General features: G+C 68.7%; 52 protein-coding genes and 1 tRNA gene (1 of these 53 only partly in view). 22 read left to right on the top strand and 31 right to left on the bottom strand.

All coding sequences use genetic code 11. The features are described from left to right. The 4 genes from C5B96_RS05760 to C5B96_RS05745 form a co-directional block, all read left to right on the top strand. A protein-coding gene (locus C5B96_RS05760; protein WP_104243829.1) for a hypothetical protein crosses the window boundary here: on the top strand, window positions 1-922 show its 3' portion. The gene continues 428 nt to the left of window position 1, outside the view; only the last 922 of its 1,350 coding nucleotides appear in the window; its start codon lies beyond the left edge, outside the window; the stop codon is at window positions 920-922. Continuing rightward, a complete protein-coding gene (locus tag C5B96_RS05755; RefSeq protein WP_104243827.1) occupies window positions 892-1,557 on the top strand; it encodes a hypothetical protein in 666 nt (221 codons plus the stop codon). The genes C5B96_RS05760 and C5B96_RS05755 overlap by 31 nt, the downstream gene beginning before the upstream one ends. A gap of 173 nt (window positions 1,558-1,730) precedes the next feature. Continuing rightward, on the top strand, window positions 1,731-6,380 hold the full coding sequence (locus tag C5B96_RS05750; RefSeq protein WP_233189025.1) for a LamG domain-containing protein: 4,650 nt from the start codon (window positions 1,731-1,733) through the stop codon (window positions 6,378-6,380). A gap of 10 nt (window positions 6,381-6,390) precedes the next feature. After that, the gene (locus C5B96_RS05745; RefSeq protein WP_104243823.1) at window positions 6,391-7,416 is read left to right on the top strand and encodes a glycosyl transferase; all 1,026 of its coding nucleotides are present in this window, start codon (window positions 6,391-6,393) and stop codon (window positions 7,414-7,416) included. A gap of 39 nt (window positions 7,417-7,455) precedes the next feature. Here the strand turns inward: C5B96_RS05745 and C5B96_RS05740 are convergent, their stop codons facing one another. Then, window positions 7,456-8,463 carry a glycosyltransferase family 2 protein gene (locus tag C5B96_RS05740; protein ID WP_104244048.1) on the bottom strand — a complete coding sequence of 336 codons (1,008 nt, stop codon included), beginning with the start codon at window positions 8,461-8,463 and terminating at the stop codon, window positions 7,456-7,458. Window positions 8,464-8,498: 35 nt separating this feature from the next. Between C5B96_RS05740 and C5B96_RS05735 the strand changes: the two genes are divergently transcribed. Continuing rightward, window positions 8,499-9,473 carry a glycosyltransferase family 2 protein gene (locus tag C5B96_RS05735; RefSeq protein WP_104243821.1) on the top strand — a complete coding sequence of 325 codons (975 nt, stop codon included), beginning with the start codon at window positions 8,499-8,501 and terminating at the stop codon, window positions 9,471-9,473. Here the strand turns inward: C5B96_RS05735 and C5B96_RS05730 are convergent. From C5B96_RS05730 to C5B96_RS05690, 9 genes are read right to left on the bottom strand one after another with little or no spacing between them, the layout of a single operon-like run. Then, window positions 9,406-10,527, bottom strand: a complete 1,122-nt coding sequence (locus C5B96_RS05730; protein WP_233189024.1) for a glycosyltransferase family 4 protein — start codon at window positions 10,525-10,527, stop codon at window positions 9,406-9,408. The two genes, C5B96_RS05735 and C5B96_RS05730, sit on opposite strands and share 68 nt — an antisense overlap. Next, complete coding sequence (locus tag C5B96_RS05725) at window positions 10,520-11,890, bottom strand: lipopolysaccharide biosynthesis protein (protein WP_104243819.1); 1,371 nt, start codon at window positions 11,888-11,890, stop codon at window positions 10,520-10,522. Before C5B96_RS05725 ends, C5B96_RS05730 begins: the two co-directional genes overlap by 8 nt. Next, the gene (locus C5B96_RS05720; protein WP_104243817.1) at window positions 11,890-13,035 is read right to left on the bottom strand and encodes a glycosyltransferase family 4 protein; all 1,146 of its coding nucleotides are present in this window, start codon (window positions 13,033-13,035) and stop codon (window positions 11,890-11,892) included. Before C5B96_RS05720 ends, C5B96_RS05725 begins: the two co-directional genes overlap by 1 nt. Next, window positions 13,032-14,618: a polysaccharide biosynthesis tyrosine autokinase gene (locus tag C5B96_RS05715; protein ID WP_104243815.1), complete on the bottom strand. Its 1,587-nt coding sequence runs from the start codon at window positions 14,616-14,618 to the stop codon at window positions 13,032-13,034. Before C5B96_RS05715 ends, C5B96_RS05720 begins: the two co-directional genes overlap by 4 nt. Further along, window positions 14,615-15,844, bottom strand: a complete 1,230-nt coding sequence (locus C5B96_RS05710; protein ID WP_104243813.1) for a glycosyltransferase — start codon at window positions 15,842-15,844, stop codon at window positions 14,615-14,617. Before C5B96_RS05710 ends, C5B96_RS05715 begins: the two co-directional genes overlap by 4 nt. Continuing rightward, a complete protein-coding gene (locus C5B96_RS05705) occupies window positions 15,841-16,623 on the bottom strand; it encodes a CDP-alcohol phosphatidyltransferase family protein (protein WP_104243811.1) in 783 nt (260 codons plus the stop codon). Before C5B96_RS05705 ends, C5B96_RS05710 begins: the two co-directional genes overlap by 4 nt. Further along, on the bottom strand, window positions 16,620-17,873 hold the full coding sequence (locus C5B96_RS05700; RefSeq protein WP_104243809.1) for a DUF1972 domain-containing protein: 1,254 nt from the start codon (window positions 17,871-17,873) through the stop codon (window positions 16,620-16,622). The genes C5B96_RS05705 and C5B96_RS05700 overlap by 4 nt, the downstream gene beginning before the upstream one ends. Next, window positions 17,866-18,531 carry an acetyltransferase gene (locus tag C5B96_RS05695; RefSeq protein WP_104243807.1) on the bottom strand — a complete coding sequence of 222 codons (666 nt, stop codon included), beginning with the start codon at window positions 18,529-18,531 and terminating at the stop codon, window positions 17,866-17,868. Before C5B96_RS05695 ends, C5B96_RS05700 begins: the two co-directional genes overlap by 8 nt. Then, complete coding sequence (locus tag C5B96_RS05690) at window positions 18,531-20,063, bottom strand: sugar transferase (protein WP_233189023.1); 1,533 nt, start codon at window positions 20,061-20,063, stop codon at window positions 18,531-18,533. Before C5B96_RS05690 ends, C5B96_RS05695 begins: the two co-directional genes overlap by 1 nt. A gap of 607 nt (window positions 20,064-20,670) precedes the next feature. Here C5B96_RS05690 and C5B96_RS05685 point away from each other — a divergent pair. Genes C5B96_RS05685 through C5B96_RS05675 form a run of 3 tightly spaced genes read left to right on the top strand, consistent with a single transcriptional unit; the run spans window position 20,671 to window position 23,214 of the window. Next, complete coding sequence (locus C5B96_RS05685) at window positions 20,671-22,113, top strand: cytosine permease (protein ID WP_104243805.1); 1,443 nt, start codon at window positions 20,671-20,673, stop codon at window positions 22,111-22,113. After that, entirely contained in the window at window positions 22,110-22,586 is a 477-nt protein-coding gene (locus C5B96_RS05680) for a nucleoside deaminase (RefSeq protein WP_199176560.1), read from the top strand. Before C5B96_RS05685 ends, C5B96_RS05680 begins: the two co-directional genes overlap by 4 nt. A 25-nt stretch (window positions 22,587-22,611) precedes the next feature. Continuing rightward, window positions 22,612-23,214, top strand: a complete 603-nt coding sequence (locus C5B96_RS05675; protein ID WP_104243803.1) for an HdeD family acid-resistance protein — start codon at window positions 22,612-22,614, stop codon at window positions 23,212-23,214. A gap of 6 nt (window positions 23,215-23,220) precedes the next feature. Here the strand turns inward: C5B96_RS05675 and C5B96_RS05670 are convergent, their stop codons facing one another. Further along, window positions 23,221-23,712, bottom strand: coding sequence for an NUDIX hydrolase (locus C5B96_RS05670; protein ID WP_104243801.1), 492 nt, complete (start codon window positions 23,710-23,712; stop codon window positions 23,221-23,223). A 35-nt stretch (window positions 23,713-23,747) separates the two neighbouring features. Beyond that, on the bottom strand, window positions 23,748-24,518 hold the full coding sequence (locus tag C5B96_RS05665; protein ID WP_104243799.1) for an SDR family oxidoreductase: 771 nt from the start codon (window positions 24,516-24,518) through the stop codon (window positions 23,748-23,750). Between the two features lie 138 nt (window positions 24,519-24,656). On the opposite strand from C5B96_RS05665, the gene C5B96_RS05660 reads away from it, so the two are divergent. The 4 genes from C5B96_RS05660 to C5B96_RS05645 all read left to right on the top strand — a co-directional run bounded on the left by C5B96_RS05660 (window position 24,657) and on the right by C5B96_RS05645 (window position 27,485). Beyond that, entirely contained in the window at window positions 24,657-25,130 is a 474-nt protein-coding gene (locus C5B96_RS05660; protein ID WP_104243797.1) for an NfeD family protein, read from the top strand. Then, window positions 25,127-26,191 (top strand): SPFH domain-containing protein, encoded by a 1,065-nt coding sequence (locus C5B96_RS05655; RefSeq protein WP_104243795.1) that lies wholly within the window; start codon window positions 25,127-25,129, stop codon window positions 26,189-26,191. The genes C5B96_RS05660 and C5B96_RS05655 overlap by 4 nt, the downstream gene beginning before the upstream one ends. Beyond that, entirely contained in the window at window positions 26,169-26,987 is an 819-nt protein-coding gene (locus C5B96_RS05650) for a glycerophosphodiester phosphodiesterase family protein (protein ID WP_104243792.1), read from the top strand. Before C5B96_RS05655 ends, C5B96_RS05650 begins: the two co-directional genes overlap by 23 nt. A 132-nt stretch (window positions 26,988-27,119) precedes the next feature. Next, window positions 27,120-27,485 (top strand): RNA polymerase-binding protein RbpA, encoded by a 366-nt coding sequence (locus tag C5B96_RS05645; RefSeq protein ID WP_104243790.1) that lies wholly within the window; start codon window positions 27,120-27,122, stop codon window positions 27,483-27,485. A 79-nt stretch (window positions 27,486-27,564) separates the two neighbouring features. Here C5B96_RS05645 and lnt read toward each other — a convergent pair whose 3' ends face one another. The 10 genes from lnt to C5B96_RS05595 are packed head-to-tail and all read right to left on the bottom strand — an operon-like array spanning window position 27,565 to window position 37,994. Further along, the gene (lnt, locus tag C5B96_RS05640) at window positions 27,565-29,238 is read right to left on the bottom strand and encodes an apolipoprotein N-acyltransferase (RefSeq protein WP_233189022.1); all 1,674 of its coding nucleotides are present in this window, start codon (window positions 29,236-29,238) and stop codon (window positions 27,565-27,567) included. Window positions 29,239-29,248: 10 nt separating this feature from the next. Continuing rightward, a complete protein-coding gene (locus C5B96_RS05635) occupies window positions 29,249-31,705 on the bottom strand; it encodes an RNA helicase (protein WP_104243788.1) in 2,457 nt (818 codons plus the stop codon). Then, window positions 31,705-32,502, bottom strand: coding sequence for a twin-arginine translocase subunit TatC (gene tatC, locus C5B96_RS05630; RefSeq protein WP_369826445.1), 798 nt, complete (start codon window positions 32,500-32,502; stop codon window positions 31,705-31,707). Before tatC ends, C5B96_RS05635 begins: the two co-directional genes overlap by 1 nt. Window position 32,503: 1 nt before the next feature. Continuing rightward, window positions 32,504-32,812 (bottom strand): Sec-independent protein translocase subunit TatA, encoded by a 309-nt coding sequence (gene tatA / locus C5B96_RS05625; RefSeq protein ID WP_104243784.1) that lies wholly within the window; start codon window positions 32,810-32,812, stop codon window positions 32,504-32,506. Beyond that, window positions 32,802-33,149: a hypothetical protein gene (locus C5B96_RS05620; RefSeq protein ID WP_104243782.1), complete on the bottom strand. Its 348-nt coding sequence runs from the start codon at window positions 33,147-33,149 to the stop codon at window positions 32,802-32,804. The genes tatA and C5B96_RS05620 overlap by 11 nt, the downstream gene beginning before the upstream one ends. Window positions 33,150-33,180: 31 nt before the next feature. After that, window positions 33,181-34,182, bottom strand: a complete 1,002-nt coding sequence (locus tag C5B96_RS05615; RefSeq protein WP_233189021.1) for a YafY family protein — start codon at window positions 34,180-34,182, stop codon at window positions 33,181-33,183. Further along, window positions 34,163-35,242, bottom strand: a complete 1,080-nt coding sequence (locus C5B96_RS05610) for a YafY family protein (protein ID WP_104243780.1) — start codon at window positions 35,240-35,242, stop codon at window positions 34,163-34,165. Before C5B96_RS05610 ends, C5B96_RS05615 begins: the two co-directional genes overlap by 20 nt. A gap of 44 nt (window positions 35,243-35,286) precedes the next feature. After that, window positions 35,287-36,267: an FKBP-type peptidyl-prolyl cis-trans isomerase gene (locus C5B96_RS05605; RefSeq protein ID WP_104243778.1), complete on the bottom strand. Its 981-nt coding sequence runs from the start codon at window positions 36,265-36,267 to the stop codon at window positions 35,287-35,289. A gap of 45 nt (window positions 36,268-36,312) precedes the next feature. Then, complete coding sequence (locus C5B96_RS05600) at window positions 36,313-37,323, bottom strand: tRNA (adenine-N1)-methyltransferase (RefSeq protein ID WP_104243776.1); 1,011 nt, start codon at window positions 37,321-37,323, stop codon at window positions 36,313-36,315. Next, window positions 37,320-37,994, bottom strand: a complete 675-nt coding sequence (locus C5B96_RS05595) for an HAD family phosphatase (protein WP_199176559.1) — start codon at window positions 37,992-37,994, stop codon at window positions 37,320-37,322. Before C5B96_RS05595 ends, C5B96_RS05600 begins: the two co-directional genes overlap by 4 nt. 115 nt (window positions 37,995-38,109) lie before the next feature. Here C5B96_RS05595 and C5B96_RS05590 point away from each other — a divergent pair, with 115 nt between their 5' ends. After that, window positions 38,110-38,967: a PAC2 family protein gene (locus C5B96_RS05590; RefSeq protein ID WP_233189020.1), complete on the top strand. Its 858-nt coding sequence runs from the start codon at window positions 38,110-38,112 to the stop codon at window positions 38,965-38,967. A gap of 2 nt (window positions 38,968-38,969) precedes the next feature. On the opposite strand, the gene mshC is transcribed toward C5B96_RS05590, so the two are convergent. The 3 genes from mshC to C5B96_RS05575 all read right to left on the bottom strand — a co-directional run bounded on the left by mshC (window position 38,970) and on the right by C5B96_RS05575 (window position 42,492). Next, window positions 38,970-40,265, bottom strand: coding sequence for a cysteine--1-D-myo-inosityl 2-amino-2-deoxy-alpha-D-glucopyranoside ligase (gene mshC / locus C5B96_RS05585; protein ID WP_104243772.1), 1,296 nt, complete (start codon window positions 40,263-40,265; stop codon window positions 38,970-38,972). Beyond that, complete coding sequence (locus C5B96_RS05580; RefSeq protein ID WP_104243770.1) at window positions 40,265-41,119, bottom strand: undecaprenyl-diphosphate phosphatase; 855 nt, start codon at window positions 41,117-41,119, stop codon at window positions 40,265-40,267. The genes mshC and C5B96_RS05580 overlap by 1 nt, the downstream gene beginning before the upstream one ends. A 62-nt stretch (window positions 41,120-41,181) precedes the next feature. Further along, window positions 41,182-42,492, bottom strand: a complete 1,311-nt coding sequence (locus tag C5B96_RS05575; protein ID WP_104244035.1) for a M20/M25/M40 family metallo-hydrolase — start codon at window positions 42,490-42,492, stop codon at window positions 41,182-41,184. 110 nt (window positions 42,493-42,602) lie between these two features. Here C5B96_RS05575 and C5B96_RS05570 point away from each other — a divergent pair. From C5B96_RS05570 to C5B96_RS05560, 3 genes are all read left to right on the top strand, one after another. Then, window positions 42,603-42,687 (top strand) — tRNA-Leu (locus C5B96_RS05570). A 228-nt stretch (window positions 42,688-42,915) separates the two neighbouring features. Continuing rightward, window positions 42,916-43,119 carry a cold-shock protein gene (locus C5B96_RS05565; protein WP_104243768.1) on the top strand — a complete coding sequence of 68 codons (204 nt, stop codon included), beginning with the start codon at window positions 42,916-42,918 and terminating at the stop codon, window positions 43,117-43,119. Between the two features lie 96 nt (window positions 43,120-43,215). After that, the gene (locus C5B96_RS05560) at window positions 43,216-43,674 is read left to right on the top strand and encodes a nitroreductase family deazaflavin-dependent oxidoreductase (protein WP_104243766.1); all 459 of its coding nucleotides are present in this window, start codon (window positions 43,216-43,218) and stop codon (window positions 43,672-43,674) included. Between the two features lie 22 nt (window positions 43,675-43,696). Here the strand turns inward: C5B96_RS05560 and C5B96_RS05555 are convergent, their stop codons facing one another. Genes C5B96_RS05555 through C5B96_RS05545 form a run of 3 tightly spaced genes read right to left on the bottom strand, consistent with a single transcriptional unit; the run spans window position 43,697 to window position 47,586 of the window. Further along, window positions 43,697-44,755, bottom strand: coding sequence for an NAD(P)-dependent alcohol dehydrogenase (locus C5B96_RS05555; RefSeq protein ID WP_104243764.1), 1,059 nt, complete (start codon window positions 44,753-44,755; stop codon window positions 43,697-43,699). Between the two features lie 4 nt (window positions 44,756-44,759). Beyond that, on the bottom strand, window positions 44,760-45,737 hold the full coding sequence (locus tag C5B96_RS05550) for an aldo/keto reductase (RefSeq protein WP_104243762.1): 978 nt from the start codon (window positions 45,735-45,737) through the stop codon (window positions 44,760-44,762). Window positions 45,738-45,768: 31 nt separating this feature from the next. Beyond that, complete coding sequence (locus C5B96_RS05545) at window positions 45,769-47,586, bottom strand: DEAD/DEAH box helicase (protein WP_233189019.1); 1,818 nt, start codon at window positions 47,584-47,586, stop codon at window positions 45,769-45,771. Between the two features lie 98 nt (window positions 47,587-47,684). Here C5B96_RS05545 and C5B96_RS05540 point away from each other — a divergent pair, with 98 nt between their 5' ends. Together C5B96_RS05540 and C5B96_RS05535 are read left to right on the top strand one after the other, a co-directional pair. After that, entirely contained in the window at window positions 47,685-48,650 is a 966-nt protein-coding gene (locus tag C5B96_RS05540; protein ID WP_104243760.1) for an AlkA N-terminal domain-containing protein, read from the top strand. Window positions 48,651-48,720: 70 nt separating this feature from the next. Then, entirely contained in the window at window positions 48,721-49,512 is a 792-nt protein-coding gene (locus C5B96_RS05535) for an SGNH/GDSL hydrolase family protein (RefSeq protein WP_104243758.1), read from the top strand. A gap of 97 nt (window positions 49,513-49,609) precedes the next feature. Here the strand turns inward: C5B96_RS05535 and C5B96_RS05530 are convergent, their stop codons facing one another. Continuing rightward, complete coding sequence (locus C5B96_RS05530) at window positions 49,610-50,422, bottom strand: RNA methyltransferase (RefSeq protein WP_104243756.1); 813 nt, start codon at window positions 50,420-50,422, stop codon at window positions 49,610-49,612. 109 nt (window positions 50,423-50,531) lie between these two features. Between C5B96_RS05530 and C5B96_RS05525 the strand changes: the two genes are divergently transcribed. Together C5B96_RS05525 and C5B96_RS05520 are read left to right on the top strand one after the other, a co-directional pair. Then, window positions 50,532-51,386, top strand: coding sequence for a Sir2 family NAD-dependent protein deacetylase (locus tag C5B96_RS05525; RefSeq protein WP_233189036.1), 855 nt, complete (start codon window positions 50,532-50,534; stop codon window positions 51,384-51,386). A gap of 4 nt (window positions 51,387-51,390) precedes the next feature. Further along, window positions 51,391-51,996, top strand: coding sequence for a histidine phosphatase family protein (locus C5B96_RS05520; RefSeq protein ID WP_104243754.1), 606 nt, complete (start codon window positions 51,391-51,393; stop codon window positions 51,994-51,996). On the opposite strand, the gene C5B96_RS05515 is transcribed toward C5B96_RS05520, so the two are convergent. Both C5B96_RS05515 and C5B96_RS05510 read right to left on the bottom strand, forming a co-directional pair. Beyond that, entirely contained in the window at window positions 51,941-53,041 is a 1,101-nt protein-coding gene (locus tag C5B96_RS05515; protein WP_104243752.1) for a glycosyltransferase family 1 protein, read from the bottom strand. The two genes, C5B96_RS05520 and C5B96_RS05515, sit on opposite strands and share 56 nt — an antisense overlap. Next, window positions 53,038-54,030, bottom strand: coding sequence for an alpha/beta fold hydrolase (locus C5B96_RS05510; protein WP_104243751.1), 993 nt, complete (start codon window positions 54,028-54,030; stop codon window positions 53,038-53,040). The genes C5B96_RS05515 and C5B96_RS05510 overlap by 4 nt, the downstream gene beginning before the upstream one ends. A gap of 120 nt (window positions 54,031-54,150) precedes the next feature. Between C5B96_RS05510 and treS the strand changes: the two genes are divergently transcribed. Both treS and C5B96_RS05500 read left to right on the top strand, forming a co-directional pair. Beyond that, window positions 54,151-55,869 carry a maltose alpha-D-glucosyltransferase gene (gene treS, locus C5B96_RS05505; RefSeq protein ID WP_104243749.1) on the top strand — a complete coding sequence of 573 codons (1,719 nt, stop codon included), beginning with the start codon at window positions 54,151-54,153 and terminating at the stop codon, window positions 55,867-55,869. A gap of 82 nt (window positions 55,870-55,951) precedes the next feature. Further along, window positions 55,952-56,848: an exonuclease domain-containing protein gene (locus C5B96_RS05500; RefSeq protein ID WP_369826444.1), complete on the top strand. Its 897-nt coding sequence runs from the start codon at window positions 55,952-55,954 to the stop codon at window positions 56,846-56,848. Window positions 56,849-57,063: the final 215 nt, after the last annotated feature.

The raw sequence follows: 57,063 nt of genomic DNA, 5'->3' as shown, positions 1-57,063 counted from the left end.
CGGGCTGGCTCTGGCCATCACGCCGAACAGCCCGCTCTATCCGTCGAACCCGTGGAAGTTCGGGTTCGCTGTACCGGTGGCCATCATCACGCTCTCGCTGGCCTACAAGTCGGGCCGCCGCTGGCTGCAGCTCGTCGTGCTGGGCGCGCTCACGATCACCTCGGGGCTGAACGACTCCCGCTCGGCGTTCGCGATCCTGCTGCTCGCAGCCATCGTGGTGGCGTTCCAGGTCGTGCCGCGCGGCAAGAACCGGAGCCTCGCCGCCCTCCGCATGATCGTCGGTCTCGGCGGCCTCACCGTCGTGATCTACAACCTCGGGCAGGCTCTCATTCTCGACGGCTACCTGGGCGCATCCACCCAGGCCCGCTCTCTGCACCAGCTGGAGACGTCGGGGTCGCTGATCCTGGGCGGTCGACCCGAGCTCTCAGCGACCATCGCCCTCTTCAACCATCAGTGGTGGGGGTTCGGCTCAGGCACCCTGCCGAGCCTCACCGACATCACCGTGGCAAAGTCCGGAATGGCGTCGATCAACTACGCCCCCGACAACGGCTACGTCGAGCGGTACATGTTCGGCGGGCACTACGAGCTGCACTCGATCGTCGGTGACTTCTTCACCCACTTCGGCCTCGCCGGGCTGCTGTTCCTGCTCGTCGTCGTGATCGTGGCGGTGTGGGGCATTGCGATCCGCATCGCCGACCGCACCGCGAGCGGCGTCATCATGTTCGCGTCGGCGACCACCCTCTGGGGTGTCGGCTTCAGCCCCTTCTACAGCGCCACCCCGCTCTTCGTCCTGATGCTGGGCATGCTCGCAATCCCTGTCGCCGCGCGCTCTGCGCGGCAGTCCCCGCCCCGTGGGGCGGACCCCCTTTCGAGCACGTCGAGGAGAACCCCGTGGCCAGTCACACTCCGACCGGGCCGCTGAAGCGCCGGCCCAGCAGGCCGCTGGTCATCGGCCTCATCATCGCCGTGATCGTGGTCGTCGTGGCCGTGATCGTCGCTGTCGCGGTGGGCGCCGGCGGAGCAGCGTCGTCGAACGGCTCCGCCCTCGACGCCAATTCGCAGGGTACGGATGCCGGTGGCACTCCCCTGCCCGTCGACGGTGCGGGCGCGCCCGTGGTGGCCGGCCCCACCGTCGACCCGTCCGACCCCGCCCAGCCCGTCGAGCAGTCCCCCGTGCCACTCACCGCGCCGGCGGTCGTGACCGACGGACTGACGGTCGCCCTCTCGCAGATCGCGTCTGTCGACGGCGTCGCGAACGGCGTCGGTGAGGTGGGCGGTCCGTCGCTGAAGTTCACGGTGACGGCGACGAACACGGGCAGCGAGACCGTCTCCCTGCAGACCTCCGTCGTCGGCCTCACCTACGGCACCAACCAGACGCCGGCGATCGAGTTGCAGAGCGCGGGCACCCCGCTGCCTGCCGAGGTCGCTCCGGGCCAATCGGTCACCGGCACCTTCGTCTTCGTCGTACCGACGGAGCTGCGTGACGACGTGCGCATCACCCTCGACTACCGTGCGGGAACGCCTGTCGCCGTCTTCGAGGGTCCTGCCCCCGAATAGTCCCGTTCTGGGGGGAGAGAAACCCTCAGAACTCCTTTAGATTTCACTTACCACGTAACCGAATTTGCGTGGTCTGAACCGAATGAGGCACTCCTATGCCATTGGCGCCCCTGCGCCGGTCCGTGGTCGTCCTAGCGACCATCGCCGCTGTTGCTCTGACTTCTCTGACCGTTGTGCCGTCTGCCCAGGCAGACACCGCCCCCACTGACCCGACGGCGGCATCCTCCCCGCCCACGGTCTCGGCAGATGCCCTGCCCACCCCGCAGATCAATGGCGTGGTGTGGTCGCAGACCATCATCGGCAACACGGTGTTCGTCGGCGGCAACTTCACGACCGCGCAGCCCGCCGGAGCAGCTGCGGGGGTGAACACCGTCTCACGCACCTACCTGCTGTCGTACAACCTCACGACGGGCGCGCTGAACACCGCGTTCGCCCCGGTGCTGAACGGCCAGGTCAAGGCGGTCACCCCCTCCCCCGACGGCACGCGCCTCTACGTCGGCGGCCAGTTCACGACGATCAACGGCGTGAACCGCTACCGGGTCGCGGCTCTCGACCCGACCAGCGGCGCCGTCGTCACCTCGTGGGCGCCCGGCACGAACTCGGCGGTGAACGCGATCTCGGCGACGGCCACGACGGTCTACCTGGGCGGTACCTTCACCAGCATCGGCAAAGACGTGCGCAACAAGGTCGCCGCCGTGAACGCGACCACCGGCGCCAATCTCGCATGGGACCCGAACGCGGCAGGCGGCGACGTCACCGCACTGACCGTCTCTCCCGACAAGTCGAAGGTCATCGTCGGCGGCAGCTTCACCACACTGGGTGGGTCGGCGAACCCCGGCTACGGTCTCGCCTCGACCGACGCCGTCTCGGGCGCCATCACGAGCGGCTTCTCGGCGAACAACCTGATCCGCAACGGCGGCAGCCAGGCGTCGATCACCAGCCTCACCTCCGACAGCGACAGCTTCTACGCCTCCGGCTACGTCTTCGGTGCGGGCGGCAACCTCGAGGGTTCCTTCCGCGGCGACTGGGCGACCGGCAACATCGTCTGGGTCGAAGACTGCCACGGCGACACCTACTCGACCGCCTCGACGGGCACGGCCCTCTACATCGCCGGCCACCCGCACTACTGCGGCAACGTCGGCGGTTTTCCGCAGACGCCGCAGCCGTGGACGTTCCACCGCGCCCTCGCCTTCTCCAAGTCGCCGACGCAGACCATCACGAGCGATCCTCTCGGCTACTACAACTTCGCCGGCAACCCGGCTCCGACCCTGCTGAACTGGTACCCCGACTTCAACACCGGCACCTTCACCGGCCAGAGCCAGGGACCCTGGAGCGTCGCAGCGAACACGCAGTACGTCGTCTACGGCGGCGAGTTCACCCAGGTCAACGGCAAGCGCCAGCAGGGTCTCACCCGGTTCGCGGTGCGCTCGATCGCGCCGAACACCTCGGGCCCGATCCGATCGGGTGCTCTGTTCAAGCCCACACTCAGCTCCCTCACGGCAGGCACGGCCCGCGTCAGCTTCACGGCGAACTCCGACCGTGACAACGAGAACCTCACCTACGCGGTGTACCGCAACGGCAACATGACCACGCCGGTCTACACCACAGCAGCTCCCTCGAGCGTCTGGAAGACCCCGAACCTGGGCTTCATCGACACCGGGCTGACCCCCGGCGCGACCTACACCTACCGGCTGCGGGCGACCGATCCGCTCGGCAACACGGTGCTCGGCGACAGTGCGTCTGTCACCGTCACGTCGACGCCGACCGGCCCGTACACCTCGGCCGTGCTGAACGACTCTCCGTCGAGCTTCTGGCGACTGGGCGAGGCCAGCGGTACGAACGTCGCCGACTGGGTCGCCTTCAACGACCAGGTCGCCGGCTCCGGAGTCACCCGAGGCGCCGCAGGGGCGATCAACGGCGATGCCGACACGGCCTCGACCTTCCCGGGGAACGACACCGGGTTCGCTTCGACGCAGACACCCGTGACGGGACCGCAGACCTTCTCGGTCGAGGCGTGGTTCAAGACCACGACGACGGCGGGCGGCAAGATCGTCGGCTTCGGCAACTCGAGCACCGGTACCTCCTCGAGCTACGACCGTCACCTCTACATGACGACCGACGGGCGCCTGAACTTCGGCGTCTACAACGGCAACACCCAGGTGCTGCAGTCGGCCGGTGCGCTCAACGACGGCCAGTGGCACCAGGCGATCGGCACACTCGGCTCGACCGGCATGCAGCTGTTCATCGACGGTGTGCGGGTCGGAACCCGTACCGACACCATCTCGGCGCAGCCGTACGACGGCTTCTGGCGGATCGGCGGCGACTCCTCGTGGAGTGGTTCCAACTTCTTCGCCGGAGACATCGACGACGTCGCCGTCTACAACCAGGTGCTGAACAGGCAGCAGGCCGATGCGCACTACGTGGCGTCCGGTCGTGCGTCGCAGCTGCCCCAGCCTCCGGCAGACAACTACGGCAACCGGGTCTTCACCGACGCGCCGAGTCTCTACTGGCGCCTGAACGACGCAGCGGGCTCCGTTGCTGCAGACTCCAGCCAGGGCCTCGACCCGGGCGTGGTGTCGGGCGGTGTGACGACCGGAGTCACGGGAGCTCTTGCGGGCAACCCCGACAAGGCGTTCTCGTTCGACGGCCAGAGCGGTGGTGTTGCGACATCCGCCCGCATCTCCAACCCTCAGACGTACTCGCTCGAGGCCTGGTTCAACACCACCACGACAGTCGGTGGCAAGATCATCGGCTTCGGCAGCAGCCAGACCGGCAACTCCGGCAGCTACGACAGGCACATCTACCTGCAGGACAACGGGCAGATCGTCTTCGGCACCTACACCGGTCAGCTGAACACGATCACCACGCCCGGCTCCTACAATGACGGTGTCTGGCACCAGGTGGTGGCGTCCCAGTCGAGCGATGGCCTGAAACTCTACGTCGACGGTCGCCTGATCGGCACCGACCCGCAGACGCAGGCCCAGCCCTATGACGGCTACTGGCGCATCGGCGGCGACACCACCTGGGGTTCGTCGAGTTCGTACCTGAACGCCAGCATCGACGAGGCGGCCGTCTACGACACCGCGATCAGCGCGGCCACCGTGGCCGAGCACTACTCGCTCGCCACGCCGGGTGCGGCGAACGTCGCCCCGACGGCCTCGTTCACCTCGACCGCGACCGACCTCGCCGCGACCTTCGACGGCTCCGCTTCTGCCGACTCCGACGGCACGGTCGCGGGCTACGCCTGGGACTTCGGTGACGGCCAGACCGCCACCGGCGCCACGACGTCGCACAGTTACACGACGGCGGGCACCTACACGGTGTCGCTGACCGTCACCGACAACAGAGGCGCGACCGGTGTCTTCACGAACACCGTCATCGTCACGGCTCCCCGCGTGAACGTCGCCCCGTCGGCGTCGTTCACCAACTCGATCACGAATCTCGACCTCACGGTCGACGGCACCGGGTCTGCTGACTCCGACGGAACCCTGGCGTCGTACGCCTGGGCGTTCGGTGACGGTTCCACCGCCACCGGGGCGACCCCGCCTGTGCACTCCTACGCCGCCGCCGGCACCTACACCGTGAAGCTCACGGTGACCGACAACGACGGTGCGACCGGGGTCACGCAGACGACGGTTCGCGCCGTCGCCGCCCCGCCGGCCAACGTGCCGCCGACCGCGGCCTTCGCCGCAGTCCCGACCGACCTGACGGTGGCGTTCGATGCCTCCGACTCGGCCGACAGCGACGGCACGATCAGCTCGTACGCGTGGACGTTCGGTGATGGATCGACGGGCACCGGCAAGACGGTCTCGCACCTGTACGGCGCTGCAGGCACCTTCTCGGTGAAGCTCACCGTCACCGACAACAAGGGCGCCACCGCAGTGACGACCGGATCTGTGATGGTGACCGTTCCCCCACCCGCCAACGTGCCGCCGACGGCCGCGATCGACACGACCGTGTCGAACCTCGCCGCGACCTTCAGCGGTGCGGCGTCGACCGACTCCGACGGCACGATCGGTTCGTACGCCTGGAACTTCGGTGACGGCCAGACCGGCACCGGCCGAACCGTCTCGCACACGTACGGAGCCGCGGGCACCTACACCGCGACCCTCGTGGTGACCGACAACTCCGGGGCGACCGGCACGGCCACCCAGTCGGTGACCGTCACGAACCCGCCCGCGATGCCGTTCGCGCTCGACTCGTTCACCCGCACGGTGTCGAACGGGTTCGGCACGGCCGATGTCGGAGGCGCCTGGACGAAGTTCGGTACGGCATCCGATCTCGCCGTCAACAACGGCAGTGCGGTGTTCCGGCTCGGAACGGCCGGTTCGCAGACCGGCGCGTACCTGAACAGCGTCTCGCAGACCAACACCGATCTGCGGGTGCAGTTCAGTCTCGACAAGCCCGCGACCGGTGGTGGAACCTACCTCTACGCCGTCGGTCGCAAGACCGCGACGAACAACGAGTACCGTGCCGCCATCCGCCTGAAGAACAACGGAACGGCCGCCGTCGCGCTCACCGCACTGCAGGGCAGCTCCACCGCGAGCACGCTCGCGAACGAGGTCGTCGTACCGGGCAGCATCGTGGCCGGAACGAAGCTCAGCGTGCGCCTGCAGGTGACCGGCACCAGCCCGACCACCATCAGGGCGAAGGTCTGGCCCTCGGGCACGGCCGAGCCGACCGCGTGGACCGTCTCCGCGACCGACAGCTTCGCGGGCCTCCAGGCCCCCGGCGCCATCGGGCTGCTCAGCTACGTCTCCGGCAGCGCGACCAACGCGCCGCAGCAGGTCACCGTTCAGGAGCTGAGTGCGTTCAAACCGTAGAGGCCGTTCCGTGAGAGACACGTTCACCGTTCAGCAGTCGTTCCCCGTCCCCCGCCCGACCACGAATCCGTACCTGGTGATGCTCGCTGAGAGCATCGACTCCCTTCCCGGGGTCACCGTGCGGAACTTCTCGTGGCGGGGGGCGTTGCTCGGCCGCTATGACGTGTTCCACGTGCACTGGCCCGAGATCCTCGTGGCCGGCCACTCCCCGGTGAAGGCCCTGGTCCGCCAGGGCCTCACCGTGGCGCTCCTGGCCAAGCTCGGCCTGACCCGCACCCCCATCGTGCGTACGCTTCACAACCTCGAGTTGCCCTCCGGCATCTCCCGGCGCGAGCGCGTGCTGCTCCGCCTGTTCGAACGTCGTACTGCTCTCTGGATACGGTTGAACCCCGAGACTCCGGTTCAGGATGATCGGCGGTACGCCCTCATTCCGCACGGTCACTATCGCGACTGGTTCGCCCGGTACCCGGCGGCCGAGCCGACGCCCGGCCGGGTCGCCTACTTCGGGCTGATCCGCCGCTACAAGGGCGTGGATGCGCTGGTCGACGCCTTTCGTGATCTGCCGGGCGACGCGACGCTGCGGGTGGCCGGGAGGCCGTCGACCCCGGAGCTCGCCGACGACCTCCGCCGCCGCGCGGCGGGTGACGAACGCATCGACCTCACTCTGCGTTTTCTCGACGATCGCGAGCTGGTCGAGACCGTCAGCAGCGCCAGTCTCGTCGTGCTGCCCTACACCGAGATGCACAACTCCGGCGGCGCCCTGACGACACTCTCCCTGAACCGGCCCGTGCTTCTGCCGGCCAACCCGGTGAACGAGCGCCTGAGCGCCGAGGTGGGCGCCGGCTGGGTCTACCAGTACAGCGGCGAGCTCACCGCCGAGGTGCTCGCCGCAACGCTCCGAGCCGTCCAAGAGCGTGGCCCCGTCGACCCGCCCCGGCTCGACGACCGCGACTGGCACGACGCCGGGATGCAGCACCACTCCGCCTACCTCGCGGCGGCCGCGGCCGTTGCGGCGAAGCCGCGCACGGAGGGCTGAGCGATGTCGACGTCGAGGCCCAGCGGCCCCGGGGCTCCGTCACGCCCGGCGGTACTCCTCGTAGGAGTAGCCCCAGGCGCCGCCCACCATTCCGGCGCCCCTCGCCAGCGTGCGGGTGCCGCGCGCCCGATGGGCGAGCGAGCGGAGCACGATGCCGGCGACGATCTGGGCCGTTCCGGCCGCGGCCCGGACCAGGCCCCGCGCGGTCAGCACGAGCCGGGCCTTCAGCTGGGCGACGGAGCCTCCGCCGGTCAGCATCAGGCTCGTCACACTCCAGCTGTTGCCGCTCGAGAAGGCGCGCAGCACCACCCACTTCTTCGTGATGCGGGCACGCGGTACGACGTCGACCACGCCGGCACCGGCCGCCCAGAACATCGTGCCCCCGCCGTCGACGATCTGGCGGGTGAAGAGCGTGTCTTCGCCGCCGATCACGCCGAGGGTCGTGTCGAAACGCAGGTCGAGCTCGGTGACCAGCCCCATGTCGAGCAGCAGGTTGTTGGTCGCGGCGACCGTGATCGGCGTGCGGTCGGCGAGGCGCCGGCGCTCGAAGAAGCGGCCCGCCGTGATCCAGCGGCCCGGCTCGATCTCGTACTCCGAGGTCACCGGCCCGGCGACGGCGGCGCAGCCCGTGGCCGACTGCACCTCGAGCAGGCTGCTGAGCCACTCGGGGGTGGGCCGTTCGTCGTCGTCGATGAAGACCAGCAGGTCGGAGTCGCGCGACTCGTCGAGGGCCCGGTTGCGGGCGGCCGCGATGCCCGGCGTCGGCTCGTGCACGTAGTCGACGAGATGCTGCTGGCCGGCGGGCATCCCGCTCGTCACCGCGTCGACCGTCGAACGCCCCGAACCCGCCGGGTCGTTGTCGACCACCAGAACGGTACCCTTCACACGGGAGCCGACGGCCAGCAGCTGTTCGACCAGCAGCGGCAGCACGACCCGAAGGTCGTCGGGTCGGCGGAACGTCAGAACCGCGATGGCCAGCGTTCGCTGCTGCGGCTGCGGCTGCCGTTGCGGCTCCGCGTGGTCGTGGGGCGTCTCGTCAGCGTTCATCACAGTCATTATCCCGTCTTCCGAGGAGTCACGGTATGAGTTCGTCATCTCTGTCCAGTCTTGCGATCGTGGTGGTCAACTACGGTTCGACAGCGCTGCTCGAGGCCAACCTGGCGCCGCTCACCCGCCGGCAGCCCGAGCTGACCGTGGTGATCGTCGACAACTACTCCAGCGAGCAGGAGCGTTCGCGCGTGGTGTCGCTGGCCGCCCGCGAGGGCTGGAACACCGTGCTGCCGACCGGCAACACCGGGTTCGGCGGCGGGATGAACCGTGGCGTGCTGCACGCCGAGCAGTTGGGCGCGAAGCTGTTGCTCCTGCTGAACCCCGATGTCGAGATCGCCGAGAAGGCCCTCGAGCAGCTGATCGAGGCCAGCGCCGAAGACTCCGACACGCTCTACTCCCCGCAGATCCTCCGGCCTGACGGCTCGGTGTGGTTCAACGGTTCCGATCTCTACCTGACCGACGGGCGCATCCGTTCGGCGCGGCGTCGCCTGCCGGGCAGCGCCCAGGCCATCGAGCCGTGGCTGAGCGGCGCCTGCCTGCTGATGACGCGCGAGCTCTGGCGCAAGACGGGTGGGTTCGACGAGCAGTACTTCCTGTACTGGGAAGACGTCGACTTCTCGCACAGGGTGGCCGCTGCCGGTGGCCGGCTGCGTGTGGTGACGGATGCCGTGGCCGTGCACGCAGAGGGCGGTACCCATCAGGGTGGCGGGTACTCCCACTCGGGTGAGCCCAAGTCGAACACGTATTACTACTACAACATCCGCAACCGCCTGCTGTTCGCGGTGCGTCACCTCGACGACACGACGATCGAGCGCTGGTCGGGCCAGACTCGGGCGATCGCCTGGGAGGTTCTGCTGCAGGGCGGCCGCCGCCAGTTCACCCACTCTCTCTCGCCCCTCTTCGCGGCATTCCGGGGCGTGCGTGACGGCCGCCGGCTGGTCAGGGAAGAGTTGCGTGCGCGGCGTCGCCGGTCGCGGGCGACGGGGTCGGGCGCTGTAGCCCGGTGAACGCGGCGAGCTCACGCACCATGTGGGAGCTCGTGAGACCGGCCTCGACGGCGGCCCGGCCGGCGAGGCCGAACTGCTCCGCGAGCGTCGGGTCGGCCAGCAGCCGCAGCACCCGGCCGGCCATCGCCCGGGGGTCGCCGACCGGGGTGAGAAAGCCGGTCTGCTCGTGCGCGACGTAATCGTCGATGCCGGGAGTGTCGGTCATCACGACGGGGCGGGCGGTCGCCATCGCTTCGAGGCTCACCGTCATGCCCGACGCGTGCAGGTTGGGGCGGGTGGCGATCGCCACCACGCTGGCCCGCCGGTAGAGCGCCCGCAGCTCGGAGTGGCTGACCCGCGCGAGCTTCGTCACGCCGTCGGGCGCCGGCAGGTCGCTGGAGGTCTGTACGACGACCTCGGCGTCTGACGCACGCCGCTTCACCTCGTCGAGCGCCTCGAAGAGCGTCGCCGTGTCACGGTCGCGGTCACCGCCGACGCTCAGCACGAGTGGGCGTTCGGCGGGTGGGGCAGGGGTGAAGAACGTCTCGTCGACGCCGAACCGAAAGAAGCCGACGGGAGGGCCGTCGTCGCCGACCAGCCGTTCGACGGCCGCCTGCTGGCCGCGGCTGATCACCCACAACCCGTTCATGCCTCGCAGCACAGACCGCATCGTGCCGATGTCTCCGCCCCGGGCCAGGATGTCGGTCACCCAGATGACGCCGCTGTACATCTCGTCGTGCCGGTGTTCGAGGTACATGCGACGGGCCGCGTTCTCGTCCCAGGTGAGGCCGATGCTCCGGGGGCCGATGCCCCGGGCGCCGACACCCTGGGCGCCGTCGCCGGCCGGGCGTTTCGGGCCGGGTCGCCCGGGCAGCAGCGCCCGCGCCCGGCTGCGCAGAACGGATGCCCGCGAGGGCTCCCCCGCGGCCACGGCTTCGAGGCGCCCGGTGTACGACGCCAGCTCGTGCAGTCCGTAGGGCCAGCGTCCCGGTACCTCGCCGGCGGCGTGCCGGCGCTCCCAGGCGGGGATGTCCCGTTCGCTCGGAAAGATGAACGACGTCGAGCTCTCAGACATGTTCGCTCTCCCGTTCGGCGGAGGCCACGGCATCCTGGATCGACTGTCGTCTCTTCGCGACATCCCGCGAAACGTACCAGAGGTTCGGCACCACCTGGCAGAGCGCCACCGCCACAGACGACCCCACCACCGGCCCCGCTGCCCCGATGATGCCGATCAGCCACCACGAGAGACCGATGTTCAGGGGGATCATGATGAGCACCGGCACGACCTGGAAGACCAGGCCCCGCTTGTCGGTCATGTACATGCCGATGGGGTACTTGGCAGCCTGAAGCCCCACGAACAGAACGAACGCGAGCACCAGCCAGAGATCGAGGTGGATCTGGCCACCCGACACGAACGAGGCCAGGAACGGCGAGAGCACGGCGAGGGCCCCGCCCATGAGCAGCCCGCCGGCGAGGAACCAGAGCGTCGCGACGGCCGGCGATTCGACCCGGTTGGCGCTTCGTGCGGCCGCGTAGATCGGCCAGAGAGCGAGACCGGCGGCGGCGATCGTCTGCAGCACGATGCCGAAGAGCTGGGAGGCGAGGTTGTAGGCCGCGAGCTGTTCGACGGTGCCGAGGTGGCTGAGCAGCAGGCGACCGGTCTGCATGGCGATGGGCAGGGCGACCATCTGCACGAGCATCGGCCAGGCGAGCCCGAGCGCGGACACTCCGCGGTAGCTCCGGATGTGCGGGATCTCGCGGATGGCGGCGCCTACCTGCGGCCTCAGGGCGCGCGCGGCGACGATCAGGCAGATGACGGAGACGAGGGCGTTCGCAACGTAGGTGACGACCGCGAGGTAGGTGCCGGCCGGCACCATCAGCACGACGAACGCTCCCACGACGAGGAACATGAAGGGGGCGACGACGGCCTGGCTGGCCACCTGGGTTGTGGTCTTCTTCAGGCCGACGAGGATGCGCTGGCCGACGGTGAGCGGAATGACGAGGCCGAACACCGCGATGCAGAGGAAGGCCGCGATGTCGCCGCCTTCGGGCATGAGGCCCTTGCCGAGCAGAACGGGCCACCAGCCGGCGACGGTGATGATCGCGCCGATCGTCACCATGATGCCGCCGGAGACGAGCAGAATGCGGAAGGCGGTCACGATGGTGCGCCGCACGTAGTCGTCGGTGCGCGGGGCCGCGGAGCCGGCGACGGCGTTGATGACGACAGCCGCGATTCCGAGGTCGGCGAAGGGCAGCAGGGTCGGGAAGCTCGAGAGCAGGCCGTACTGCGCGTAGGCGTCGACGCCGAAGTTCTGAATGATCATCCGGCTGGTGATGATGCCGAGAATGCCGGCAACCGCCATGACGCCGACCTTCGCCACGGCGGCGCTGCCGACCAGGCTGAACGTGCCGCCCCGGCGCAGGCCCCGAACGGCCATCAGGTGTACACCCGGGCCAGGTCGGAGATCGTGAGGGCGTGGGAGAACATCCAGTCGTCGGCGGCCAGCCGCCCGTCGCGGGCCGGCAGGGCCTGCAGAACATCGTCGACCGCACGGTCGTCGTCGAGCAGCTGCACGATCGCCACCGCGAGCTCGGGGCTCGACGCAGGGTCGGTGACGACCGCGTGCGCGTGGGCGCTCAGCCAGTCGGCGAGCCCGGTCTCCTCGGTCGTCACGATGGCCAGGCCGTGCGAGAGGCCCTCGACGATCGGCAGGCCGACCTGCTCACGCCACGTCGGCGACGGCTGCGACGGCAGAACCAGTACGCGCGCCTCGTCGAGCGCCTGCGCGATGCGCCCGCGGTCGGGATCGATCTCGACGGTGATGCCCTCGAACAGACGGGCGACGGCGAGCACGCTGTCTTCGAGAATGCCCTTGCCCATGATGGTGAGGGTGGCGCCGGGTCGCAGGCGCGTCACGTGCGGCCAGGCATCGAGAAGCACCCGGATGCCCTTCCGCTCGCTGAACGCCCCGACGAAGATCACGCGACCGTCGACGCGGCTGCTCGCCGCAGCGGTCGGCGCGGGCGCCGGCAGCGCGGGGATCACCAGCGAGTTCGAGCCGAGGGCCACCTCGCCCAGCACGTTCTCGTAGGTCTGCTGCGCCGCGCTGGTACCGAAGGCGGCGCGGTCGACCCGGTTCCAGACCCAGCGGGCGAGCCGGCGTTCGACCTTCCTGCGGAGGCGTGTGCGAGGGCGCTGGTGCGTGGTCACCGCGAACGGATCGGTGTTCCCGATCGCGTAGGTCACCACGGTCGTGCGCTTGCCGCCGAGGGCGTGGCGCACCTTCAGGGCGAGCAGCGCGAGCGAGGTCGAGGCCAGGCTCGACAGCATCAACGGCTCGTTGATCTCCAGGGTCTCGATGCGGGAACGGGCGATGAGCAGGGCCCCGCTCAGCGGCCCGACCCGCACGAGGTGCAGGCCGCGGGCGAGGGTGTCCTCGAAGTCGTAGCGCTTCACCCGGTACAGGATGCTGGCGGGCTGCAGTTCGTGCGCACGCTCGAGGTGGGCGGTGCGCACCGACTCGTAGAGCCGAACGCGCCGTTGCAGGGAGGTACGCGGCAGTTCGCGACGTGCCACGGTCATGGCACCGGCCGGAGCTCGGAGGTGGCGGAGGGTCGCGTCGACAGGGCTTCTTCGATGCGCTCCGCCGCGCTGTCGCCGGCCACGGTCACAGGCACGGTGTCCGTGTCGGAGTGGTCGACGATGTTCGCCTCGATGGAGGTGTCGGCCTCGGTGTTCACGTCGGCGTCCGTATCAGTGCCGGTGCCTGCGTGTCCGTCGGCCGAGGCGGCCGGTGCCGTCGTGCCCATCTTCGTCACGTCGCTGCTGTAGTACTCGTCCCTCGCCTTCGGCTTGGTCTGGTTCAGAACGACGCCGATGGTGCGGGCGCGCACTCCGGCCAGGGCGGCCAGGGCGTCGGAGAGCTTCTGGCGGGTGGTGGAGTTGTAGAGCGAGACCACGACCGCACCATCCGTCATGTGCGTGAGGGTGAGGGCATCCGAGGCCGGCAGCAGCGGCGGGGTGTCGACGATCACGAAGTCGTAGTCGGCGATGACGGTGCGCAGCAGCCGGGCCATCGAGGTGGAACCGAGCAGCTGGTTCGGGTTCGGCGGAATGGTGCCCGAGGTCAGAATGTCGACGTTCGGCGCCCAGTGCTGAATGACATCGCCGAGGTCGGCAGACCCCACCAGCACGCTGGTCAGGCCGGCAGCGCCCTCGATCTGGGCGTAGGTGGCGACGGAGGGCCGGCGCAGGTCGGCGTCGATCAGCAGCACCCGCATCGACCGCTCGGCCATGGCGAGGGCGATGTTGATCGACATCGTGGTCTTGCCCTCACCGGGCATGGCCGACGTGACGACGATCGAACGGATGGCGTTGTCGACGTCGGCGAACTCGAGGTTCGTGCGCACGCGGCGGTAGTCCTCCGCGATCAGGCTGTGCGGCGCCATGCGCATCGTGATGCCACTGGCCTGCGGGTCGCGGCGACGACGACGTTCGACGTTGCCGATCACCGGCACATCGGTGATGCGCTCGATGTCGCGGTTGGTGCGCAGGCGGGTGTCGAACACGGCACGCCCGATGGCGTACAGCACACCGGCAGCGAGGCCGACGGCCACACCGCTGATCTCGATCAGTCGACGGTTGGGGGCGATCGGGTTGACCGGGGCCTGCGCCGGCGTGACGATGCTCATCGAGATCGAGGCGACGTCTGTCGCATTCTTCGGCGACAGGCCGATGGCCGTCGTCGAGAGCGAGGTGCCGACGCTGTTGGCGATGGATGCCGCCAGCTGAGGATCTCCGTTGGTCACGGTGATCTGGATCAGCACCGTGTTCAGCGGGGTCGTCGCCGTGATGGTCTTGGCCAGCTGCGACGGAGTCAGGTCGAGCCCCAGCTCGGCGATGACGGGGGTCAGGACGGCGGGCGTTGTCGCCAGCTGCGAGTAGGACTGCACCAGGTTCTGGGTGTAGGTGGAGCCCTGCAGAACCTCGCTGGTCGTCTGGCCCTGGGTGGAGGAGACGAAGATCTCGCTCGTCGCCGTGAAGCTGTCGGGCAGCGATTCGGCGTAGGTGTACGCGACACCGCCGCCGATGACACCGAGGATGGCGATGACGATCCAGCGCTTGCGCAGGGCTTTCCAGTAGTCGTGCGGATCCATGATGGTCATACCTCGTTCGTGGTGAGTCGGGCGTGGGAGCGCGCGGTTGATGTGGTGCGCGCGGTGGGAAGGCCCGCGGCGAGTTCGGAGACCAGGTAGGCAATGGTTTGCCGGTAGAGCTCGGGTGAATGCTTCTCGTTCGCGCTGAAGGCGTCGACGGCCGCATCGATCCTGACCTTCGGCCAGTCGGTGCCGAGCTCGGCGAGGGCGTCGGCCAGTGCCTCCGCGTCGCCGGGGGTGACCCGGCGGGAGGAGAGGTAGCCGCCGGCTGCCTCGCGGAGTCCGGAGGTGTCGCTGACGATGACGGGCCGGGCGGCCAGCAGAGCCTCGACGGCGGTGTTGCCGAACGGCTCGTTGTAAAGGGAGGGCACCACCGCGACATCCGCCTGCTCAAGGGCGGGCCAGACATCGTTCTGAAAACCGTGCAGCGTCACGCGCTCCGCCAGGCCGAGGTCGGCGACGCGCGTGAGCAGGTCGCTCTGGTAGCTCTCCTGCCCGGGTACCGGCGCGCCGACCAGGTCGAGCGTCGCGTCGATACCCCGGGCCCTCAGCACGCCGAGTGCCTCGACAGCGACCGCCGCACCCTTGCGGGTGGAGAGGCGACCCACGAACAGGATGCGGAGGCCCCCGTCGAGCAGTTCACGAGCCGAGCGCGGCGCCGTCGGGCCGGGTACGCCGTTGTAGACGACCTTCGTGCGCCGCGCCAGGGCGGGGTAGCTCTCTCTGAGTACGGAGACGCTGTACTCACTGTTGGCGATGACACGCGTCGCGAACAGCAGGGGCAGGTTCAGAGCCATGGCGATCGGCCGGGAGACAGATCCCTCGGCTTCGTGGATGTGCGCCAGAACGGGCACGCGGGCGAGCCGGGCGAGGGCGATCCAGAGCGGCACGGTGACCGTGTTCACGTAGACGGCATCGGGGGCGACCCGGGCGATGAGCCGACGGCCGGCACGCCCTCCGCGCGCCGTCGCTGCGAGGAAGGAGACAAAGCCGCGCGGGCGCAGGCTGGCCTTCTTCAGCACCGGGGTCTCGCAGATCTCGACGGTGGCGCCGGCTGCGACGAGGGCCGCCTCGAGGGGCCCGCGGGAGGGCAGGGCCACGACCGCGCGGCCGTCGGCGTTCAGCACGGCTTCGACGCTCTCGAGCAGAACGCGATCCGAGCCGTAGAGTTCGGCGGTCGGCTGGGCGAAGAGCACGGTGCGGCCGGTGAGGGGGCCGAAGGCGGGGTGCATCATGCGGTCACCGCCTCGTCGGCAGGGGTGGGCGCGCGGTCGGCGTCGAGAGCCACCATGTCGCGGAACCACTTGCGGCTGGCCAGCAGCAGGTGCCCGGCGTTCGCCACCGCCATCAGGCCGTAGACGACGATGAACAGCACAGGGCTGCCGAGCAGCACGAACACGAGGCAGAGAAAGCCGTAGTCGGTCGGAATGACGAGCAGCGACCGCAGCAGCGTCGAACGGCCGGCCGGCGCATCGACCTTGGCCCGAGCGGCGTAGACCCGCTTCAGCTGGTCGTTCAGGATCATTGCGAAGAACGAGACGCAGGCGACGACCGAGTACCCGATCGGGATGAGCAGCAGCCACGGCGTGGTGAGATCCATGTGCAGGAACATCGTCACCAGCACCGCGAGGTGCAGCGAGGCGATCTTCACCGAGTCGACAACGTGGTCGAGCCACTCGCCCGAGAGCGAACCGCCGCCGCGCAGGCGGGCGACCTGGCCGTCTGCCGAGTCGAAGGCGTAGCCGACGGCGAGAAGCAGCGCGACGCCGATGCCGGTGAACCACGACACGGGCAGCACGGCGAGCAGGATGATGCCGGTGAACGTGAAGGCGGCGCTGATGCCGCTCACCTGGTTGGGCGTGAGCCCGGCCCGGTAGGCCCAGGCGGCCAGGTAGCGACCGACCCTGCGGTTGACGTAGATGGAGTAGGCGGGGGCCCCGCGTGCCGCCTTCTTCTGCGCCGAGGCGAGTCGGGCGACCGTCTCGCGGTACGTCTCCGCACCGCGCGGGGTCACTTTTCCTCCCCGACGGGCACGTCTTCGCGAGCGGGGAGCTCGACGGCGGCCTGCGGGGTGTTCGTGCGGTAGCCGGTCGGCACCTGCCACGGCGTCGGGTTGCGGGTGCCCCGGCTCACGCCGTGGGTCGAGTAGCCCTTCGCGAGGCGGTGGGCGAGCTCTTCGTACCCGGCGCTCACGGCATCCCAGTCGTAGAACTCCTCTGCGCGGTCGCGCAGGCGGTCACCGGTGGCACGCATGCGCTCGGGGTCGCTCTCTGCGGCGAGCACGAGGGCGGCGAGGTCTTCGGGCGTGGCGAAGAATTCGCCGTCGTCACCCAGCACCTCGCGGTTGAACACCACGTCCCAGGCGAGAACCGCGGCCCCGGCACCCATGGCGCGAAGCAGCGACGGGTTGGTTCCGCCGACCGAGTGACCGTGCGAGTAGGTGAGGGCGTTGGCGTAGAGCTGGTTGAGCTGCTCCTGGTCCCACACTCCCCCGAGCATCCTGATGCGGTCGTCGGATGCCGCGACAGCGGCGATGCGTTCGGTGTACGCCGCGGAGTACGGGGCCGAGCCGACCACGATCAGCGGCAGGGTCGCGTCGCTCTTCGTGTAGCCGTCGACGATGACGTCGACGTGGTTCTCGGGCTCGAAGCGCGCGACGACCAGGTGGTACTTGCCACTCTCGAGGCCGAGCTCTGCGAGGCGGTCGGAGGCGGGCTCCCTGATCACCTTCGAGCCGTAGCTCAGCAGTTCGGTGTCGATGCCGAACTCGTGGTCGTAGTAGTCGGCGATACCGGCCGCGTCGGCGATCAACGCGTCTGCGTGACGCACCGCGAGCTCTTCAGCGATGCGGTAGTAGCGCTTGCCGGTGTTGCTCCACTTGTCGCGCTTCCACTCCAGCCCGTCGACGTGCACGGCGACCGCAGTGCGCTTCGCGCGGATGACGGGTACCAGGGGCGAGTTCGCCGCATTGAAGACGAACGCCACGTCGTGGCGCCGGGTGAAGAGCATGTGCAGCACCGAGAGGGCGGTGTGGCTGAGCGTCTCCATGGTCTTCGACTTCACGGCCGGCAGGTAGACGAGCTTCATACCGAGGAACGACTTCAGCTTCTCGACCTTGCCGATGCGGCAGTACACGGTGACGGTGTGGCCCTGGGCGACGAGGCGCTGGCCGATCTCCTCGACGGCTGTCTCGAAGCCGCTGTAGGCAGCGGGAACGCCGCGCGTGCCCACCATGGCGATACGGAGGGGTCTGGTCTCAGACATTGATGTCTTCCCTTCGGAAGGGTGCTTGGGTGTCGAATGGAACAGGGGAGGTCTCGAGTCGACCGTCGCCGGCCGGGAGGTCGCGCAGAACGAGCGCCCCGAGGCCGGTCTCTGCCCGCCGGCCGATGCTGACGCGATCGCGGATGGTCGAGTTCATGCCGATGGTGGTCTCCTCGCCGATGCGTGCACCGGGGCCGATGGCCGCTCCGGCACCGATCGTGGCGTAGGACTGCACACGGCTCTTGTGCATCATCGAGACATTCGGCATGACGACGACGTGGCGGCCGAGGTAGACCTCCGCCGTCATGGCGACGCCGGCGAAGACGATGCTGCCCTGGCCGATGCGGCAGTTGCCGGGTACCGAGGCGCTTGGATGAACGACCGTGGCGTACTGCTCATCGGGGATTCCGAGCATCCGGAGCCGGGACACCAGTCGCGCCCGGGACTGGCCGCTCCGCACGCAGACGACGAGGCGGGCATTCGGGTATTCGAGAATGTGCGGGATCGGGCCGAGCACCGGCAGATCGTTCACGCTGGTGCCCCAGCGCGACTCGTTGTCGTCGATGAAGCCGAGGGCCCTGAACCGGCCGTCTGCGCGCACAGCAGTGAGCGTCTCGCGGGCCAGACTGCTGGCGCCCACGAGAATGAGGTTCTCCATCAGTACGCTCCGCTCGGAACCAGCAGCTGCCTGGTCGTGCGGAAGAGCAGCGCGACATCGCCGGTGACCGACCAGTTCTCGACGTAGTAGAGGTCGAGGCGAACGCTCTCCTCCCAGTCGAGGTCGGAGCGGCCCTCTGTCTGCCAGAGGCCGGTGATGCCGGGCTTGCTGTAGAGGCGTCGGCTGACGCTCGATCCGTCGTTGGGAATGTCGTTCTCGAGCCACGGGCGCGGGCCGACGAGGCTCATCTCGCCGATCAGCACGTTCCAGAACTGCGGCAGTTCGTCGAGCGAGTACTTGCGGAGCACGCGGCCCACGCGGGTCACCCGGGGGTCGTTGGCCATCTTGAACATCACTCCGGCGCCCTCGTTCTGCGCGAGCAGTTCGGCCCGCCGGGCCTCGGCGTCGGTCGACATCGTGCGGAACTTCAGCATGGTGAAGGTCGTGCCTTCGTGGCCCATGCGGCGCTGGCGGAAGATGACGGGCCCTTCGCTGTCGCGCTTGACGAGAATCGCGATGATGGCGAGGGCCGGTGCGAGCACGAGGAGTGCCGCCGCCGAGAGAACGATGTCCATGATGCGCTTGATCACGTGCTTGGTGCCGTAGTACTGGGGCAGCTCGACGTGCATCAGCGGCAGTCCGTCGACGGGACGCCAGTGGATGCGGGGGCCAGCGATGTTCGTCAGTCCGGGAGCCAGAACGAGTTCGGTCGACGTCTCTTCGAGGGCCCAGCCGAGGTTGCGCACGAAGTCGCTGCCGCCATTCAGCTGCCCGGCCACGATCACGGCCTGGGCACCGAGGCGGGCGGTGATCTCCGGCACGTTGTCGGTGAAACCGACGACCGGCACGGTGCTGGTGCGTCCCACGACGCTCGTGGCGATGGAGCCCTCGGGCAGAACGGCGCCGATCACGTCGTACTCGACGCGGCGGGCCTTGCGGCCGATCTGGTCGATGACGTAGCGGGTGTCGTTGAGCTCGCCGACGACGATGACCTTGGTCAGGTAGGCGCCCTGGGCGCGGCGCCGGGCGAGCCACTGGCGGTTCAGGGCACGTTCGAGGCTGAGGAAGACGATGCCGAGCGGCAGCCCGACGACGAAGTAGCTGCGCGGAACGACGGTCTGCGAGGCGAGCGCGGTGATCGCCGTCGCACCGTAGACGACGCAGGTGGCCACGACGACGCGGCGGTACTCGTCGAGGCCGGCGCCCAGAACCCGGGAGTCGCGGCTCCGCACGATGGTGAGCAGCGCGACCCAGATCAGGCCGATCAGCAGTGAGAGCACGGCGAAGGTGCTGATGCTGGTGGTCGGGATGTGATCGAGCACCGTCAGCATCACGAAGCAGATGGAGGTCACCGTCGCGACGACGAGCGAGTCGGAGACCAGGAGGCGGTGTGCGTACCGGGCCGTCCAGTTGGAGGGGCGACGGATGCTCGACACCCGGCGCAACTGGTGTTCGACGACGGCGCTGGCTGTCGCAACGGCGTTGGCGGTGGCGCCGGCGGTGCTCAGGGGCTTCTGTGTTTCTACGGTCACTACTCAACCTGTCTCGGGTCACAGGGAACGGCTTCTGCGGGTGGAGCTCTCGTCGGAGAGCAGGAACAGCGTTCCCGCCCCCCGACGCCGGAGAGCTCGTCTCGGCTCACCCCGGCTGGGCGCACGCTTCTAGGAAAAGCGGTCGCTCGGGGGTGTGCGTCTCTTCGGTCTGCTCGGACGGGGTCGTAGCTAGGATTACGACATCCGGTGCAGCCTGTTTCGGATTGCAGTGTTCACATTAGCTTCACTTCGAGTTATGGAAATAGCCCCCGTTCTGGGCATACTGCTGCCGATCGACAGGCGCTCACTCAAACGGGTGAAGATTCACTGTTGAAACAGGCATCTTTGCGCTGGGTGCGATAGCCTTTTTTACGGCAACTTCGCAGCATTCGGGTTGATGGAGTTGTGCTTATACCGACGGGCTCAAGTCAGCTAGGAACTTTCGAACAGTCGACGTCGTGTGGCGGCGTGACCTGCAGGCATCTGCCCGGGTCGCGCCGCCTTCTCCCTCGCCTCGGTGCGATGTGCTGATTGCGCATTGTAAACAACTCGTGAAATCGGTGCCCGGCTCCCGGTGGCACCGCCCCGGCGCTCATAGGATCTGAAAATGAGCGAGAGCACCCTCACGAAACCCGCCGTTCCGGCCGCACCGACCCGCATCGAGCCGGGGGGTATCGAGGCGATCCCTGCCGAGCGGCGCCACGGGTCGCCCTGGCAGCTGTTCTCCACGTGGACGGCGCCGAACCTCGAGTTCGCTACCATCTTCGTGGGGGTCATCGCGGTCGCGTTCTTCGGGCTCGGCTTCTGGCAGGCGATCGCCGCCCTGGTGCTCGGCAGCGCCGCGGGCGCGCTCACCCAGGGCATCCTCTCCACCTGGGGCCCTCGGGAGGGTCTCGCGCAGATGGTGCTGAGCCGTACGGCCTTCGGCTACCGCGGCAACATCCTGCCGGCGACGATCAACACCGTGATGGCCGGCCTCGGCTGGTTCACCGTCAACTCCGTCAGCGGCGCCTTCGCCCTGTCGACCCTCACCGGCATGCCGACCGTTCTGGCCCTGCTGATCGTGGTCGTCGTCGAGGTCGCCGTGGCGTTCATCGGCCACGACCTCGTGCAGCTGTTCGAGCGGTACGCGAGTTTCGTGCTCGGAGCCATCTTCATCGTCGCCACCGTGACGATCTTCCTGCACGCCGACCTCGGCGTCGTCACCGACGGCAGCGCCTTCAGCTTCGGCGGCTTCACTCTCGCGGCCGGCGCCGCCTTCGGGTACGCGGCCGGCTGGAACCCCTATGCCGCCGACTACAGCCGCTATCTCCCCGCGACAGTGCGGCGTGCCACCGTCGGTTGGGCCGCCGGGCTCGGCAACCTCGTCTCCTGCGTGGTGCTGATGGCCGCGGGCGCCGCCGCGGCGACAATCGCCGGTTTCGACCCCGGCGACCCTACCGGTTCGTTCACGCTGTCGATGCCGCCGATCATCCGGGACCTGACCCTCGTGGCGATCGCCGTCGGGGCGATCGCAGCGAACGCCCTGAACATCTACTCGGGCGCCATGTCGTTTCTCGCCGCCGGCGTCAGAATCCCGTTCGCTCTGAGGCGCGCCCTGATCGCCCTCGGTTTCGGCGTGGTGGGCTTCTTCCTCGCCTGGAGCGCCATCCCCGACGCGGGGCACACCTACGAGAACTTCCTGCTCGTCATCGCCTACTGGATCGCCCCGTGGCTGGGTGTCGTGCTCGTCGACCGGCTGCTGCGGCGGGGAACGGAGATCGCCTCGATCGTGACCGACCAGGCGAAGTACCGCAACGCAGCGGGACCGATCGCCTTCGTCGTGAGCCTGGTGGTCTCGATCTGGCTGTTCTCCAACCAGACGTTCTACGTCGGCGTCGTTCCGACGCTGGCCCCCGAGGTGGGCGACCTCACCGCGATCGTCGGCTTCGTTCTCGGGGCCGGTCTCTACGCCCTGCTGTTCCGGATGCTTCGGCCCGGGCTCGGCGGGCCGCTGGGGGCCGCGCCGGCCACCGTCATCGGTGTCGACGCTGCGGATGACGTCGCGTGAGCGCCGGGATCGTCATCGGGGCGGTCTACGCCACCGACGAACAGAAGCTCGACGTGGCGAAGGCCGAAGCGGCGCTCGGCGCGGCGGAAGGCGGCATCCCGATCGGCGCAGCACTCTTCTCGGCCGAGGGTGTGCTGCTCGGCAGCGGGCGCAACCGCCGGGTGCAGGACGGCGATGCGTCGATGCACGGCGAGACGAACGCCTTCCGCAATGCGGGTCGGCAACGCAGCTACCGCGACACGGTGATGGTCACGACCCTGTCGCCCTGCTGGTACTGCTCGGGACTGATCCGGCAGTTCGGCATCGGCCGACTGGTCGTGGGCGACGACCACAACTTCCTCGGCGGGCAGCAGTGGGTGGCCGAACACGGCGCCGGACTCTCGGTCGTCAATGACCCTGAACTCATCGGGATGATGGGAACATTCATTCGGGAGTTCCCGGAACTCTGGAACGAAGACATCGGCGAGGTCTAGAGCCGACGACAGACGGAGGGGCACCATGTCGAGCACACCCACACCCACGAACCCGCTGCGGTTCTCCCTGCACACCGAAGACCTGGCGCCCGGTGTGCTTCGGCACTTCAAGGCGGCCCTCTGGGTCGGGGCCGTGCTCTCGGTGGTCGTGGGCATTCTCGTACTGGCCTGGCCGGGTTCGACCCTCGAAGTCGTGGCCTTCCTCTTCGGTCTCTACTTCTTCGTCGTCGGCCTGGTGCGCATCGCGGTCGGCATCGTGAACGGCACCCTCTCCCCCGGCGTGCGTGTTCTGAGCGTGGTGCTCGGCGTTCTGCTGCTCGTCTCCGGCGTCATCGCCCTGCGGAACCCCTTTGCGTCGCTGACCGTGCTGGGCCTCGTCATCGGCGTTTCGTGGATCTTCGAGGGCATCCTCGCCCTCACCCAGACCGTGAACGATTCGTCGAAGTGGTACGCGACGTTGCTCGGGGTGCTCTCGATCGTGGCCGGCATCGTGTTCGTGTTCGCTCCGGTGTCGTCCCTCGCGCTCCTGACCGTCTTCGCCGCGTGGACGTTCATCGTACTCGGCGTGTTCCAGGCGATGTCCGCTGTGACGCTCGGGCGCGTACCGAAGGCCCGCGTCGCGAAGTAGGGCCGGTCAGGCCGGTGGGGTCAGCCGACTCCGGATGACCGCAGGGAGGTCGTCGGGTTCGAAGGGTTCATTCGTGGCTTCGAGCTCGTCGAGGCTCCACCACCGGTGCGCCTCCATGTCGATGTGCTCCTCCGGCGTCCAGTTGGCGCTGACCGGAGTGAAGCGGGCGGTACGGAACGCGAACCATTCCTCATAGTTGCGCTTGAACACGCCGGGCGCACGTTCGTCGCTGAACTCGCGGCTGCGGATCGGCTGGCCGAGGGCATCCGGAGCCACTGCCAGCCCGGTCTCCTCGAACAGTTCGCGCACCGCGGCGTCGACGTGCGACTCTCCCGGCTCGACGTGGCCGCCGGGGGTGACCCAGCGCGTGGGATTGGTGGACACAGCCGCTTTCGTCAAAAAGAGCAGCACACTGCCGCCCTGGTCGAAGAGCAGCACGCGCGACTTGCTGAAGTCGAAACCGGGGCGGTCGGAGGCGGGCTGGTCGGCGGCGGGCATGGGCGGGGCCTCGGCCTGTCTCGCGCGCGCCGGGGTCAGGCGGGCTCGGGCGCGAAGCCCGAGACGTCGCCGACGTAGCGGGTGTGCGATTCGGGGATCGGGTCGACGGCGGCGGCAGCGACCTCTGCCGCGAACTCGGCCACGTTGTAGAGCCGGCCGGCCGACTCCTTGCGGGCGCTGATCGCGCCGGGGTTCGCGCGTTCGAGCAGGGTCGCCGTGATGGTGCCCTCGATCATGTCGCCCGAGACGACGACGAAGTCGATGCCGTTCTCGGTGAGTTCGGGGATCATCGCCCGGAGCGCATCCTCGCCGGCGCGCTTGGAGAGGGCGACCGGCTCGTACTCGGGCATCGTCTCGGTCGTACGGATGAAGTGCGCCTGGTGGCTCGTCACGAAGACGACCCGCGACCCCGGCTGCAACAGCGGCAGGGCGGCGGTCAGCAGGTCGACCTGGGCGTCGCGGTTGAGGGTGAGGGCGTAGTCCGCGGCCATGCCGCTCTCCATGCCGCCCGACGCGTTCAGCACCAGGATGTCGAGCCCGCCGAACTCGGCGCGGATCGTCTCGAACAGGCGGGCCACGGATGCCGCCTCGGTGAGGTCGGCCCCGACCGTGATCGCGGTCGCACCCTCCGCACGGAGCCGGTCGGCCAGCTTGACCGCGCGCGCCTCTTTGTTGCGGTAGTTGATGACGACGCTCGCGCCGGCCTCGGCGAAGTAGCTGACGGTGTCGGCGCCGACGCCGCGGCTCGACCCGGTGACGAGAACCCGCTTGCCGGCGAGGATTCCGGGGGTGAGGGGGTTTGACACGTCAGGCTCCTGTCGTCGGGCGGCCGGAGCCGCGGGGTTTCCGCCTCGACCCTACCAAGGCAACGGCTGTGAACCTCGCCGGGTGTCCGTGGCCACTGGTAGTTTTGTAGTAGGGGAACAACTGCAAAGGAGCACCGCATGGCCGACTTCCTGGCTTCGTATGCGTGGGTGATTTGGCTCGCGCTCATTCTCGTCTTCCTGGTGATCGAGACCCTGACGCTCGATCTGATCTTCCTCATGCTCGCGGTCGGCAGCGTCGGTGCCCTCGTCTCCGACCTGGCCGGCGCGCCCTTCCTGCTGCAGGTGGTGATCGCGGCGGTGCTCGCGCTGCTGCTCATCTTCACCCTGCGGCCCCCGCTGCTGAAACGGCTGGGGCGCGGCGGCGACACCACCCCCTCGAACATCGACGCCCTCCTCGGAATTGAGGGGCAGGTGCTGGCTGCCGTCACGACGAACTCCGGCAGCGTGAAGCTCGCCAACGGCGACACGTGGACCGCGCGGGTCTTCCCGTCGGCAGCCGACCAGCGCCTGCAGCCGGGCCAGCTCGTGTTCGTGAAGGCCATCGATGGGGCGACGGCACTTGTCGCTCCCGAAGAGAAAGTGAACCTGTGAACGACTTCACCGTAGGCTCGGCCATCGCGCTCGTCGTGGTGGTGATCATCGTCATCTTCGTGCTCGTCACGCTGGCGAAGGCGATCCGCATCATCCCGCAGGCCAGCGCCGGCGTGGTCGAACGGCTCGGCAAGTACCACAAGACGCTCCTGCCGGGCCTGAACCTGCTCGTGCCGTTCATCGACAGGCTGCGACCGCTGATCGACCTGCGTGAGCAGGTCGTGTCGTTCCCGCCACAGCCGGTGATCACCGAAGACAACCTCGTCGTCTCCATCGACACGGTGGTGTTCTTCCAGGTGACCGACGCCCGGGCGGCGACCTACGAGATCGCGAACTACCTCGGCGCGGTCGAGCAGCTGGCCACGACCACCCTCCGCAACGTGGTCGGTGGGCTGAACCTCGAAGAGGCGCTGACCTCCCGCGACGAGATCAACAGCAAGCTGCGAATCGTGCTCGACGAAGCGACCGGCAAATGGGGCATCCGCGTCGGCCGCGTCGAACTGAAGGCGATCGACCCGCCCATCTCGATCCAGGATTCGATGGAGAAGCAGATGCGTGCCGAGCGTGAGCGTCGCGCCGTCATCCTCACCGCAGAGGGCACCAAGCAGTCCGCCATCCTGTCTGCGGAGGGTCACCGCCAGTCGGCCATCCTCTCTGCAGAGGGTGACGCGAAGGCCGCGGTGCTGCGGGCCGAGGGTGAGGCCCAGGCCATCACCACGGTGTTCGAGGCGATCCACCGGGGCAAGCCCGACCAGCTGCTGCTGGCCTACCAGTACCTGCAGACGCTGCCGAAGCTCGCCGAGGGCAGCGCGAACAAGCTCTGGGTCATCCCGAGCGAGCTGACCGAGGCCCTCAAGGGCATCGGCCAGGCGTTCGGCGACCGTGGCGCGGGTGCCGGCGCGGGTGCTGCTGCCGGCGTCTCCCCTGCTCCGGCTACGGCCGGTGCGCCGAGTGTGCAGGCGCCGTCTTCTGCGGCGACACCGTCTGCCGCCGAGGCGCCGTCGGTTCCGACGGCACCCCCCGTGGCGACGTCGCCGGATGCGCCGAGCTCCGACGCGTGACGGGCAGCGGGCGGCGGGCTACTTCTCGCCCCCGCTCCCCCGCCTGCTCGCCCACCGCGGGCTCGCGACCGAGCACATCGAGAACACCCTCCCCGCCTTCCGTGCCGCCGTCGACCGGGGCGCCACCTACGTGGAGTGCGATGTGCACTGCTCGAGCGACGGCATCGCGATGGTGGCACACGACCCCGACCTGAAGCGCCTGCTGGGTGTCGACGGGGCCGTCGAGCAGTACTCGGCCGCCTCGCTCGGCGCTCTCGACCTCGGGGAGGGCGTCGGCTTCCCGTCGCTGCTCGAGACCCTGAGAGCCTTCCCGCACACCCGCTTCAACATCGATGTGAAGTCGCAGGCTGCTGCCCTGCCCGCCGCCGGCGCGATCCTCGCCGCCTCGGCGGCCGACCGCGTGTTGGTCACCTCGTTCTCCGACCGCCGTCGCACCGCCACGGTGAATGCGGTCGCCGCCGGGTCTGCCGGGGGGCTCCGCCCAGCCACCTCGGCGTCGGCCCGCACGTTGCTGCTGGCCCTCGTCGCCGCGACGCTGCGGCTCGGCCCTGCCGCGCGGTGGTTGCTGCGGAACGTCGACGCCGTTCAGGCGCCCGAGACGGCGCTTCGAATGCGGGTGACCGCGCCGCGGGTGCTGTCGATCATCCACTCGGCCGGTGTGGAGGTGCACATCTGGACGGTCAACGATCCCGAGCGGATGCGCGAACTGCTCGCCCTCGGTGTGGAGGGCATCATCACGGACCGCGTCGATATCGCACTGTCGCCGAGCGTGACGGGCAATCCGAAGGCCCTCTGACAACGAACTCCTGTCAACCCCGAGCAGCCATCCCGTATATCTGGGAGTGTTCTGGGAATAGACACAGGCGCGAATGAACCTCCCAGTCGGGGGGTTTATACCTAGGTAAGCGAAGCGGGAGGAAACCACACAATGGCAGATCGCAGCTTGCGCGGAATGAGACTCGGAGGCCAAAGCCTCCAGAGTGAAGAGGGAGTCGTTTTCTCTCCGCGCATCACACACACCTATCTCTGCAGCACATGCGGCAAAGAGACCGAGATGGTGTTCTCGGCTGAGGCCGAAGCGCCCGAGACCTGGGAATGCAAGTTCTGCAGCAACGAGGCAGTTCTGATGGTCGGTTCTGAGCCGGTCGTTCTCGACCGCGCCGAAGCGAAGGTGCCCCGCAGCCACTGGGACATGCTGCTCGAGCGCCGCAGCCGCGCCGAGCTCGAAGAACTGCTGCAGGAGCGTCTCGACTACCTGAGGGCCCGCCGCGGCCAGCAGAAGATCGGCGCCTGACCGGCACCACCACACGACCCCCGCGCTCGGCCCCCGGCCGGGCGCGTTCGTCGTTAACCCACCCCCGGCGCCCCTCCCCCTAGGGGCGGGGGCGGCGAGGGGTGCCTGTGGCGCGGCGGCGGGCCCGGGCGGCCGCGACGAGGGCGAGCGCGAGCCCGGCCAGGCCGAGGCCGGAGACCAGCCACTCGATGCCGCGGCCGGCCAGGCTCGCCGGCGTGATCGTGGTCGACAGCGGCACATCGTCGACCATGGCGCCCGGTGCGTAGGGCGCGATCGCGTCGATCGTCGACCCGTCGGGGGCGATGATCGCGCTGTGGCCGACCGTCGAGATGTTCACCACACTGCGGCCCGTCTCGATCGCCCGCAGCCTCGCGATGGCCAGCTGTTGCAGGTTCTCGTCGGTCTGCCCGAAGTCGGCGTTGTTCGTCTGCGCCAGAATGACCTGCGCCCCATCGTCGACCATCGACCGCACGGCACTGTCGTCGGTGATGTCGAAGCAGATCGAGATGCCGGCCCTGACGCCGTTGACGTCCATGACCGTGTCGGTCGTTCCCACTTGGTAGTCGCGCGTCACCAGATCGACGAGGTCGGGCACCAGTGCGCGAAAGAAGGGCCGGGCGGGCATGTACTCGGCGAACGGCACCGGATGCCGCTTGTCGTAGTAGTCGGCGACCCCGCCGTTCTGCCACAGCAACGACGTGTTGTAGTACTTGCCATTGCGTTCGGCGACCGTGCCCACCACGAGAGGCGCCTTCATGATGCCGCTGATGAAGTCGAGATCGGCGGCCGACGCGGCGGAGGCTTCGGGGTCGATGTCCGAGGCGTTCTCCGGCCACACCACCATGTCGACGGGATCGCCCTCGAGCTTCAGCGTCTCGGTGATGTGCGCGTTGAGGTTGTCGCCGGCCACGACCCGGTCGAGCAGTCCCGACTTCGTGTTGCCCTGCACCGCGGCGATGCGGGTCGTTCCGTTCGTTGGAGCCGACCAGGCCGGAACGACCAGCAGCAGCGCCGCGGCACCGACGGCGAGCGTACCCCGGGTGAGCGCGCCCAGGCTGGTCTCGCGGCACAGCTGCACAGCGAACGCGACGAGCCACACCAGCAGAAAGCTGAGGCCGGAGATGCCGACGAATGCCACGAGGTGGGCGAACGGGCTGGTCGACTGCGAGAAGGCGACGCGCCCCCACGAGAAGCCGCCCTCCGGTGCGACGGCAGTGATGGCTTCGCGAGCCGTCCAGAGCCCGGCGACGACGACGGGCAGCACGACGAGACGACCGAGACGTGTCGGCCAGATCATCCCGGCATACCGGTAGACCACGGCGATCGCGACGGCGCCGAATGCGAAGAAGGCCCCCTCGACGACGGCGAGGGCCAGCCACGGAATCGGGCCGAGGTAGAGCGTCAGCCACGAGATGTGTGCGCACCAGAAGGCCAGGCCGGCGACGGCGCCGACGAGCAGGGCCCGGTTCCAGCGCTGGCCGATGAGGCTGACGAGGATGGCGGCGACACCCACGAGGGTCAGCGGCCAGACATCCGCACTCGGAAAGCCGGTCATCATGCTGAGGCCGCCGCCGAGCGCGAGGAGGCACGCCAGCCAGAGCGGTAGTAGAGGCGCGGTGACCGCTGCGCTCCTCCGTGAAGCGAACGGGAAGCGGGCGGGGGCGAGCAGCAGGGTGCGGCCGGGCATCCGGAGCTCCGTGTCGTCGGCGCTCCCCGGTGGCGGTGTCGCGCCCTTCGACAGGATGGATGTCATCGCCGGCGCCTCACGCCACCGACGAGTACGCGACGATGCCGCGCTTGACGAGGTCGAGGGCGGCGCGGGCTGTGCTCGCCACCTTCGGGTCGTACTGGTTCTGCAGCTGGTCGAGCAGGTCGATCGTCTGCTTGGTCCAGCGCACGAAGTCGCCGGCGGCGAGGTCGGCGTCGAAGAGCACCGTGTCGAGACTGGCGCCGCGCGCCCACTCGTTCATCGGCTTGGCGAGCCCCACCGAGATCGGCGCCGAGCCGGGCAGACGATGACGGGCTTCGAGCTGCTGGAGGTCTTCCCAGATCTGCTGCGTCTTCTCCAGCGCCCCTCGGAAGGCTCCCCGGGGGAGGAAACGCTCCGGCAGCTCGCTCTCGTCGCGACGGGGTTCGTAGACGAGTGAGCACGCCATCGCGGCGAGCCCGGCCGGGTCGAGATTCGCCCAGACGCCGTGCCGGATGCACTCGGCCACGAGCAGGTCGCGCTCACCGTAGATGCGCTTCAGCGTCTTGCCGGTGTCGGTGAGCGTCAGTTCGCCGCTCGCGTCTGCCTTCAGGTACTCGAGCTGCATCAGAACCTCGGTGATGCGGTCGAACACCTTCGCGATGGCTCCCGTGCGGGTGTTGATCTGCTGCACGAGCTGGTCGGTCTCGCGCTTCAGCCGGTACCAGCGCTCGGCCCATCTCGCGTGGTGCTCGCGGTCGGGGCAGTTGTGCACCGGGTGCGCCTTCATGCGTCGTCGCAACTCGGAGATCTTCTTCTGGCGGCTGTCGCGCTCGGCCCGCGTCTGGGTGTCGGCGCGGCCCGCACCCGAGCGCTCGACATCGCTGAGTTCGCGGCGGAGGGCCGCATACTCGGGGAAGTCGCCGAGGTGGCAGGTCATCGCCTTCTCGTAGCCCTCGAGCGTCTCCTCCTGCGATCGCACCTTGCGGGCGAGGTCGACCACGGCGCGGTCCGCCTGGAACTGCGCGAAGGACAGTTCGAGCGACTCCCGGGTGCGCGCCCGACCGAACTGGTCGATGAGGTTCACGGCCATGTTGTAGGTCGGGCGGAAGCTGGAGTTCAGCGGATAGCTGCGTCGCGACGCGAGGGACGCGACGGCCTGCGGGTCGATGCCGTCACGCCACTGGATGACGGAGTGGCCCTCGACGTCGATGCCACGGCGCCCGGCGCGGCCGGTGAGCTGGGTGTACTCCCCCGGCGTGATCGGCACGCGCGCCTCGCCGTTGAACTTCTCGAGACTCTCGAGCACCACGGTGCGAGCCGGCATGTTGATGCCGAGCGCGAGCGTCTCTGTGGCGAACACGACGCGAACGAGCTTCTTCTGGAACAGCTCCTCAACGACCTCCTTGAAGGCGGGGAGCAGCCCGGCATGGTGTGCGGCGACCCCGCGTTCGAGACCTTCGAGCCACTCCCAGTAGCCGAGTACCGCGAGGTCTTCGTCGAGCAGGGTGCGGCACCGTTCGTCGACGATGTGCCGGATCTCCTCTCGCTCCTCGGTGGTCGTGAGGCGCACTCCGGCGCGCAGCACCTGCTTCACGGCCTGGTCGCACCCCACCCGGCTGAAAATGAAGAAGATCGCGGGGAGCAGGTTGTGCTCGTCGAGCAGGTCGGTCATCTCCGCGCGGTCCATGCGCGGTGCCTGCGTGTGATTGGGCCGGTACTTCGACGAGTTGCGGCCACGGCGGTCGTTGCCGCCCGAGCGGTTGCCGTTCCTCGACTGAGGCGCACCGGTCGAACGCGCGATGCGCATCAGCTCCGGATTGACCCGGCTCGTCGTGGCCTGGCCGGTGCCGTCGAAGAGGTCGAGCAGTTTGTGGCGCACGAGCATGTGCTGGTCGAGCGGAACGGGTCGCTCCTCAGAGACGATCACCTCCGTGTCGCCCCGCACGGCCTGCAGCCAGTCGCCGAACTCCTCGGCGTTCGAGACCGTCGCGCTCAGGGAGACGAGGCGAACCGAGGTGGGCAGGTGGATGATCACCTCTTCCCACACCGCCCCTCTGAACCTGTCGGCGAGGTAGTGCACCTCGTCCATCACGACGAAGGCCAGGTTCGCCAGCAAGTCGGATTCGGCGTAGAGCATGTTCCTCAGCACCTCCGTCGTCATGACGACGATGCGGGCCGTGGGGTTGATGTTCGTGTCGCCGGTCAGCAGCCCCACCTGGTCGGCGCCGTACTCGGCCACGAACTCCTGGAACTTCTGGTTGCTGAGCGCCTTGATCGGGGCGGTGTAGAACACCTTCGACGATCTCTGCTGCATCGCCATGAACACGGCGAATTCGGCCACGATCGTCTTGCCGGCACCGGTCGGCGCAGCGACGAGCACGCTGTTGCCGGCCTCGAGCAGCTTGCAGGCGGCGATCTGGAAGGGGTCGAGGTCGAACTTCAGACCCTGCCGAAAGTCGTCGACGACCGGATTCGTCGTCTTGTTGCGGCTGAGCGCGTAGCGCTCAGCCGGGGAGAGCGCCTGCGTCATTACGGCACGACCAGTTCGGCGTCGAACTTCTCCTGCGCTTTCGCCTTGCGTCGATCGTGAATGAACGAGATCAGCGCCGCTGTGTAGAACAGCGCAACCATCGGGATGGCGAGCAGGAACATGGAGAACACATCGGCAGACGGCGTGGCGATCGCGCAGAACAGAACGATCACCAGAATGGCGATGCGCCACGACTTCAGAATGGACTTCGCGCTCAGGATGCCGGCAAAGTTCAGCAGCACGAGCAGCACCGGCAGAACGAAGGCGATGCCGATCGCGATGACGAGCTTCAGCACGAACGAGTAGTAGGTGCCGGCGCTGATGATGTTGGTCGTGTCTTGGGGGGCGAAGCCCGTGAGGATCGAGACCATGTGCGGCAGCACGTACCACCCGGCCGCACAGCCGGCGAGGAACAGCGGAACAGCGGTCAGCACGAAGCCGACCGCGTACTGCTTCTCACGACGCGTGAGCCCCGGAACGAGGAAGGCCCACATCTGGTAGAGCCAGACCGGGGAGGCGAGAACCACGCCGACGGTGATGGCGATCTGCAGGCGCAGGTCAAACGCCTGGGAGACGTCGGTGAAGTTCAGCGATGCCGCCCGACCCTGCGAACTGGTGATGGCGCTCACCGGCGCGCTCAGGGCGAGGAGGATCTGGTCGGACAGCAGCCAACCGATCACCGCCCCGATCGCAATGCCGAGGATCGCGCGGAAGATGCGCTTGCGAAACTCTACGAGGTGCTCGCCCAGCGACATTCGCCCGTCGCGGTTGGCACTCTTCTTCGGGCGAGCGGCCACTTTACCTGGAGGCAGTGTTCTGGTCAGAGCCGAGGTCGGTCGGCGAGACGTGGGCCGTGGTGACGGGTGCCACGTTCACGTCGGCCGGCTTGCCGAGTGTCGTCGGCTCGGCGATGTTCGACGCGGTCTCGGCCGGCTTGGCCTCGGGGTTCGCGGGGTCATCGGACTTCATCGTCTTGACTTCGCTCTTGAAGATGCGCATGGACTGACCGACGCTTCGTGCCAGACCCGGGAGCTTGGGAGCACCGAAGAGGAGGAGCACGATGGCGAGAATGACAATGAGATGCCAACCCTGAAGGTTACCGAGCATGGGGCCACGTCCTTTGTCTGTAATCGGCGGTTATCAGGAGTTTACCCCGTTCGAGGCGTTTCTCCCTGCGAAGCTCCTTCTGATCTTCCCGGCGTCGCTTCAGGGCATCTCGGCGCCGGTGCATCTCGGCATAGCCGAGCAGAATGGCGTTCGGGCTCTGCTCGGGCGTGAGCCCTTCGACGTTCTCCTGCAGCGCCGAGACCTTCGCCCCGAGGTCACCGAGTTCGCTCAGCACGGCCCCGGCCTTGCGAAAGAGCCGCACCCCGAAGAACGCGAACATGCCGAGCATCGCCAGTACCAGCACGGCCCAGATGATGATCCAGCTCCACCACGTCATTCGACGAGTCTAGCCAGACGTTCAGGCGAGTCTAGCCAGACGTTTCGTCGTCGTAGGCCGCGAGGGCCTCGGTCGCCCAGTCGTGCACGGCGGCTCTCGCCTCGGGGGGATCGATGACGCGCACGACGCCCGGCAGGCTCGCGATCAGCCTCTTCAACCCGTGGATGTGCGCGACCCGAACCGTGGTCTGCACCAGGGCGCCCCGCTTCACCTGCGGCTCGCCTTCGGCGAGGTACTCCCCCAGCAGGCTCACCGCGGCGGGATGCACCTCCAGCACCACTCCGAGCGTCTCCCCCGAACCGTCGAAGAGAGTGTCGCTGAGCGCCAGGTCGCCGGGGCTGTAGAGGTTCGCTATGTCGGTGACGGTGGGGGCGCTCATCCGGTCGAGCCGGAAGGTGCGGATGCCCTGCCGGGAATGGTCCCAGCCGCGCAGGTACCAGTCCTCGTTGTTGGAGTCGATGCGCAACGGATCGACCACACGGTGCTCCCGGTCGCCCCGCGAGCTCACATAGTCGAACTCGATGCGGAGCCCTGCCGCGACGGCCGACCGGATGGCCGCCAGCGACCCATTCGCCTCCGACCGCGCGACCGCGACCTGGCTCGGCTCCTCGGAGGCGCCGCGGGCGAGCTTCGCCATCAGCGACGAGTGCACAGCGCTGTCGAGCGTCTCGGGCACGGCCTGCAGGTACTGCAGCCCAGCGATCAGGGCCGCGGCCTCACGCGCCGAGAAGCGCGGTGAGTCATCCAGAGCCACCTTGTGGGTGATCTGGATCTCGTCGCTCTGCTCGAAGTCGTCCCACGCGATGTCGAAGAGGTCGCCGTGCTGGTACTGGCTCGTCTCCCCCGGCACGCCCGACACGGCGATGAGGCGCACGGCCTCCCGCACCTGCTCCTCGCCGACCTGGAAGTGCTGCGCGGCATCCGCCACTGACACTCTGTCGCGGTCGAGCAGGTACGGCACCAGCGCGAGGAGGAAGGCGAGCTTGTCCTGTGCGTGCACGAACGCGGTGCTCTCAGACGGTCTCTTCGGCACGGTCACCCCCCGTCGGCGCCGCAGGGCCGGAGAAAGCCGGCGCGGAGGGCGCCGGGGCGGCCGGCGGCTGGTGGGTCGCCGCCGTGAGTTCGAGCCGGCGTCGCACGGCGGCGCGCAGCTCGGGCGGCGAGACGACGAACACCTCGGGGCCGAAGCCCGCGAGCTCGTCGGCCAGCAGGTGCAGGTCGGTGAAGTGCAGCGTCAGCTCCCCCGTCGGGTTCCGGATGCTCCCCCGCCGGTTGACGAGCCGGGTCTGTGCCTCGGAATCTGCCCGCGCCCGCACGACCGCGGTGTTGGCGGCCCAGATCGCATCGAGCTGGCTGAGCGCGGCCTCTGCCGAACCGCGGTCGTCGCTCTCGAAGGGGATCTTCGTTCGCACGACCGCGCCCACGATGCGCGACAGCAGAAAGGTGCGCGGCTCATCCACATCGCGATCGATGCCCTGGATGTGCCAGCGGCCCTCGTGCTGCACCAGTGCCAGGGGCGCGACCGTGCGTTCGCGGGGCGAGAGGTCACCCGGCTTGAGGTACGGGAAGCGCACCAGCACGCGGCGACCGAGCGCGTCGGTCAGCGGATCGAACGCCGCCTCCCGGGTGCGGATGCGCGGGGCGTACCCGAGCACCGGCTCCGTCGACTCGACGCCGAGAGACCGCAGCTTCAGCAGCGCGTGGCGGGACTCCCGCGAGAGCGACCCCTCCCGCCAGGCCATCGCCGCCAGGTTCAGCAGGGCGATCTCCTCCGGCGAGAACGAGATGTCGGCGGGGAGGTCGTAGGCGCCCTTGGGGATGCGGTAGCGCAGATTGTGGTTGTTCCCCGACTCGTCGAGGGGTTCGATCGTCTCGAGCGGCACCCCGAGCTCGCGGATGTCGTCTTTGTCGCGTTCGAACTGCCGCTCGAGGGTGGAGTTGTCGCCGCCGAAGACGTAGCGCTGCCGGTACCCCTGCACGGTGGAGAGGATCTCGTTCTTCGTCAGGCCCGCCTCGGTCGCCAGGAGCGCGAGAACCAGGCTGAACAGCCGTTCTTCGACAGGTACGGGCGCCGGGCCCCTGGTCTCAGTCATCAGGGGCTATTTTAGGCGCTCTCGACGACGGAGCGGGTGCGGCACTACTGCGCGGGAGCGGCAGGAAGGATGCCCAGAACGTCGACCACGTAGATGAGCGTGGAGCCCGCCGGGATGGTCCCGTCGCTCGACGCCGTGTCACCGTATCCCGCGGAGGGCGGAACGACGGCGATGTACTGGGAGCCGATGGTCTCGCCCACAAGGGAGGGAACGATGGTCGTCTTCAGATCGGCCGTCGACGAGGCCTGCACCAGCTTGGGGGTTCCGTCGGTCCAGGTGGAGGCGGCGACGGACTTGTCGGCCCAGACGACAGCGGTGTACTGCACGATCACCTGGTCGCCGTCGGCCACGGCCACGCCGTCGCCCTTCTTGAGGTCGGTCACCATCAGGTCGGTGGGCACCGGGCCCGAGGGGACCGTGATGCCCGGACGCCCGTCGGGGCCGAGCGCGACGCTCGGGAAGCCGGCCTTCGCGGGCTGGGTGGCGCCGTCGGCGCGAACGCCGAACGCATCCTTGATGTCGAAGACCATCACCAGGGAGTCCGTCGCGCCGACGCCGGCGTTGGCGTTGCCCGTGGCACCGAAGCCGTCGGCCGGGGGCATCGTGATGGCGACGCGGGAGCCGACCGTCGCGCAGGCGAGGCCCTTCTGGATGCCCGGGATGCCCGCAGACGAGATGGGGAAGGTCGAGCTGGTGGTTCCGTCGTAGGCGGTCGCGGTGACGGTGGTGCCCGTCGTGCCGTCGATGAGGGTGTAGTCGCCCGACACGATCCCGTTCGCCGGAAGGGTCTTGCCGCTGCCGGGAATGAGAACCGAGACCTGCGTGGAGCTGCCCGCATCGAGCGGCGTGCCGAACGAGACCTTCGGCGCCGTCTCGAAGTCACCGGTGGCCGACACGAGTTCGGAGGCTGCTCCCGAGGTCGCCTGGGGCGTGCATCCGGAAGCGGTGTCGCCACCCGACGAGCTGCACCCGGCCAGGGCGACGAGCAGGCCTGCGGCCACGATGAGCGCGACGGACTTACGCACGGATCCTCATTTCACAGTTGGAACGGCCCACGAACGGGAGCCGCCTCAGTCTAACGGTTCGGTTTCTGCCGCATCTTCAGCTTCGCGGGCGAGCGCGGCGTTCGCCGAGGCGCTGGCCTGCCGCACCCGTTTGCGGAGGCTCTTCGGGCTGATCCCGCGTTCGCCGAGGGCCCCGGGGGTCCACGCCTCGACGTCGTCGTCGGAGTACTCCGATTTTGAGGCGCGGCGCTTCAGCTCGGGCAGCACGGAACCGGGGGCGAGCCGCCGGGCGGTGACGAGAAAGCCGGTGTGCCCGATCATCCGGTGATCGGGCCTGACGGCCAGGCCCTCGACGTGCCAGGTGCGCACCATCGTCTCGCTCGGGTCGGGGTTCGTGAAGAGTCCGGTCGAACGGATGGTCTCGGTCACCCGGGAGAGCTGGGTGACGGTCGCGACGTAGCAGAGCACCACTCCGCCCGGCTTCAGTGCGGCGGCCACGGCCTCGATACACTCCCAGGGCGCGAGCATGTCGAGGATGACGCGGTCGACCGTCGCGTCGTCGTGAACGCTCTGCAGAGCATCCGTCAGGTCGCCGACTGTCACGCTCCAGTTCGTCGGAACGGCGCCGGTGAACGCGGCCACGTTCGCCCGCGCCACATCGGCAAACTCGTCGCGCCGTTCGAAGGAGGAGAGCCGGCCGTCCCCGCCGAGGGCGCGCAGCAACCAGAGCGAGAGGGCACCGGAACCGACGCCGGCTTCGACGACGGTCGCCCCCGGGAAGATGTCGGCCTGCGCGAGGATCTGGGCCGCATCCTTCGGGTAGATGATCGCGGCGCCGCGGGGCATGGCCATCACGAAGTCGGTCAGCAGCGGCCTGAGGGCCAGGTATTCGATGCCGATCGAGTTCTGCACGACCGAGCCGTCGGGCAGGCCGATCAGGTTGTCGTGCTCGATCCAGCCCTTGTGGGTGTGGAACACGGCGCCGGGCTCGAGGCTGATGCTGTTCATGCGGCCCTTCGGCCCGGTCAGCTGAACGCGGTCGCCGGCGCGGAACGGGCCGCTGTAGGTCGTGGTCATGAGGCGGGGGTCCTGGATTCTGTGAGAACGCGAACGACATCGGCGGTGCGCCGGCCCTCGAGGGTCGGCCAGAGCACCGTGGCGCCGCTTCCGTCGAGGGAGAGGTAGTGGGGCACACCGATCGTCACCACGCCCGCGGCGACGGCGGAGGCGGTGCCGGCGACGGAGTCCTCGATGGCGACGCAGTCGGCGGGCGCGGCGCCGAAGTGCGCGGCGGCGGCGAGGTAGGCCTCGGGGTGCGGCTTGGGGTGGGTGACGTCGTCGCCCGAGATCACGAGGTCGAAGCCGTCGAAGGGAATGAACGACCGCACGTGCTCGGCCATGACACCGATCGACATCGTGACGAGGGCAGTCGGGATGCCGGACTGGCGCAGATCGCTGAGCAGCTCTTTCGCGCCCGGGCGCCACGGCACGGCCACGGTGATCTGTTCCATCACCTGCTCGCTGAGCAGCGTGACGATCGCGTCTTCGCCCATCTCGACGCCCTTCGCCTGCATGGCGCGAGCTGTTCGCCAGAGGCCGGAGCCGACGAGATCGAGCGCCTCCTCGTGCGTCCAGCTGCCGCCGTACGACTCGATGAGGGCGGTCTGGGCGGTCATCCAGTAGGGCTCGGTGTCGACGAGCGTGCCATCCATGTCCCAGAGAACGGCAGCGGGTTTCTGTTCGGTCACGGGATCGAAGCCTACCGTGGGCGAACGCCTCGGCCTGTGCCCGACGGCCTATCCTTGAGGAACGACTCGCGCGGGCTCACCCGCGCGCGAAACGAAGGCACGAGGCTTTTCCACGGTGGCAGACAGCAGAGAATTCCTGACCGGCAGACTGATGGTCGTCGCCTTCGAGGGGTGGAACGACGCCGGTGAAGCCGCGTCGGGTGCCGTGCGCCTGCTGCAGGAGCAGCTCGATCTCACCGAGATCGTCGACATCGACTCCGAAGACTTCTTCGACTACCAGTTCAACCGGCCGACCATCGAGTCAGACGACGACGGGCAGCGCACCATGGTGTGGCCGAACGCGACCATCTCCGCGCCGGCCGAGGGGTCGGAGTCGACGATCCACGTGCTGATCGGCACCGAGCCGAGCCGCAACTGGAAGCGGTTCACGAGCGAAGTGCTGAACGTGGCCGTCGACGCGGGCGTCTCGGGAATCGTGTTCCTCGGCGCGATGCTCGCCGACGTGCCGCACACCCGGCCGATCAGCGTCTTCTCGTCGAGCGAGAACGATGCCGTTCGCGCCGAACTCGAGCTCGAGAAGAGCACGTACGAGGGCCCCGTCGGCATCCTCAGCGTGATCGCCGACTCGGCGGAGCGACTCGGCATTCCGACGGTGTCGCTCTGGGCCTCCGTGCCGCACTATGTGCACAACGCGCCGTCACCGAAGGCGACGCTGGCGCTGATCGACCGGCTCGAGGAGCTGATCGGCATCGTCATCCCGCGCGGGGAGCTCGACGAAGAGGCGGCGGCGTGGGAGGCGGGCATCAACACCCTCGCGGGCGACGACGAGGAGATGGCCGCCTACATCCAGCAGCTCGAACAGGCGCGCGACACGGTCGACTCGCCCGAGGCGAGCGGCGAGGCCATCGCCCAGGAGTTCGAGCGGTACCTCCGCAAGCGCGGCGACGGGCCCGCCGAGCCCTGGCGGCCCTAGCCTCAGTCGGTCAGGCGGATGCCCAGCAGGGCGTCGATCGCATCCACGACGGTGCCGGGTACGGCGTCGGCGTCGTCGAACCACCCGTCGAGCACGGCGAGGGCCCGCGGGGTGTCGAGGTCGTCGGCGAGGGCGGTGCGGAGGCGTTCGAGCAGCTCCGCGGCATCCCGCTCACCGGCTGAATCGCCGCCGGCCGGGGTCGCGTTCGAGACCGACGCTGCTGAGTGCGCGGCCGTGCTCCAGCGAGACAGGCGGCCGTTCGCGCGTTCGAGGTCGGCGTCGGTGTACTCCCAGTCACTCCGGTAGTGGTGCGCCAGCAGGGCGAGACGGATGGCGCGGGCATCCACTCCCGCGGCCCGCAGCCTCGACACCAGCACCAGATTGCCGAGGGACTTCGACATCTTCTCGCCCTCGTACGCCACCATGCCGGCGTGCGCGTGGATCGACGCGAAGGGTTCGCCGGTCAGCGCCGTGGCGTGTGCCGCGCTGAACTCGTGGTGCGGGAAGATCAGGTCGGCGCCGCCGCCCTGAACGGCGAAGTCGCGGCCGATGTACTTCAGGGCGATGACCGCGCACTCGATGTGCCAGCCCGGGCGGCCCGCCCCGACGGCCGAGGGCCACTGGGGTTCGCCGTCGCGGGCGACACGCCAGAGCAGCGGGTCGAGTGGGTTGCGCTTGCCGGCACGGTCGGGGTCTCCCCCGCGCTGGGCGAAGAGTTCGAGCATGGTCGCGTCGTCGTAGCGGCTCTCGAGGCCGAGGAACCAGCTCGTCGCCTCTGCGGCGCGGGCAGCGTCGAAGTAGACATCCTGCGCGTCGCCGTTCGACGCATCGGGGGTCGGTACTCCGTAGGCGAAGCCGGCTTCCACGAGCTCGGCGACGGCACGGCCGATCTCGTCGATCACTTCGGTCACCGCGATGTAGTTCGCCGGCGGGATGACGCGGAGCGCCTCCATGTCGCTGCGGAAGAGGTCGGTCTGCGAGGCCGCGAGCTCCCGCCAGTCCACCCCTGTCGCGGTCGCGCGCTCGAGCAGCGGGTCGTCGATGTCGGTGACGTTCTGGGTGTACGAGACTGTGAGGCCGGCATCCCGCCACACCCGGTTCAGGGTGTCGAAAGCGAGGTACGTCGAGGCATGGCCGAGGTGGGTCGCGTCGTACGGCGTGATACCGCAGACGTAGAGGCCGGCCGTGCCATCTCTGCCGGTCGCCTCTTCGAGCTCGTCGCTCTGCTGGTTGTAGAGGCGGGGAACCTGACCCCGGCCGGGCAAGCCGGGAACGGCCGGTTCGTGCCAGGAGCGCATCAGGCCGCGATCGTGTTCGTCGACAGCAGCACGATCAGCACGATGCCGAGCGCGATGCGGTAGATCACGAACGGGAGAAAACTGCGGCGCGAGATGTAGTTCATGAAGAAGGCGATGACGACCAGGCCGACGACGAAGGCGACCACGGTCGCCACGCCGGTCTCCAGGCCGTTGAACACCTCGGGGGTGCACCCGGCCGCGACGGCGTCGCAGGGTTCCTTGATGCTCTTGTAGAGCTGGAACAGGCCGCTGCCGAAGACAGCCGGCATGGCGAGCAGGAAGGAGTACCGAGCGGCGGCCTTGCGTTCGAAGCCCATGAAGAGGCCGGCGGTGATCGTGCCGCCCGAGCGGGAGACGCCCGGGATGAGGGCGAGCGCCTGGGCGAGGCCGAAGACGATGCCGCTCGGGTAGGTGATCTCCTTCAGCCGGCGCTTCTTCGAGCCCACCGCGTCGGCGATGCCGAGCAGGATGCCGAAGACGATGAGGGTGGTCGCGACGATCCAGAGCGATCGGAAGGTGGTCTCGATCTGGTCCTGGAAGAAGAGGCCGAGCACGATGATCGGGATGCTGCCGATGATGATGAGCCAGCCCATCCGGGCATCGGGATCGTTCCGCGGAACGCGACCGACGAGCGATCTGGCCCACTGCGACACGATGCGCACGACATCGCGCCAGAAGAAGACGAGCACGGCCGCCTCGGTGCCGAGCTGGATGATCGCGGTGAACGCCGCACCCGGGTCGCCACCGGTGCCGATGAGCTCGCCCACGATCTTGATGTGGGCGCTCGACGAGATCGGAAGGAACTCCGTGAGGCCCTGCACGAGGCCGAGGATGATCGCTTGAAGGAATTCCATGCACACACTCTCTAGGGTGATCGGCTGCTGCGCGGTGCCTCAGAGGGGCACCGCACGAGTGGTCAGTAGCGCAGCAACAGGTCGGTCAGAACGTCTGTGCCAAAGACTAACGCGTCGAGCGGCACCCTCTCGTCAACGCCGTGGAACAGGGCGGGGAAGTCGAGATCGGCGGGCAGTCGAAGAGGCGCGAACCCGTAGCCCCTGATGCCCAGCATGCTCAGCGCCTTGTTGTCGGTGCCCGCAGACAGCAGGTAGGGCAGCACCTCTGCGCCCGGGTCGAAGCGGTTCAGGCTGTCGATCATCTGGTCGACGAGCGCGCCTTCGAACGCCGTCTCGAGCCCAATGTCTTCGTGCATCACGACCACCTCGACGTCGGGCCCGGCCAGCTCGCGGATGCGCGCCATCACCTCGACCTCGTCGCCCGGCAGCACGCGGACATCCATCCGCGCCTCCGCCCGGTCGGGAATGACGTTCACCTTGTAGCCGGCGTCGAGCATGGTCGGATTGGTCGTCGCGCGGAGGGTCGCCGAGATGAACCGGCTCGCCGTGCCGGTCGCCACCGCGAGCTCCTCGGCGCTGACCTGCTGCGGATCCTGCCCCAGGATGCCGGCGACCCTGTCGAGCAGCTGGCGGGTGGTCTTCGTGAGCCGCACGGGCCACTCCTGGCTGCCGATGCGGGCGACGGCGCCCGCGAGCCGGGTGATCGCGTTCTCGGAGTTGATCTGCGAACCGTGGCCGGCGCGGCCCCGCGCGATGAGCTTGATCCAGATGAGGGCCTTCTCCCCCGTCTGCACCAGATAGGCGCGCTGCCCCGCGAGGTCGATCGAGTAGCCGCCGACCTCGCTGATCGCTTCGGTTGCGCCGTCGAAGAGTTCTGGATGCTCGTCGACCATGTAGTGCGAGCCGAGCACCCCACCGGCCTCCTCGTCGGCGAAGAACGCCACGACGAGGTCTCGGGCGGGCTGGCGACCGGAGCCCAGGATCTCGCCCAGGGCGCTGAGGATCATCGCATCCATGTTCTTCATGTCGACCGCGCCCCGGCCCCAGATCATGCCGTCTTTGATCTCCCCGCCGAACGGGTCGACCGACCAGTCCTCGGCGATCGCGGGAACGACGTCGAGATGACCGTGCACGACGAGGGCGGGAGCGTCGGGGTTCGCGCCTTCGACGCGCGCGACGACGGAGGTGCGCCCCGGGGCGGCGTCGAACAGCTGCGGCTTCAGACCGAGCGCCGACAGCTCTGCCTCGACATACTGGGCGGCCTCGGTCTCGCCGTTGGACTTACCGTCACCGTAGTTGCTGGAATCGAACCGGATCAGGTCGCGGGTGAGGTGGGCGGTGCGGTCAAGGGCGGGATCGCTCGTCGAGGTCATGTCGAACACGCTACCGGCAGCCACCGACGAGGCGGTGCGTTTTCGGGTGCTTCGAGACGTGCTAATGTCTTACCTTGTTGTTCTCCTCCTGGAGGGGTTCGGCATCACCTGTCCGGGTGGCGGAAATGGTAGACGCGCTAGCTTGAGGTGCTAGTGCCTGTTATGGGCGTAGGGGTTCAAGTCCCCTTTCGGACACAGAAGTTCACTATCAGATGAAACGGGATTGCGACACACGTCGCAATCCCGTTCTTCTTTTCCCCACGACTGGGGTAGTGTTTAACACGAAGTTGCTGTGCCTCGCAGTTCTGAATGCTCGCGGCCAAGCCCCGTTGCCCATTGCGCTTGAAAGATGGATGACAGGCACCGCGCTCTCAAGGATCCGGCAGTCGGGTCCGTATAGAACGCTCCTGGAGGAGTTTTAACATGGCAATTGGTACCGTCAAATGGTTTAACGCTGAAAAAGGCTTCGGCTTCATCGCTCCCGAAGATGGCAGCCCCGACGTCTTCGCCCACTACTCGGCCATCGCGTCGAACGGCTACAAGTCGCTCGACGAGAACCAGCGCGTCGAGTTCGACGTGACGCAGGGCCCGAAGGGCCCGCAGGCGGAGAACATCCGCAGCCTGTAGCAAATTGTTTTAGAAGCGACACGCGCTTCTAAAACGGCAGGTTCTTGAGAATGCCCCCGGCTCCGGCTGGGGGCATTCTTGTGTTTAAGCTGAGGTATGACTACTGAGAGCGTGGCGGGGGCCTCCCCCGAGAACCCGATCGACAACGAGCAGGAGTGGGTGGCGAAGCAGATCGCCGAATACCTCGCCACCGACGGCGAGAAGCCCGTGTTCCCGGGCGGTGCGCCCCTCGTGCTGCTGACCACCCAGGGGCGAAAGAGCGGCGACTGGCGACGCACCTGCCTGATCGGGGCCGAAGACGAGGGCCGCCAGATCATGGTGGCGTCGATGGGCGGTGCCCCGCAGCATCCGGTCTGGTACCTGAACCTCGAAGCGAACCCCGAGGTCGTCGTGCAGAACAAGGGCCGCATCATCCGCGGCACCGCCCGCACGGCCACGCCGGAGGAGAAGCCGGCGCTCTGGGAGAAGATGGTCGGCCTCTACCCCGACTACGCGGACTACCAGACGAAGACAGACCGCGAGATCCCGATCGTGATCGTGGATCCCGCGGCCTGAGAGCAGAACGGGAGCGCGGCCGCTAGGCGGCGGCGAGCGTCGTGATGTCCATGACGAAGCGGTAGCGAACGTCGGAGGCCAGCACCCGCTCGTAGGCTTCGTTGACCGCGTCTGCGCTCGCCTCAATCAGCTCGGTCTCGGGCGCGATGCCGTGCTCGGCGCAGAAGTCGAGCATCTCCTGCGTCTCTGCGATGCTGCCGATGCTCGACCCCGCGAACGAGCGACGGTTGTTGAACAGCGTGAACACCTGCACGTCGAGCGGCTCGGGCGGCGCGCCCACGCTCACGAACGTGCCGTCGAGCGAGAGAAGGCGCAGGTAGGCGTTCAGGTCGATCTTCGCGCTGACCGTGTTGATCACCAGGTCGAAGCTGTTCCGCAGGTCTTTGAACGTCTGGGGGTCGCCGGTCGCGTAGTAGTGGTCGGCGCCGAGGCGCAGCCCGTCCTCCTTCTTCGACAGCGTCTGCGAGAGCACCGTGACCTCGGCGCCCATGGCGTGGGCGATCTTGACCGCCATGTGGCCGAGGCCGCCGAGACCGACGACCGCGACCTTCTTGCCGGGGCCGGCGTTCCAGTGTGCGAGGGGTGAGTAGGTGGTGATGCCGGCGCAGAGCAGCGGCGCCGCCTTCTCGTAGGGGATCGCCTCGGGAACGCGCAGCACGAAGTCCTCGACGACCACGATGTGGGTCGAGTAGCCGCCCTGCGTGATCGTTCCGTCGCGATCGACCGCGGTGTACGTGCCGGTGTTGCCCTTCAGGCAGTAGTTCTCGGCACCGGCCAGGCAGTTCTCGCACTCGCGGCACGAGTTGACCATGCAGCCGACGCCGACGCGGTCGCCGACCTTGTGCAGGGTGACCTCGGGGCCGACCTCGGTCACGACGCCGACGATCTCATGCCCGACGACCTGCGGGTACTGGATCTGGCCCCACTCGCCGCGCACGGTGTGGATGTCGGAGTGGCAGATGCCCGAATAGGCGATCTCGATCAGCACATCCTTCGCGCCGACGTCGCGGCGCTCGATGGTCGTTCTGACAAGCGGCTCGGTGGCGGAGGGCGCGGCGATGGCGTTGACGGTGGTTGTCATGTGTTCAGAATCCTGTCGGTACGTGGGGCTGGTACGGAGCTTCGAGGGTCTCGAGCTCTTCGGGTGTGAGGGTGAGGTCGACGGATGCGACCGCGTCTTCGAGGTGGTGCGGCTTGGTGGCGCCGACGATCGGCGAGGTGACGGCCGGCTGCTGGCGCACCCAGGCGAGGGCGACCTGCGCCCGCGAGACGCCGCGGTTCGCGGCTACGGAGGCCACGGCATCCGACACCTGCTCATCACCGCTCTCGGTGCCGGCGTAGACCTTCGCGCTGACATTGTCGGAGCTGTCGCGGGCGGTCTGCTCGCCCCAGGGGCGGGTGAGGCGCCCTCGGGCGAGCGGGCTCCATGGAAGCACGCCGACGCCCTGGTCGAGGCAGAACGGGTGCATCTCGCGCTCTTCTTCGCGCTGGATCAGGTTGTAGTGGTCCTGCATCGAGACGAACCGGGTCCAGCCGCCGAGGTCGGCCGTGTACTGGGCCTTCGCGAACTGCCACGCGAACATGGACGACGCACCGATGTAGCGCGCCTTGCCCGCCTTCACGACGTCGTGCAGTGCCTCCATCGTCTCCTCGATCGGAACGCTGTCGTCCCACCGGTGGATCTGGTACAGGTCGACGTAGTCGGTGCCCAGCCGGCGGAGCGACGCGTCGATCTGGTTCATGATGTGCACCCGGCTGAGGCCGCCGCCGTTCGGGGTCTGGCGCATCGCACCGTGCACCTTGGTGGCGATCACGATGTCTTCACGCGAGGCGAAATCGTTCAGGGCGCGACCGACGAACTCCTCGCTCGTGCCGTCGGAGTAGATGTTCGCGGTGTCGAACGTGGTGATTCCGGCGTCGAGGGCCTGGCGGATGAACGGCCTGCTGGTCTCCTCGTCGAGAGTCCAGTCGTGGTTGCCGCGGCTGGCGGTGCCGTAGCTCATGCAGCCGAGCGTGATCGCCGACACCTCGAGGCCGCTCGCGCCGAGTTTCAGGTATTTCATCGTGACTCCTTCATAGCTGGTGCGGGCATGTCTAGTGCGTGCCGATCCACTTGCGAACGGTCTGGATGCGCGCCTGCAGCTGCGTGACGCTCGCCTGGGCGACCGCCGGCCCGCCGCAGACCCGGCGGAGTTCCGCGTGGATGAGGCCGTGCGGCTCCCCCGACGTCTTCGCCCAGATGCCGACGACACTGTTCAGCAGCGACCGCTGCTCCTTCAGCGTGCGGTAGAGAGGAGCGGCGGGTGCGGCATCCGGAGTCTGCACCTCGGGTGCCGTGTAGCCGGGCTCGTGCTTGCGCTTGGCCTGGCGGGCCTGCCGGTGCTGCAGCAGCTCGCGCACCTGGTCGGGTTCGAGCAGGCCCGGGATGCCGATGAAGTCGAGCTCCTCGTCGCTGCCGCCGAGCGCTTCTGCACCGAATTCGTCGCCCTCGTAGACGACCATGTCGAAGGTCGCGTGCGAGGAGATCGGCTCGAACGTGAACTCCTGCTGCAGGGCGTCTGAGGCCTTCTCCTGCCGGTTCGCGGCATCCATCATGTCCTCTTCGGGAGCGAACATGTCGACGGCCGGGTCACCCGTCTCGCGACGGTCGAGCGCGTGGTCGCGTTCCATCTCCATCGTGTTGGCGAGGGCCATCAGGCTCGGCACGTTCGGCAGGAAGATGGATGCGGTCTCCCCGCGGCGCCTGGCCCGCACGAAGCGGCCGATCGCCTGGGCGAAGAACAGCGGGGTCGACGCGCTGGTCGCGTAGACGCCGACGGAGAGGCGCGGGATGTCGACGCCCTCCGACACCATGCGAACAGCGACCATCCAGCGTCTCGACGAGTTCGAGAACTCCTCGATGCGGTCGCTGGCCTCCTTCTCGTCGCTCAGCACGATCGTGATCGGCTGGCCGGTGATCTCTGCCAGAACGTCGGCGTAGGCGCGGGCGGCATAGTGGTCGGTCGCGATGACGAGGCCACCGGCATCCGGAACCGACTGGCGCACCTCGCTCAGCCGACGGTCCGCGGCCTTCAGTACCTGCGGTATCCAGTCGCCCTTCGGGTCGAGCGCGGTACGCCAGGCCTGCGAGGTGATGTCTTTCGTGTTGCCCTCGCCGAGCCGGGCCTCCATCTCCTCCCCCACGCCGTCGCGCCAGCGCATGTGGCCGGCGTAGACCATGAACAGCACGGGCCGAACGACGCCGTCTCTCAGGGCACGGCCGTAACCGTAGTTGTAGTCGGTGAGGGAGGTGCGGATGCCGTGCTCGTCGGGCAGGTACGACACGAACGGAATGGGGGCGGTGTCGGAGCGGAACGGCGTACCGGTGAGGCTGAGCCGCCGGGTCGCGGGCTCGAACGCCTCACGGATCGCGTCGCCCCAGCTGAGGGCGTCACCGCCGTGGTGCACCTCGTCGAGGATGACGAGGGTGCGACCGCTCAGGGTGAGATCGCGGTGCAGCTCGGCCCGGGTCGCGACCTGAGCGTAGGTCACGACCACGCCGTGGTAGTGGGCGGCGTGACGGCCGTGCGCGTTCTTGAAGGTGGGGTCGAGCCGGATGCCCGCCCGGTGCGCCGCGTCGGCCCACTGCTTCTTCAGGTGCTCTGTGGGGGCGACGACGGTGATGCGGTCGACGGTCTTGCGTGCCAGCAGTTCGGCGGCGAGCCGGAGTGCGAACGTGGTCTTGCCGGCGCCCGGTGTGGCGGCTGCGAGAAAGTCGCGGGGCTCGTGCTCGAAGTAGGCGGTGAGGGCCTCTGACTGCCAGGCGCGCAGTTTGCCGACGGTTCCCCAGGCGGCCCGTTCGGGAAAGCTCGGGGAGAGGTGTTCGGCCGCAGAGGTTCCGACAGGTCGTCCGGAGGCAGGCGAAATAGTCACTTTCCGACACACTACCCGCTCGCGCCGCGGCTCGCCCAACCGGCCGCCGGGTGCTCTGGCGGGGTGCTGCCGGGGTCGGGGCGGGGTGAGAATGGGACGTGCTCCCCGCCACCTTCACCCTGCCCGCGCGCCAGCCGTTCGACCACGCGGGCGTGACGCGCTTCCTCGCGGCACACGCGGTCGCGGGGGTGGAGGCGGTGGTCGACGGGGAGTACTGGCGCACGCTGGCGGTGCCGGGTGCGGCTGCGGGTGCGGCCGCGGCTTCCGCAGGCGGCGCGGCGCAGGCCGTGGTGGCGGTGCGTGCCTCGCCCGCCGGCGTCACCGGACGCGTGTGGTTCGCCGGCGCGGAGCCCGCAGACGGTGGCGTGGCAGGAGGCGGGGTCGCGGCCGTTTCCGCCGCCATCGGCCGGCTCTACGACCTCGACGCCGACGCGCCCGCCATTGATGCGGCTCTCGGGAGGGTGCCCGAACTGGCGGCGTCGCTGGCGGCGGCCCCGGGCATCCGGATGCCCGGCTCGACCGACCCGCACGAGACCCTCTTCCGCACCCTCATCGGCCAGCAGGTCTCTGTGAAGGCGGCGCGCACCGTGCAGGGCACGCTCGCAGCCGCGCTCGGCGACCGGCTGGATGCCCGGCTGGCCGCCATCGCACCCGCCGGCCTGTCGCTGCTGTTCCCGACGGCCGCGCAGCTCTCCGCCGGCGGCGTCGGTGTCGTGCGGGGGCCGGCGTCGCGGGTGCGCACGATCCTGGCCGTGGCCGACGCCCTCGCCGACGGGTCGCTCGTTCTGGGCCGCGACCGGAGCGTGCCCGAACTGATGGCGAGCCTCGAAGCGATGCCGGGCATCGGGCCGTGGACGGCCGGATACGTGGCGATGCGCGTGCTCGGAGCCCCCGACATCCTGCTCGACGGCGACCTCGCGCTGCGAGCGGGGGCCGCCGCTCTCGGCCTGCCCTCCGAGCGCCGCGAGCTCGTGCGTTTCGCGGAGCGCGTCGCGCCCTGGCGGAGCTACTTCGGCATGCATCTCTGGCGCGACGCCGTGTCGGCCATCGCAGCCCCGCGCTGACCACCAGAGGCGCGGGCGTCCCACGAGTCGTAGGGTGGAGGGCAGGAAACTTGTCGCAGGAGAACTACTCATGACCGAACCGCACCCCTGGCGCCGTTACGTCGCCCTCGGAGACTCCTTCACCGAAGGGATCGGCGACCCCGAGCCGCGCAGCGAGGGCGGCCACCGTGGCTGGGCCGATCGTGTGGCGGAGGTTCTGAGCGCCCAGGCCGACGGCAACTTCTCGTATGCCAACCTCGCTATTCGTGGGCGTCTCATCCGCCAGATCCTCGAGGAGCAGGTGGAGCCGGCGCTGGAGCTGAAGCCCGACCTGATCACGATCTCGGCCGGCGGCAACGACATCATCCGGCCCGGAACCGACCCCGACCGCATCGCGGCCCAGCTCGACGCCGGTATGGCCCGGCTCAGCGAGAGCGGCGCGACCATCGTGGTCTTCACGGGCACGGATGTGGGGTTCTCGCCGGTGTTCCGGAGCATCCGGGGCAAAGTCGCCATCTACAACGAGAACATCCGCGCGATCGCGGCTAAGTATGACCTCGTGGTGGCCGACCAGTGGGGGCTCGGCGCGATCCAGAACGCCGGGATGTGGGCGCCCGACCGCCTGCACCTGAACGCCTACGGGCACCACGAGATCGCGCGAACGGTGCTCGCGGCGCTGAACGTGCCGAACGACCTGCAGCCGAACTCCCCCGAACCGCTGCCCGCCGTGCGCTGGCGGCAGGCGCGCGCCGAAGACCTGGTGTGGGCGCGCGAGTACTTCGTGCCGTGGGTGCTGCGCCGGGTGCGGCACCAGTCCTCGGGCGATGGGCTGGCGCCGAAGCGCCCCGCCGCCGGCCCCGTGCTGGCGCACCGCGCCGACTGACCCCGCACGCCCCCCGCCGCCGCCCGCGCGAGCCGCCTGCCGTGCGGTGGCGAGGTCGGGCGGCGGGCGGAGTCCGCCGCGCGCCAGCCGGCCCGGGTCAGTCGGCGGACGGGGGCACGCGGAGCGCCCAGAGGGCGACCGCGGTCGCCGACGCCACGTTCAGCGAGTCCACGCCGTGCAGCATCGGGATCGTCACCACCGTGTCCGCCGCCGAGAGCGCCGCCCGTGAGAGCCCGTCGCCCTCCGTGCCGACGAGGATCGCCACCCGCGCAGGCGGCGAGGCCGCGTACGCATCGAGCGTCACGGCGTCGTCGGCGAGGGCCAGCGCCGCGATCGAGAAGCCCGCATCGTGCAGCTGCCCCGCCGCGACATCCCACTCCGGTAGCCGCGTCCACGGAACCTGCAGCACCGTTCCCATCGACACGCGCACGCTGCGCCGGTAGAGCGGGTCGGCCGAGCGCGGCGTCACCAGCACGGCATCGGCGCCGAGACCCGCGACCGAACGGAAGATCGCGCCCACGTTGGTGTGGTCGACGATGTCTTCGAGAATGACGACTCGCCGGGCATCCTGCAGCAGAGACGCCACCGACGGCAGGGCCGGTCGCTGCATCGAGGCCAGCGCCCCGCGATGCAGATTGAACCCCGTGAGGCTCTCGAGCAGGGCAGACGACCCGACGTAGACGGGCACATCCGGTGCGACGAGGCTCTGGATGCCCGCCGCCCACTTCTGCTCGCAGAGCACCGATCGCGGCACATGCCCGGCGGCCAGCGCACGCTCGATGACCTTCGCCGACTCGGCGATGTACAGCCCGCCCGCCGGCTCGCTCACCCGTCGCAGGGCGACATCGGTCAGGTCGCGGTAGTCGGCGAGCCCGGGGTCGGAGAGGTCGTCGATCGGGATGAGGGGCACGGAACACCACTCTGCCAGTCGCCGGAAACATTTACGAAAACAAGAACTCTTAGACTCAAGGGGTGCGGTGTGAACGAACAGCCCGCGCGAAGGTGGTGCGGTCGTGGCTCTGACGGAATCCGAGCGGGGTGTGCCGGGCATCCCCGAGTCCTCCGATGCGCTCGACGCCGCCGTCGACGCCCTGGCCGGCAAGCGTGTCGTCGTGCTGACCGGCGCCGGCGTCAGCACCGACTCCGGCATTCCCGACTACCGCGGCGAGGGTGCGCCGAAGCGCAACCCGATGACCTTCGACCAGTTCCTCGCGAACGCCGACTTCCGCAAGCGCTACTGGGCCGGCAGCCACCTCGGCTGGAAGCTCTTCGACGCCGCCCGCCCGAACATCGGGCACGCCGTGCTCGCCACGATGGAGCAGGCCGGCGTCGTCACGGGCATCGTCACGCAGAACGTCGACGGCCTGCACGTTCGGGCCGGCTCGAACCGCGTGGTCGACCTGCACGGCTCGATGGACAGGGTGCGCTGCCTGAACTGCGGCCAGATGTTCGCCCGCGACAGCATCGGCGCCACGATCGACGCCGCCAACCCCTGGATCACCAAGCCCGACGCCGTGACGGTGAACCCCGACGGCGACGCCGAGGTCACGAACTGGGCCGACTTCGTGGTTCCGGTGTGCACGGTCTGCGGCGGCATCCTGAAGCCCGACGTCGTGTTCTTCGGCGAGTTCATCCCCAAGGAGCGCTTCGGCGAGGCGAGCGACCTGGTGCGGGCATCCGAGGCCCTGATCATCGCCGGCTCGTCGCTCGTGGTGAACTCGGGCATCCGCCTTCTCGAGCAGGCCCGCCGTCGCCGGTTGCCCATCGTCATCATCAACAGGGGCGACACGAAGGGCGACTCGCGAGCGACGGTGAAGCTGGATGCCGGCACCACCGAGACGTTGACGGCGCTGGCCGCACGATTGATACCCTGAACGCATGACCCGACTCGCGCTCGTTCGCCACGGCCAGACCGACTGGAACCTGGCCAAGCGCATCCAGGGCAGCACCGACATCCCGCTGAACGACACGGGGCGGGCCGAAGCGCGCGAGACGGCTGCGACGCTGGTCGGCGAGCACTTCGACGAGGTGCTGACCAGCCCGCTCTCCCGGGCCCGCGAGACAGCCGAGATCATCGCCGCGGCGCTCGGGCTGCCCCAGCCGACCGTCGACGCCGAGCTCGTCGAACGCCGCTACGGCGACGCAGAAGGCATGGACTACCGCGAGCTGCACGAGCGGTTCCCCTCGCACATCGTCGTGCCGGGCCGCGAGACGCACCGTGAGGTTCAGGATCGGGTTCGGGCGGCCCTCATCCGCATCGCCGAGAGCCGTCCGGGTGAATCGCTGGTCGTCGTCTGCCACGGCGGCGTGATCTCGTCCCTCGTGCGCTACGCCACCGGCGGTGACCGCCCGCTGCCCGACGAGCGCATCCCGAACGGATCGGTGCACTACTTCAGCTACACCGACGGCGAGTTGCGCCTCGACGAGTTCAACGGCGAGCCGGTCTCTGAGCTAGCTCTTCAAGTAACGCCAGAAGCGCAGTAGCCGACGACGCCCAGCTGAAGGTCTCGGCCCGATCCTTTGACGCGAGCGACCGGCGGAACCACTCCTTCGGGTCTTCGAGCTGCTCCACCGCATCGGCCAGCGCGCGGGGGTCGGTCGCATCGAAGTAGAGCGCCGCGTCTCCCCCGATCTCGCGAAAGACCGGGATGTCGCTCACGACGACGGGCGTGCAGCGGCTCATCGACTCCACGAGCGGGATGCCGAAACCCTCCTCGAGTGAGGCGGTGACCAGTGCCGTGGCGCTGTCGATCACCTCGAGGTACTCGGCGTCGGAGGCGCCGTCGTGAAAGACGAGCCGGGCATCCGGAGCCAGAGCCTGGAGACGCGCGCGGTCTGCCGGGCGTACTTTGCTCATGAGGTGGAGCGTGTACTCGGGGAGCAGAGGCATCGCCTCGACGAGCGTCTCGACGTTCTTGTAGGGCATGAACGAGCCCATGTAGACGAGCGACTTCGCTGCGGCGCGGGCGACCGGGCCGCTGTCGCCGGCGGTCGGAACGCCCTCCGCGGCGAGCACATCGGCGGCGTTGCTCACCACGACGATCGGCTTCGTGGTGAGGTGGTGCTTCTCGACGAGGGCCTGCGTGGTGTGCGAGACGGTGACGACCGCGTCGGCGCGGTTCAGCAGCAGCCGCTGCGGCCACCAGGCCGTGTGGTAGAGCCGCCAGAGCAGGCGGAGCGGCCAGGCGAACTCGCGGGGCGGCGTCGGGTTGGAGTAGTAGATGAGGTCGTGCACCGTGAGGGCGAGCGGGTACCGCCGGCCCGCGGTGCCCATGGTCTGCATCGGGGTGAAGACGACGTCGGGGTCGAGCTTGTTGACCTGGCGCGCGACGAAGAGCTCACGGGGGCTGGTGGGGGCGCTTGCGAGGGCGAACGGCAGGTCGGGCAGCATCTCGAGCTGGCGTCTGTCACTGATCAGCATGGTGACCGGATGCAGCTCGGCCAGGGCGGTGACGAGGCCGGCGGTGTAGCGGCTGATGCCGTCGTGCCGGCCGATGCGGGTGTAGCGGCAGTCGAAGACGATCTTCACGGGCGGGCCTCGGCCAGACTGCTCGTGCTGTTCTCGCCGCGCCCTTCGGCCAAGAACGTTTCGATCGCCGCGGCCGCCTCACGCGGCATCTCGTAGTGCACGAGATGACCGACGCCCTCGAGCACGACCAGCCGGGCATCCGGAATCGCCGCCACCAGCGTGTGCTGCTCGGCGACCGGCGTGATGTCGTCGCTGTCGGAGGCGATCAGCAGCGTCGGCGGCGTGATGCGCGAGGCGTACTCCGAGACGTCGTTGCTCACCGACGCCTCGAAGGCGTCGAGAACCACGCGGCGGTTCGAGAACGCGCCGAAGAACTGGTCGTGCTGGTCGTGGATCCACCGGCGGAGCGCCCTGTCGCGCGTCTTCGTCATGGTGATGCTGATGAATCGGGTCACGATTCCGAGACGCAGCCAGGCAAAACCGGGGCGCTCGGGCAGCCAGGCACCCACCCGGTAGTAGAAGACGGCGAGACGGGTCAGGATGCCGCGGGGCCCGCTCAGGGCGGGGGCGGCGATCGGGTTGACCAGCACCACGTCGTCGACCTCGAGGCCGTCAGCGAGGGCGGCGGAGACGATGATCGACCCGAAGGAGTGCCCGAGAACGACGAAGCGCTCGGACGGGCCCGCGTCGCGCCTCAGCTCGGCGACCAGCTCCCGCAGCCAGGCCGAGTAGCCGTGGATGTCGTGCTGCACCCCGAGCGCGCCGTCGACGTCGAGCGGGGTGGAGATGCCGAAGCCGGGCAGGTCGGGCAGCACGGTGCGGTAGCCGGGCAGCTGAGCGGCAACGGGTTCGAGGCCGTGGTGGTCGCCGCGAAAGCCGTGCACGAGGAGGATCGTCGTGGTTGCTGCGGGGGCGTCTGCGGAGCCGTCTGCGGTGGCCGCTGCGGGGCCGTACGTCCAGAGCTCAGTCGTCCCGCCGAGCACCTCGATGCTCTGCCGGGTCACGGGGAGGTCGGCAAGCTGGCGGGCGTAGGGAGAAGGCGGAATCATCGCCCCAATCTTAGGCCCGGGCATCCACGACCCGTTGCTTCGAAACTCCACGCCGAACTGCACTAGCGTGGGCAGCACCCGCTTTCGTTCCACCCGAGATCGCTTCAGGGAAGGTCTTCTGTGAGCTTCACCGCCCCCATCCAACTGCCCGGTCTCACCCTCGACCCGCAGTGGTATCGACGGTCGGTCTTCTACGAGGTGATGATCCGGTCGTTCGTCGACGGCAACGGTGACGGCTCGGGCGACCTCGCCGGCCTGGTGTCGAAGCTCGACTACCTGCAGTGGCTCGGCATCGACGGCCTGTGGTTGCCGCCGTTCTTCGACTCGCCGCTCCGCGACGGCGGGTACGACATCTCGGACTACCGCTCGATCCTGCCGGAATTCGGGTCGATCGACGAGTTCAGAGACCTGGTGACGAAGGCGCACGAGCGCAACATGCGCGTCGTGATCGACCTGCCGCTGAACCACACCTCCGACCAGCACGAGTGGTTCCAGCAATCGCGGAGCGACCCAGAGGGGCCGTACGGCGACTTCTACGTCTGGAGCGACACCGACACGAAGTACGAGAACGTGCGCATCATCTTCGTCGACACGGAGGAGTCGAACTGGACGTTCGACCCGGTGCGGCGGCAGTTCTTCTGGCACCGCTTCTTCTCGCACCAGCCCGACCTGAACTTCGAGAACCCGGCCGTGCACGAGGCCATGTTCGAGATCGTGCGGTTCTGGCTCGACCTTGGCGTCGACGGCTTTCGCCTCGACGCCATCCCCTACCTCTATGTGAGCGAAGAGGGCAACGGCGAGGGCGAGCCCAAGACGCACGAGTTCGTCGCGAAGCTGCGACAGATGGTGGATCGGGAGTACCCCGGCCGCATCATGATCGCCGAGGCGAACCAGTGGCCGCGCGAAGTGGCCGCATTCTTCGGTACCGAGGAGGAGCCCGAATGCCACATGGCGTTCGACTTCCCGGTGATGCCGCGCATCTTCTACTCGCTCCGGTCGCAGACGGCGACGGAGCTGATCCGCGTACTGTCCGACGTCACGGCCATTCCCGAGGGCGCCGGGTGGGGCGTCTTCCTCCGCAACCACGACGAGCTGACCCTCGAGATGGTCAGCGAGGAGTACCGGCAGGCCATGTACGGCTGGTATGCCTACGACCCGCGCATGAGGGCGAACATCGGCATCCGGCGCCGCCTCGCTCCCCTGCTCGACAACTCGCGGGCAGAACTCGAGCTCGCGCATGCCCTGCTCTTCTCACTCTCGGGATCGCCGTTCCTCTACTACGGCGACGAGATCGGCATGGGCGACAACATCTGGCTGCCCGACCGCGATTCGTCGCGCACGCCGATGCAGTGGACGCCCGACCGCAACGCGGGCTTCTCGACAGCCGACCCGGGCAAGCTGTTCCTGCCTGTCGTGCAGTCGCTCGTCTACAACTACACGGTCGTGAACGTGGAGTCGCAGCTGGCCCAGTCGCGGTCGATGCTGCACTGGGTGCGGAACGTGATCCACGTGCGCAAGGCGCACCCGGCGTTCGGCCTCGGCTCGCTCGACATCGTTCCGACGAGCCACGACTCGATCCTGTCGTTCGTGCGCTCCTACGCCGGGTCGGACTCGCAGTGGGGCGATGCGCCCGAGCGCATCCTCTGTGTGTTCAGTTTCGCGCACAACCCGGTGTCGGTCACGCTGCAACTGCCGGAGTTCGCCGGGCGGCGCCTCAGCGACCTGTTCGGTGGCGGCGAGTTCCCGACGATCGGCGACGACGGCACGCTCACGCTGACGCTCGCCACGCAGAGCTTCTACTGGCTGCGGATCGGCCAGGCCGGGGTCGAGGTGTACTGAGCGTGGGCGTCTTTCGCTCCCTCTTCTGCGGCTCGCGGCGGCCTGACCCACCAGTGTCAGTGGATCGTTCTAGAGTCGCACCGTGACCAACCCCGTGCAATCCGTCTCCGTGCCGCTGTTCGACCTCGAACCGTCCGAGGTGCTGCCGCACGGCCGGCACGTGTTGAACGATCGGCCCCGGGTTCCGCTGCTTCACGGCGGGTCGGCCGGTTCGGTTCCGGATGCCCGGGGGGCCGACGAGCCGGCCACCTCCCGCTCGGCGACCGCGCTCCTGGCGCCTCCCCTGCCCGACTGGCCCACGTGGGCGCACCGCCTCGCGGTGTTCGACCTCGAGACCACCGGAATCGACGTCGAGACCAGCCGCGTCGTCACCGCCAACGTCAGCATCATCGACCACACCGGCACGACCGAGTCACGCTACGACTGGATCGCGAACCCCGGCGTGCCCATCCCCGCCGGCGCCGCAGCCATCCACGGCGTCAGCACTGAGCGCGCCGTCGCCGAGGGCCGCGCCGCAACAGACGTCGTCGCCGAGATCGTGGATGCCCTCACCGACGCCCTCGACCAGGGCCTGTCGATCGTGATCTACAACGCCCCCTACGACCTCACCCTGCTCGACCGCGAGGCCCGCCGCCACGGCATCACTCCCCTTCGGGAGCCGATCCCGGTCGTCGACCCCCTCGTCATCGACAAGGCCCTCGACCGGTACCGCCGGGGAAAGCGCACCCTGGAGGCCACCGCCACCTTCTACGAGGTCGAACTCCTCGACGCCCACGACGCGGGCGCCGACGCCATCGCTGCCGGCCGCGTCGCCCAGTCCCTCGCCGCGCGCTACGCTGCGGAGCTCGACATGTCCCAGCACCAGCTCCACCACTCCCAGGCCGCCTGGTTCGCCGACCAGGCCACCTCCTTCCAGGACTACATGCGCCGCACCAAAGACCCCGACTTCATCGCCCGCACCGCCTGGCCCCTCGGCTGACCCCGCCCCTTGTCTGCTCGGGGGGCTTCCCCCGGCAACGCGGGCCCCGGTTGCCGGTTGCGCCCGCGTGAGCTCAGCGAACGTACCCTTACACGCCGCGGAACGCCGGCGATGCTCCTTCCCTTCGACGAGTGCAGTACCTCTCGCCGCGCAGGTGCAGGGTGCGGGGCGCAGGTGGCGAACACGGCGCCCGCGCAGGTGCTGGGTGCGGGGCG

The sequence above is a fragment of the Subtercola sp. Z020 genome, from assembly GCF_002931235.1.
Taxonomy (GTDB): Bacteria; Actinomycetota; Actinomycetes; order Actinomycetales; family Microbacteriaceae; genus Subtercola.
The sequence above is the reverse complement of the archived record's forward strand: the minus strand, read 5'-3'. Positions and strand labels throughout refer to the sequence as shown.

Bases quoted from the DNA above. Each gene is read 5' to 3' on its own strand.
- C5B96_RS05740 (WP_104244048.1), bottom strand. From the start codon at position 8,463: ATGAACGCTGACGAGACGCCCCACGACCACGCGGAGCCGCAACGGCAG.
- C5B96_RS05735 (WP_104243821.1), top strand. From the start codon at position 8,499: ATGAGTTCGTCATCTCTGTCCAGTCTTGCGATCGTGGTGGTCAACTAC.
- C5B96_RS05730 (WP_233189024.1), bottom strand. From the start codon at position 10,527: ATGTCTGAGAGCTCGACGTCGTTCATCTTTCCGAGCGAACGGGACATC.
- C5B96_RS05725 (WP_104243819.1), bottom strand. From the start codon at position 11,890: ATGGCCGTTCGGGGCCTGCGCCGGGGCGGCACGTTCAGCCTGGTCGGC.
- C5B96_RS05720 (WP_104243817.1), bottom strand. From the start codon at position 13,035: ATGACCGTGGCACGTCGCGAACTGCCGCGTACCTCCCTGCAACGGCGC.
- C5B96_RS05715 (WP_104243815.1), bottom strand. From the start codon at position 14,618: ATGACCATCATGGATCCGCACGACTACTGGAAAGCCCTGCGCAAGCGC.
- C5B96_RS05710 (WP_104243813.1), bottom strand. From the start codon at position 15,844: ATGATGCACCCCGCCTTCGGCCCCCTCACCGGCCGCACCGTGCTCTTC.
- C5B96_RS05700 (WP_104243809.1), bottom strand. From the start codon at position 17,873: ATGTCTGAGACCAGACCCCTCCGTATCGCCATGGTGGGCACGCGCGGC.
- C5B96_RS05695 (WP_104243807.1), bottom strand. From the start codon at position 18,531: ATGGAGAACCTCATTCTCGTGGGCGCCAGCAGTCTGGCCCGCGAGACG.
- C5B96_RS05685 (WP_104243805.1), top strand. From the start codon at position 20,671: ATGAGCGAGAGCACCCTCACGAAACCCGCCGTTCCGGCCGCACCGACC.
- C5B96_RS05675 (WP_104243803.1), top strand. From the start codon at position 22,612: ATGTCGAGCACACCCACACCCACGAACCCGCTGCGGTTCTCCCTGCAC.
- C5B96_RS05670 (WP_104243801.1), bottom strand. From the start codon at position 23,712: ATGCCCGCCGCCGACCAGCCCGCCTCCGACCGCCCCGGTTTCGACTTC.
- C5B96_RS05660 (WP_104243797.1), top strand. From the start codon at position 24,657: ATGGCCGACTTCCTGGCTTCGTATGCGTGGGTGATTTGGCTCGCGCTC.
- C5B96_RS05650 (WP_104243792.1), top strand. From the start codon at position 26,169: ATGCGCCGAGCTCCGACGCGTGACGGGCAGCGGGCGGCGGGCTACTTC.
- C5B96_RS05645 (WP_104243790.1), top strand. From the start codon at position 27,120: ATGGCAGATCGCAGCTTGCGCGGAATGAGACTCGGAGGCCAAAGCCTC.
- lnt (WP_233189022.1), bottom strand. From the start codon at position 29,238: ATGACATCCATCCTGTCGAAGGGCGCGACACCGCCACCGGGGAGCGCC.
- C5B96_RS05635 (WP_104243788.1), bottom strand. From the start codon at position 31,705: ATGACGCAGGCGCTCTCCCCGGCTGAGCGCTACGCGCTCAGCCGCAAC.
- tatA (WP_104243784.1), bottom strand. From the start codon at position 32,812: ATGCTCGGTAACCTTCAGGGTTGGCATCTCATTGTCATTCTCGCCATC.
- C5B96_RS05620 (WP_104243782.1), bottom strand. From the start codon at position 33,149: ATGACGTGGTGGAGCTGGATCATCATCTGGGCCGTGCTGGTACTGGCG.
- C5B96_RS05610 (WP_104243780.1), bottom strand. From the start codon at position 35,242: ATGACTGAGACCAGGGGCCCGGCGCCCGTACCTGTCGAAGAACGGCTG.
- C5B96_RS05600 (WP_104243776.1), bottom strand. From the start codon at position 37,323: ATGACCACGACCTACAGCGGCCCGTTCCGCGCCGGCGACCGCGTTCAG.
- mshC (WP_104243772.1), bottom strand. From the start codon at position 40,265: ATGCGCTCCTGGCACGAACCGGCCGTTCCCGGCTTGCCCGGCCGGGGT.
- C5B96_RS05580 (WP_104243770.1), bottom strand. From the start codon at position 41,119: ATGGAATTCCTTCAAGCGATCATCCTCGGCCTCGTGCAGGGCCTCACG.
- C5B96_RS05575 (WP_104244035.1), bottom strand. From the start codon at position 42,492: ATGACCTCGACGAGCGATCCCGCCCTTGACCGCACCGCCCACCTCACC.
- C5B96_RS05565 (WP_104243768.1), top strand. From the start codon at position 42,916: ATGGCAATTGGTACCGTCAAATGGTTTAACGCTGAAAAAGGCTTCGGC.
- C5B96_RS05560 (WP_104243766.1), top strand. From the start codon at position 43,216: ATGACTACTGAGAGCGTGGCGGGGGCCTCCCCCGAGAACCCGATCGAC.
- C5B96_RS05555 (WP_104243764.1), bottom strand. From the start codon at position 44,755: ATGACAACCACCGTCAACGCCATCGCCGCGCCCTCCGCCACCGAGCCG.
- C5B96_RS05550 (WP_104243762.1), bottom strand. From the start codon at position 45,737: ATGAAATACCTGAAACTCGGCGCGAGCGGCCTCGAGGTGTCGGCGATC.
- C5B96_RS05535 (WP_104243758.1), top strand. From the start codon at position 48,721: ATGACCGAACCGCACCCCTGGCGCCGTTACGTCGCCCTCGGAGACTCC.
- C5B96_RS05520 (WP_104243754.1), top strand. From the start codon at position 51,391: ATGACCCGACTCGCGCTCGTTCGCCACGGCCAGACCGACTGGAACCTG.
- C5B96_RS05510 (WP_104243751.1), bottom strand. From the start codon at position 54,030: ATGATTCCGCCTTCTCCCTACGCCCGCCAGCTTGCCGACCTCCCCGTG.